Origin of the sequence: Clostridioides sp. GD02367 (assembly GCF_045900275.1) — a bacterium.
Classification (GTDB): Bacteria; Bacillota; Clostridia; order Peptostreptococcales; family Peptostreptococcaceae; genus Clostridioides; species Clostridioides difficile_A.
The window spans coordinates 1-57671 of the sequence record NZ_JBJODK010000014.1 but is presented as its reverse complement, the minus strand read 5'-3'; the positions used below and the strand labels follow the sequence as shown (position 1 = coordinate 57671).

General features: G+C 27.5%; 62 protein-coding genes, 3 riboswitches and 1 other annotated feature (1 of these 66 running past the window's edge). Of the genes, 41 read left to right on the top strand and 21 right to left on the bottom strand.

Annotation, left to right across the window (positions count from 1 at the left end):
• On the bottom strand, positions 1–307 hold the 5' portion of the coding sequence (locus Q3223_RS16135) for a VOC family protein (RefSeq protein WP_407812203.1). It extends 59 nt beyond the left edge of the window; only the first 307 of its 366 coding nucleotides appear in the window; its start codon is at positions 305–307; the stop codon falls past the left edge of the window.
• 187 nt (positions 308–494) lie between these two features.
• Complete coding sequence (locus tag Q3223_RS16130) at positions 495–1046, bottom strand: helix-turn-helix domain-containing protein (RefSeq protein ID WP_054270148.1); 552 nt, start codon at positions 1044–1046, stop codon at positions 495–497.
• 190 nt (positions 1047–1236) lie between these two features.
• On the opposite strand from Q3223_RS16130, the gene Q3223_RS16125 reads away from it, so the two are divergent.
• Positions 1237–2199, top strand: coding sequence for a PLP-dependent cysteine synthase family protein (locus tag Q3223_RS16125; protein ID WP_054270149.1), 963 nt, complete (start codon positions 1237–1239; stop codon positions 2197–2199).
• 414 nt (positions 2200–2613) lie between these two features.
• Here Q3223_RS16125 and Q3223_RS16120 read toward each other — a convergent pair whose 3' ends face one another.
• Together Q3223_RS16120 and Q3223_RS16115 are read right to left on the bottom strand one after the other, a co-directional pair.
• Positions 2614–2934 carry a TIGR04076 family protein gene (locus tag Q3223_RS16120; protein WP_054270150.1) on the bottom strand — a complete coding sequence of 107 codons (321 nt, stop codon included), beginning with the start codon at positions 2932–2934 and terminating at the stop codon, positions 2614–2616.
• A 680-nt stretch (positions 2935–3614) separates the two neighbouring features.
• A complete protein-coding gene (locus Q3223_RS16115) occupies positions 3615–3791 on the bottom strand; it encodes a hypothetical protein (protein WP_009889562.1) in 177 nt (58 codons plus the stop codon).
• Positions 3792–4887: 1096 nt separating this feature from the next.
• Between Q3223_RS16115 and Q3223_RS16110 the strand changes: the two genes are divergently transcribed.
• From Q3223_RS16110 to Q3223_RS16085, 6 genes are all read left to right on the top strand, one after another.
• Positions 4888–5910, top strand: coding sequence for a hypothetical protein (locus tag Q3223_RS16110; protein ID WP_407812202.1), 1023 nt, complete (start codon positions 4888–4890; stop codon positions 5908–5910).
• Positions 5911–5922: 12 nt separating this feature from the next.
• Positions 5923–6810 carry an ABC transporter ATP-binding protein gene (locus Q3223_RS16105; protein WP_407812201.1) on the top strand — a complete coding sequence of 296 codons (888 nt, stop codon included), beginning with the start codon at positions 5923–5925 and terminating at the stop codon, positions 6808–6810.
• Between the two features lie 5 nt (positions 6811–6815).
• Positions 6816–7589, top strand: coding sequence for an ABC transporter permease (locus Q3223_RS16100; protein WP_407812200.1), 774 nt, complete (start codon positions 6816–6818; stop codon positions 7587–7589).
• A gap of 111 nt (positions 7590–7700) precedes the next feature.
• Positions 7701–8426 carry a response regulator transcription factor gene (locus Q3223_RS16095; protein WP_054270154.1) on the top strand — a complete coding sequence of 242 codons (726 nt, stop codon included), beginning with the start codon at positions 7701–7703 and terminating at the stop codon, positions 8424–8426.
• A gap of 3 nt (positions 8427–8429) precedes the next feature.
• Complete coding sequence (locus Q3223_RS16090) at positions 8430–9833, top strand: sensor histidine kinase KdpD (protein WP_054270155.1); 1404 nt, start codon at positions 8430–8432, stop codon at positions 9831–9833.
• An 11-nt stretch (positions 9834–9844) separates the two neighbouring features.
• On the top strand, positions 9845–10660 hold the full coding sequence (locus tag Q3223_RS16085) for a TraX family protein (RefSeq protein ID WP_407812199.1): 816 nt from the start codon (positions 9845–9847) through the stop codon (positions 10658–10660).
• 220 nt (positions 10661–10880) lie between these two features.
• Here the strand turns inward: Q3223_RS16085 and Q3223_RS16080 are convergent, their stop codons facing one another.
• A complete protein-coding gene (locus Q3223_RS16080; RefSeq protein WP_054276609.1) occupies positions 10881–11501 on the bottom strand; it encodes a flavodoxin family protein in 621 nt (206 codons plus the stop codon).
• Between the two features lie 169 nt (positions 11502–11670).
• Between Q3223_RS16080 and Q3223_RS16075 the strand changes: the two genes are divergently transcribed.
• Positions 11671–12003 (top strand): helix-turn-helix domain-containing protein, encoded by a 333-nt coding sequence (locus Q3223_RS16075; protein ID WP_054270158.1) that lies wholly within the window; start codon positions 11671–11673, stop codon positions 12001–12003.
• A gap of 114 nt (positions 12004–12117) precedes the next feature.
• Here the strand turns inward: Q3223_RS16075 and pcp are convergent, their stop codons facing one another.
• From pcp to Q3223_RS16040, 7 genes are all read right to left on the bottom strand, one after another.
• The gene (gene pcp / locus Q3223_RS16070) at positions 12118–12759 is read right to left on the bottom strand and encodes a pyroglutamyl-peptidase I (protein ID WP_223195854.1); all 642 of its coding nucleotides are present in this window, start codon (positions 12757–12759) and stop codon (positions 12118–12120) included.
• A 20-nt stretch (positions 12760–12779) separates the two neighbouring features.
• Positions 12780–13712 carry a DUF979 domain-containing protein gene (locus tag Q3223_RS16065; RefSeq protein WP_167640784.1) on the bottom strand — a complete coding sequence of 311 codons (933 nt, stop codon included), beginning with the start codon at positions 13710–13712 and terminating at the stop codon, positions 12780–12782.
• 21 nt (positions 13713–13733) lie between these two features.
• Positions 13734–14399, bottom strand: coding sequence for a DUF969 domain-containing protein (locus tag Q3223_RS16060; RefSeq protein WP_054270161.1), 666 nt, complete (start codon positions 14397–14399; stop codon positions 13734–13736).
• Positions 14400–14611: 212 nt separating this feature from the next.
• The gene (locus Q3223_RS16055) at positions 14612–15208 is read right to left on the bottom strand and encodes a GNAT family N-acetyltransferase (protein ID WP_054270162.1); all 597 of its coding nucleotides are present in this window, start codon (positions 15206–15208) and stop codon (positions 14612–14614) included.
• Between the two features lie 205 nt (positions 15209–15413).
• Positions 15414–15890, bottom strand: a complete 477-nt coding sequence (locus Q3223_RS16050) for a flavodoxin domain-containing protein (protein WP_054270163.1) — start codon at positions 15888–15890, stop codon at positions 15414–15416.
• Between the two features lie 2 nt (positions 15891–15892).
• Positions 15893–16294, bottom strand: coding sequence for an FMN-binding protein (locus tag Q3223_RS16045; protein ID WP_054270164.1), 402 nt, complete (start codon positions 16292–16294; stop codon positions 15893–15895).
• The gene (locus Q3223_RS16040) at positions 16278–16898 is read right to left on the bottom strand and encodes a TetR/AcrR family transcriptional regulator (protein WP_054270165.1); all 621 of its coding nucleotides are present in this window, start codon (positions 16896–16898) and stop codon (positions 16278–16280) included. The genes Q3223_RS16045 and Q3223_RS16040 overlap by 17 nt, the downstream gene beginning before the upstream one ends.
• Before the next feature lie 340 nt (positions 16899–17238).
• A riboswitch (PreQ1 riboswitch) is annotated at positions 17239–17282 on the top strand.
• 101 nt (positions 17283–17383) lie between these two features.
• On the opposite strand from Q3223_RS16040, the gene Q3223_RS16035 reads away from it, so the two are divergent.
• From Q3223_RS16035 to Q3223_RS15980, 12 genes are all read left to right on the top strand, one after another.
• Complete coding sequence (locus Q3223_RS16035) at positions 17384–18352, top strand: nucleoside hydrolase (protein WP_054270166.1); 969 nt, start codon at positions 17384–17386, stop codon at positions 18350–18352.
• Position 18353: 1 nt separating this feature from the next.
• Positions 18354–18917 (top strand): ECF transporter S component, encoded by a 564-nt coding sequence (locus Q3223_RS16030; RefSeq protein ID WP_074178319.1) that lies wholly within the window; start codon positions 18354–18356, stop codon positions 18915–18917.
• A 5-nt stretch (positions 18918–18922) separates the two neighbouring features.
• Positions 18923–19612, top strand: a complete 690-nt coding sequence (locus Q3223_RS16025; protein WP_074178318.1) for a radical SAM protein — start codon at positions 18923–18925, stop codon at positions 19610–19612.
• Positions 19613–19772: 160 nt separating this feature from the next.
• The gene (locus Q3223_RS16020) at positions 19773–20501 is read left to right on the top strand and encodes a DNA alkylation repair protein (RefSeq protein ID WP_407812198.1); all 729 of its coding nucleotides are present in this window, start codon (positions 19773–19775) and stop codon (positions 20499–20501) included.
• A 13-nt stretch (positions 20502–20514) separates the two neighbouring features.
• Positions 20515–21168, top strand: a complete 654-nt coding sequence (locus tag Q3223_RS16015; protein ID WP_074178317.1) for a DNA-binding protein — start codon at positions 20515–20517, stop codon at positions 21166–21168.
• Between the two features lie 25 nt (positions 21169–21193).
• On the top strand, positions 21194–22063 hold the full coding sequence (locus Q3223_RS16010) for a hypothetical protein (RefSeq protein ID WP_054270171.1): 870 nt from the start codon (positions 21194–21196) through the stop codon (positions 22061–22063).
• 15 nt (positions 22064–22078) lie between these two features.
• Entirely contained in the window at positions 22079–22750 is a 672-nt protein-coding gene (locus Q3223_RS16005; RefSeq protein WP_054270172.1) for a response regulator transcription factor, read from the top strand.
• Positions 22740–23972: a cell wall metabolism sensor histidine kinase WalK gene (locus Q3223_RS16000; RefSeq protein ID WP_074178315.1), complete on the top strand. Its 1233-nt coding sequence runs from the start codon at positions 22740–22742 to the stop codon at positions 23970–23972. The genes Q3223_RS16005 and Q3223_RS16000 overlap by 11 nt, the downstream gene beginning before the upstream one ends.
• A 155-nt stretch (positions 23973–24127) precedes the next feature.
• Entirely contained in the window at positions 24128–24445 is a 318-nt protein-coding gene (trxA, locus tag Q3223_RS15995; protein WP_021384467.1) for a thioredoxin, read from the top strand.
• Positions 24446–24461: 16 nt separating this feature from the next.
• The gene (locus Q3223_RS15990) at positions 24462–25340 is read left to right on the top strand and encodes an NAD(P)/FAD-dependent oxidoreductase (RefSeq protein ID WP_054270174.1); all 879 of its coding nucleotides are present in this window, start codon (positions 24462–24464) and stop codon (positions 25338–25340) included.
• Positions 25341–25613: 273 nt separating this feature from the next.
• Complete coding sequence (locus tag Q3223_RS15985; RefSeq protein ID WP_054270175.1) at positions 25614–25982, top strand: helix-turn-helix transcriptional regulator; 369 nt, start codon at positions 25614–25616, stop codon at positions 25980–25982.
• 2 nt (positions 25983–25984) lie between these two features.
• Positions 25985–26356 carry a NifB/NifX family molybdenum-iron cluster-binding protein gene (locus Q3223_RS15980; RefSeq protein WP_054270176.1) on the top strand — a complete coding sequence of 124 codons (372 nt, stop codon included), beginning with the start codon at positions 25985–25987 and terminating at the stop codon, positions 26354–26356.
• Positions 26357–26490: 134 nt separating this feature from the next.
• Here Q3223_RS15980 and Q3223_RS15975 read toward each other — a convergent pair whose 3' ends face one another.
• A complete protein-coding gene (locus tag Q3223_RS15975; protein ID WP_074178312.1) occupies positions 26491–26946 on the bottom strand; it encodes a hypothetical protein in 456 nt (151 codons plus the stop codon).
• 38 nt (positions 26947–26984) lie between these two features.
• Positions 26985–28250 carry an ArsB/NhaD family transporter gene (locus tag Q3223_RS15970; protein WP_054270178.1) on the bottom strand — a complete coding sequence of 422 codons (1266 nt, stop codon included), beginning with the start codon at positions 28248–28250 and terminating at the stop codon, positions 26985–26987.
• A gap of 468 nt (positions 28251–28718) precedes the next feature.
• On the opposite strand from Q3223_RS15970, the gene Q3223_RS15965 reads away from it, so the two are divergent.
• Positions 28719–30170, top strand: coding sequence for a sodium:alanine symporter family protein (locus tag Q3223_RS15965; protein WP_054270179.1), 1452 nt, complete (start codon positions 28719–28721; stop codon positions 30168–30170).
• A 177-nt stretch (positions 30171–30347) separates the two neighbouring features.
• Here the strand turns inward: Q3223_RS15965 and Q3223_RS15960 are convergent, their stop codons facing one another.
• Entirely contained in the window at positions 30348–30776 is a 429-nt protein-coding gene (locus Q3223_RS15960; protein WP_074178310.1) for a hypothetical protein, read from the bottom strand.
• A gap of 271 nt (positions 30777–31047) precedes the next feature.
• On the opposite strand from Q3223_RS15960, the gene Q3223_RS15955 reads away from it, so the two are divergent.
• Entirely contained in the window at positions 31048–31662 is a 615-nt protein-coding gene (locus Q3223_RS15955) for a hypothetical protein (protein WP_219673089.1), read from the top strand.
• 186 nt (positions 31663–31848) lie between these two features.
• On the opposite strand, the gene ribE is transcribed toward Q3223_RS15955, so the two are convergent.
• The 4 genes from ribE to ribD form a co-directional block, all read right to left on the bottom strand.
• A complete protein-coding gene (gene ribE, locus Q3223_RS15950) occupies positions 31849–32310 on the bottom strand; it encodes a 6,7-dimethyl-8-ribityllumazine synthase (RefSeq protein WP_021384489.1) in 462 nt (153 codons plus the stop codon).
• A gap of 104 nt (positions 32311–32414) precedes the next feature.
• Complete coding sequence (locus Q3223_RS15945) at positions 32415–33608, bottom strand: bifunctional 3,4-dihydroxy-2-butanone-4-phosphate synthase/GTP cyclohydrolase II (RefSeq protein ID WP_079739716.1); 1194 nt, start codon at positions 33606–33608, stop codon at positions 32415–32417.
• A gap of 22 nt (positions 33609–33630) precedes the next feature.
• Entirely contained in the window at positions 33631–34296 is a 666-nt protein-coding gene (locus Q3223_RS15940; RefSeq protein ID WP_054270182.1) for a riboflavin synthase, read from the bottom strand.
• 30 nt (positions 34297–34326) lie between these two features.
• On the bottom strand, positions 34327–35439 hold the full coding sequence (gene ribD, locus Q3223_RS15935) for a bifunctional diaminohydroxyphosphoribosylaminopyrimidine deaminase/5-amino-6-(5-phosphoribosylamino)uracil reductase RibD (RefSeq protein WP_074178306.1): 1113 nt from the start codon (positions 35437–35439) through the stop codon (positions 34327–34329).
• A 132-nt stretch (positions 35440–35571) separates the two neighbouring features.
• Positions 35572–35693: riboswitch (FMN riboswitch) on the bottom strand.
• 187 nt (positions 35694–35880) lie between these two features.
• Between ribD and recQ the strand changes: the two genes are divergently transcribed.
• The 19 genes from recQ (at position 35881) to Q3223_RS15840 (ending at position 56298) form a co-directional block, all read left to right on the top strand.
• Positions 35881–38364 (top strand): DNA helicase RecQ, encoded by a 2484-nt coding sequence (recQ, locus tag Q3223_RS15930; RefSeq protein ID WP_407812197.1) that lies wholly within the window; start codon positions 35881–35883, stop codon positions 38362–38364.
• An 88-nt stretch (positions 38365–38452) separates the two neighbouring features.
• A riboswitch (TPP riboswitch) is annotated at positions 38453–38564 on the top strand.
• A gap of 140 nt (positions 38565–38704) precedes the next feature.
• On the top strand, positions 38705–40006 hold the full coding sequence (thiC, locus tag Q3223_RS15925; RefSeq protein WP_054270184.1) for a phosphomethylpyrimidine synthase ThiC: 1302 nt from the start codon (positions 38705–38707) through the stop codon (positions 40004–40006).
• Positions 40007–40050: 44 nt separating this feature from the next.
• Positions 40051–40245 carry a sulfur carrier protein ThiS gene (gene thiS / locus Q3223_RS15920; protein ID WP_054270185.1) on the top strand — a complete coding sequence of 65 codons (195 nt, stop codon included), beginning with the start codon at positions 40051–40053 and terminating at the stop codon, positions 40243–40245.
• Positions 40238–41041, top strand: a complete 804-nt coding sequence (gene thiF, locus Q3223_RS15915) for a thiamine biosynthesis protein ThiF (protein ID WP_079739718.1) — start codon at positions 40238–40240, stop codon at positions 41039–41041. The genes thiS and thiF overlap by 8 nt, the downstream gene beginning before the upstream one ends.
• A 62-nt stretch (positions 41042–41103) precedes the next feature.
• Entirely contained in the window at positions 41104–41874 is a 771-nt protein-coding gene (locus Q3223_RS15910; RefSeq protein ID WP_054270186.1) for a thiazole synthase, read from the top strand.
• Between the two features lie 16 nt (positions 41875–41890).
• Positions 41891–42994 carry a 2-iminoacetate synthase ThiH gene (gene thiH / locus Q3223_RS15905; RefSeq protein WP_231301350.1) on the top strand — a complete coding sequence of 368 codons (1104 nt, stop codon included), beginning with the start codon at positions 41891–41893 and terminating at the stop codon, positions 42992–42994.
• The gene (locus Q3223_RS15900) at positions 42995–43696 is read left to right on the top strand and encodes a thiamine phosphate synthase (RefSeq protein ID WP_231301352.1); all 702 of its coding nucleotides are present in this window, start codon (positions 42995–42997) and stop codon (positions 43694–43696) included. It abuts the gene before it with no gap.
• Between the two features lie 177 nt (positions 43697–43873).
• Complete coding sequence (locus Q3223_RS15895; protein ID WP_407812196.1) at positions 43874–45268, top strand: YfcC family protein; 1395 nt, start codon at positions 43874–43876, stop codon at positions 45266–45268.
• A 400-nt stretch (positions 45269–45668) separates the two neighbouring features.
• Complete coding sequence (locus Q3223_RS15890) at positions 45669–47036, top strand: GTP pyrophosphokinase family protein (RefSeq protein ID WP_054270190.1); 1368 nt, start codon at positions 45669–45671, stop codon at positions 47034–47036.
• A gap of 128 nt (positions 47037–47164) precedes the next feature.
• Complete coding sequence (locus tag Q3223_RS15885; RefSeq protein WP_407812195.1) at positions 47165–47668, top strand: molybdenum cofactor guanylyltransferase; 504 nt, start codon at positions 47165–47167, stop codon at positions 47666–47668.
• 47 nt (positions 47669–47715) lie between these two features.
• Positions 47716–48087 carry a CoA-binding protein gene (locus tag Q3223_RS15880; RefSeq protein WP_054270191.1) on the top strand — a complete coding sequence of 124 codons (372 nt, stop codon included), beginning with the start codon at positions 47716–47718 and terminating at the stop codon, positions 48085–48087.
• Between the two features lie 141 nt (positions 48088–48228).
• Positions 48229–48555, top strand: coding sequence for a heavy metal-binding domain-containing protein (locus Q3223_RS15875; protein WP_054270192.1), 327 nt, complete (start codon positions 48229–48231; stop codon positions 48553–48555).
• 479 nt (positions 48556–49034) lie between these two features.
• On the top strand, positions 49035–49538 hold the full coding sequence (locus tag Q3223_RS15870; protein ID WP_054270193.1) for a molybdenum cofactor biosynthesis protein B: 504 nt from the start codon (positions 49035–49037) through the stop codon (positions 49536–49538).
• A gap of 46 nt (positions 49539–49584) precedes the next feature.
• Complete coding sequence (gene moaA / locus Q3223_RS15865) at positions 49585–50544, top strand: GTP 3',8-cyclase MoaA (RefSeq protein ID WP_054270194.1); 960 nt, start codon at positions 49585–49587, stop codon at positions 50542–50544.
• A 3-nt stretch (positions 50545–50547) separates the two neighbouring features.
• Positions 50548–51018 (top strand): cyclic pyranopterin monophosphate synthase MoaC, encoded by a 471-nt coding sequence (gene moaC / locus Q3223_RS15860; RefSeq protein ID WP_054276629.1) that lies wholly within the window; start codon positions 50548–50550, stop codon positions 51016–51018.
• Positions 51019–51051: 33 nt separating this feature from the next.
• Complete coding sequence (locus tag Q3223_RS15855) at positions 51052–51483, top strand: MOSC domain-containing protein (protein ID WP_054270196.1); 432 nt, start codon at positions 51052–51054, stop codon at positions 51481–51483.
• A 454-nt stretch (positions 51484–51937) separates the two neighbouring features.
• Positions 51938–52149: a binding site (T-box leader), on the top strand.
• 162 nt (positions 52150–52311) lie between these two features.
• Positions 52312–53601 carry a cytosine permease gene (locus Q3223_RS15850; RefSeq protein ID WP_054270197.1) on the top strand — a complete coding sequence of 430 codons (1290 nt, stop codon included), beginning with the start codon at positions 52312–52314 and terminating at the stop codon, positions 53599–53601.
• Between the two features lie 53 nt (positions 53602–53654).
• Positions 53655–54734, top strand: a complete 1080-nt coding sequence (locus Q3223_RS15845) for a DUF917 domain-containing protein (RefSeq protein ID WP_054270198.1) — start codon at positions 53655–53657, stop codon at positions 54732–54734.
• A 19-nt stretch (positions 54735–54753) separates the two neighbouring features.
• Positions 54754–56298, top strand: a complete 1545-nt coding sequence (locus tag Q3223_RS15840) for a hydantoinase/oxoprolinase family protein (protein ID WP_079739717.1) — start codon at positions 54754–54756, stop codon at positions 56296–56298.
• A 75-nt stretch (positions 56299–56373) separates the two neighbouring features.
• Here Q3223_RS15840 and Q3223_RS15835 read toward each other — a convergent pair whose 3' ends face one another.
• Entirely contained in the window at positions 56374–56658 is a 285-nt protein-coding gene (locus Q3223_RS15835; RefSeq protein ID WP_021384547.1) for a hypothetical protein, read from the bottom strand.
• A 62-nt stretch (positions 56659–56720) separates the two neighbouring features.
• The gene (locus Q3223_RS15830; RefSeq protein WP_054270200.1) at positions 56721–57485 is read right to left on the bottom strand and encodes a 1-acyl-sn-glycerol-3-phosphate acyltransferase; all 765 of its coding nucleotides are present in this window, start codon (positions 57483–57485) and stop codon (positions 56721–56723) included.
• Positions 57486–57671 lie beyond the last annotated feature (186 nt).

The following is a 57671-nucleotide window of genomic DNA, read 5'->3' as shown; positions in this document are numbered from 1 at the left end:
TGTAATCTGTGGATTGTATTGGGTTAATTGTAATACTTTCAAACTCCATATTTGAATAAGCTCTTTTTAACTCATCTTCATTATCAAACTGGAGACATAACTGATATCCTCCAGACTTTGAAACTCCATCACTATTACCAAAATCATTTAGTATGAGCAATCCATCATGAATTGTTAGTTCTGCATGAACGACAAGACTTGAATTGGAATCCTCAATGAGCGTTTTAACATCAGCATATAGTGCATTCTTATATAGCTCTATCGCCTCTTTACAATTTCCGTTAAAATATATATGAGTTATGAGCATTAAAATCCCTCCTGTGTTTTATATTATAATATCATTTACATTATACGACTAAATGTTGTTTGCATTATATCATAATCAATTTAAAAAGGCTATCGACAGTTTTATGTTGATAGCCTGATATAAATCTTAGTTTAAAGAATTTATATTTTTGTATAAGAAATAATTATTCTATTTTTAAACAATATTTTTAAACTGGATAGTAATTTATTATTACTGTTTTTAATGTTTTTTCCCCTTGATTATGGTATGTATGTACTGATTCAGCTGAAAAACAAATAGAGTCATTCTCTTTAAGTTGATAAACGCAATCATTTGCTTCTAATTTTAATTGTCCTTCTAGAATCATAATGTATTCTTGTGATTTTTCAGAATGACCAACAGATGTATAACTATGCCCCTCTTCTAATTCCATTTGAAATAACTCAAAGTTTCTAGTTGGTGTATTAGGATAATAACAATAAAGACGATAATCTTCATTTTCTGAAACTTGTACATCTATATCAGCTTTTGACACAATAAAAGTTTCGTTTTGAGGTTGATCAAGTATCGCAGTATATGGAACATTTAATCCACTTGCAATTTTCCAAATTGTATTTACTGTTGGATTAGAGTCGCCTTTTTCAATTTGTGATAACATGACCTTACTTACACCAGATAATTCTGCAAGTTGACCTAGACTTAGGTTACGTTCATTACGTAATCTATTTAAATTTTTAGCAATAATAGTATTAATACTCATATTAACTCCTTAAAATGTAAATTATTGACAAATATAATTTACGAATGTATAATTTATTTAACGTTATTTATAATTTACAAAGGTATAATATAATGAACGTTAAGTATACTGTACATCCGTAATATAAATTATAATGCATAAAGGACTGTTTTTCAATGGATGTTAGTTGAGAGATTAAGGGGGAATTGTAATGCATGTACTTAATAATGTTACAGAAGCTATAGGCAATACTCATATGTTATGTTTATCTAAAATAGCAAAGGAATTTGGAGTTGAAGGTAATATCTATGCAAAGATGGAATATTTAAATCCAGGATTCAGTAAAAAGGATCGTGTAGCATTACAAATGATTACAGAAGCAGAAAATGCAGGGTTATTAGTTCCAGGTCAAGCAGTTGTGGAATTAACAAGTGGCAATACAGGAACAGGATTAGCAATAGCTTGTGCATGTAAAGGTTATAAATTTATTGCATGTATGTCAAAAGGAAATTCTATGGAAAGAGCAAGAATGATGAAAGCTTTAGGAGCAGAAGTAGTTCTTGTAGACCAAATGCCAAATTCAGTTCATGGACAAGTATCGGGTGAAGATTTAGCACTTGTAGAAGTCGAGGCTCAAAAAATAGCAAAAGAAAGAAATGCATTTAGAGCAGACCAATTCAATCTAGAAGCTTGTAACCACGCACATGAATGTTATACAGCAGAAGAAATGTGGGAGCAATTAGATGGAAATATTGATGTGTTTGTAGATTTTCTTGGAAGTGGTAGTACTTTTGCTGGTTGTTCAAAAACACTTAAAAAACATAATCCTTCTATTAAATGCTATGTGGTTGAACCTGCAACAGCAGCAATTTATTCAGGTAAAGAAATAACTGACCAAGGGCATAAAATACAAGGTGGAGGCTACTCTATGGATTTGCCACTAGTAGACAAAAAACTTATTGATGGATACATTCAAGTAACAGATGATGAAGCAACTGATGTAGCAAGAAAATTAGCTAAATTAGAGGGTGTCTTTGCAGGTTTTTCTTCTGGTGCAAATGTATGCGCAGCAATTAAGTTATTACAAAGTACAGAAAAAGGGAAAAGTATAGTCTTGACTCTTAATGATAGTGGTCTAAAATATTTAAGTACTGATTTATACGAAGAATTATAATAATGTTAGAATAGTGATATATTATTTCTTAAATTAAATATATAGATTTAAATTATAAAAAGTATCTCAATGTAGTTTTTGAAAATTATAAAGGAGATGCTTTTTATTTTATAGATATAGAATGTTATAGGAGTAATAATAAAAATAGTGGGAAATGAATCAATATGTAAGAGGGCATATACTGTAACTATTTTCTTAGATTGTATAAAGTTAGATATAAGTATAAATAGATAAAGCTATTCTTATTTAGTAAGTTTTACCTATTTATAACTAATTAAAAAAAGTAATCTTGTAGATGCAAATTAGTTTTTGAAAGAAATTAAATTCTGAAATTAGATTTATACTTTAGAAACATGAAGGTATATAAATTTGACTAGATAATAGAATCAATTATTAGTATAAGTGTATTTTATACTACATTTTAGATTCTTCATCTGTTCTCTCAATTTTAAAAATAACAGGACGAATACCATCATTGCAAGAACATATAGCAATTCCTTCTTTATCTATCCAATCTCCATAGTAAAACAATTCACTACCATGAGATAAAGCAAATACATACTGATACATTGCCTTCCATGCTTCATCGCATAATTTCTCAGGTTTAGCAAAATCTCCAAAAAATACTTCTCCTACTTTATGCATAGGGCATTTTCCAATACCTTCACATCCATATTTATCTGCTAAATCTTGATGGAATGTAGTTTTTATAACTTCTATTTTACATTTTTTCATAAAAATCATCTCCTTATATATTTGTTTATATAAGTATATGTTCTATTTTATGTTTGAACAAGTACTTACTTTTAAGTAAAGTACTAACGTTTGGGAGAGTACTCTTAATATAGAACTTAGTTATACACAAATCTACAATCGTGTAGATAACATGAAAATTAGTAAATTATTGACATTAAGAGAACTTGTATTAAATGAACTTTAAATAAACTAATTCATAAAAATAATAAATAAAAATATAAATAAACATAAAGAAAAGATAAGAATTTTGTCTAGTTATACATTTTTATTGACCAGTTATGCAGTTGATATTGAATATTCTAAATATTGGTGTTATTTTATAGGTGGTTTAAACATACTAGGGGGATTTTATAGATGTTATTTGTATGATTTATAGAGAATGTACAAAATAGTAAAAATTTAGGCTATATTTGATGAGATTACAGAATATATGTATAGAAAAATGCTCATACATTAAGTTAGGTATAAGGAATGTATAATTTGTATTGGATGATTTATTTTTATATGTATGCTTTTAACTGTTTTAATGCTAAAGTAAAGATGTACTCCCAATACATCTTTACTTTAGCAGAAGTTATAGTTACTTATAAAGTACAAAAAAATTATATATTTATTAAGGTAGGTAAATCCAAAAAGGCTTTCCTAGGAAAAACTTAATTTTAATTATATCGACTCACTAATAATAAAACTTGATGTAAGCATGTTTCAACTACAGTTTCTCCATATTCTGATATAAAATCATCTAATTGTGTATCTAAAAAATTACAATAATCGTATGAACTACTTATATAAGCAGTTAATATATGTGTACATTTGTCTATTTCTCCAATAAACATATTATTCATCCCCCTAAAAAATTTAGTAAAATCAAAAATTGTATTTTAGTAACAAAATAACAAAACTTATAAAATTTTTTAGTACTAGTTCCTATAACTCTATAAAACCAAATCTTCCTAGTTTTACCAATTTAGTTTTATTCTACAAATATATAATACTAGAAGATGCTTTATTATTCAACATGCTTGTTTGAAAATGAAAAATATTATGAAATTATACTTATTGCTTTTAAAAGAAAAACTAATGATAAATAAGTCTATATTCAATTATTTATATTAAAAATTGTGATTTGAAATTAACTAGTTTAATTTCAAATGGGTAAATATAAAAAGTAGCTGGATAAAATTTTTAAAACAAAAGAGCAAAATAGAAAATTTATTTTACTATTGGTAAAAATTTTTAAGGCATATATAATAAAAAAATATATAAAGTCTTTATAAACAACAAAAGATATAGAGAATTGTGCATAACAATTCTTTATATCTTTTTAATATATTTAAAAATTTTATAACTTAATAAGAAATTTAGAAATACACATAGAGTAAATTTTATTAATTAATATTAAATAAACTGGATAAAAGAATAACTATTTAATAATCTTTCCACAATAAGGACAGTAAGAGCCACTCTTTAAAAGTTCCATCCTTGAATCTAGACAATGATTACAGTTTGGACAACGGTAAAATTGCCACTCAATAAAAATACCAAAAAGAATAAAAATAATTGAAAACATATAATTTCCAATAAAAATAATAAAGGCAGCTGCAATGATAAACATGCTGATGGATGCTAAAAAGCTTATTTTCAACTTTGTATAAATATCTATATTTCTCATATAATCACCAACTTATTTTAAATTTAATCTTACTAATAAAAGTATAGCAAGTCTCTTACAAAAAAGAGAATCTAAAAGATTACAATAAAAAATAAACATATTACAAGCTATTTTATAAAATAGTAAATTTAAAAGCCTACTTTTGATGAGTTTCAATAAATCAAATAATTTAAGCTTTATTTAAGGTTAAGACTATATTGATATAAGATTCAAGTTTTAATATATATGTGTAATCAAAATAATTTAGGAGGATTAGTACATTGGTAAATTGGGAAATGAAAAAACTGATTAAATCTAAAAATATGTTTATATCTTTAGGGATATTAATGTTAATACTATCAATCAATATCTTTGTTAAACCTGTTTTAGAGACGGAAAATTATTATATAGATAAAGAAAGAGGGCGTATAGAAGATACAAGAAGTAGTGATGATATAGGTAATTATAAATTTCAAAATAAGATTAATATTTTAAATCAACTTTCAAATCAAAAAGATACAGATGTATTTTCTAAAAAAATTAAGTCAATGTCAAATATCAAACTTTATAATTTAAGTGTGAATCAGTATAAAGATGTTAGTTTTTGGAAGGTGTTTAATTATAGAGCTACAAATACACTTATAAATGTAGGGATGTTAATTACTATCGCTATAATTATCTCAAATATTTATATAGACGAAGTGGTTTCTTCAGTAAGAGATATCATACTATCATCAAAAGAGAAGAAAAAAGCATTAAAGTCAAAAATAGTTGTTGCTTTATTAGTTCCACTAATAATTTATTCTGTTTATTTGATTGGAATATTCATCATAACTTGTATGCAACAAGGTATGCCAACTAATGGAGATTTAGAAGCTTTCAGAATAGTAGATAACATAGCTACTTTGAAATCAAATTTAAGAATAATAAATTATGTGATATCAAATATAGGTATTGAGTTTTTAATGTTTGAAGGGTGGGCTATGATAGCCATATTAGGTTCATTTATAAGTAAATCTTCAATAACATCAATAAGTTTTTTTATATTTATTATAGCTATAACTAAGATAATGTCAGTAATTCATGTATTACCTAAAAAATTACTTTTAGTTATTTCTACTGTAAATTATTATGATTTGATATTTGGATTTAATAAAATAATAGGAAATTATTTAGGAGAGATTATGATATTTAAAATGCATATAGATATTGTTAATCTATCAATAGGGTCTTTGATAGCGATATTCGTAGGTGCTATGTCATTATGTTTCTTAGTAATAAAGTCAGATTATATAAGTAAATAAAGGAGAGTTAAGATGAATAAGTTAGAAATAAAAAATCTTTCAAAGATATATGGTAAAAAAGTAGTAAATGATAATATTACAATAACGCTAGAAAATGGAGTTTATGGTCTTTTAGGACCCAATGGAGCAGGAAAATCTACTTTAATGAAACAAATAACAACATTGATAAAACCTAACAATGGCCAAATTCTCTATAATGGTAAGGATATATTTAAGATGGATGATGATTATAGAAACATTTTAGGATACTTGCCACAAGAATTTGGAATTTATAAAAACTTTACAGCAAAACAATTTTTACAGTATATAGGGGCATTAAAAGGTTTAAAGGGAAAAGATTTAGATAGTAATATAGATGAATTATTGGAATTAGTAGGACTTTATGATGTAAGAAATAAGGCTATAGGAAAATTTTCTGGTGGTATGAAGAGAAGAGTTGGCATAGCACAAGTTTTATTAAATAATCCGAAAATAATAGTCCTTGATGAGCCAACAGCTGGTCTTGACCCACAAGAAAGAGCTAGATTTAGAAACTTAATAGCTAAAATATCTAGAGATAAGATAATAATTCTTTCTACTCATATAATTTCAGACATAGAATCAGTTGCAAAAGAAACAATAATGATTAAAAATGGTAAACTTCTAGTGAAAGGAACACACAAAGAAATATTAAGTCACATGGAAAATAAAGTATATCATATTCAAGTTGAAAATGAGTGTGAAATTGATAAAATTCAATCTAAGTATAAGGTTATAAGTATTCAAAGTGATGTTAATTCAATAGTACTTAGAATAGTTTCAAATGATATTCCAACTGAAACTAATACACAAGCAGTTCAAGCAAAATTTGAAGATGTATATATGTTTTACTTTGATTTAGAAGATGCAAAGGAGGTATAGTATAAATGATGTATTTAGTTAAATCTGAAATGATAAAAATATTAAAATCAAAAAGTATTTGGATGGTTTGGTTGTTTCTGCTATTTTTTGGTTTTGTTCTGATTAGAAAATTTGATGTTTTAGATACGTACTCAGATATATTTTACAAGATAGAAGGTTCTATACCTTTAATAGGTTTAGTAATGTTTATAATAACTTCTGGAAATTATACAAAAGAATATGATTCTAATATGACTGGTTTAATAAATACAACTAAAAATGGGAAAAAATCAGTAGTATTATCAAAACTAGTAGCTAATGGTTTAATTTTGTCTATAATTAATATTTCTTTTATACTATTAGTAGGAATTAGAGGATTTAGTTTTTTTGAATTTAAATATTTGGATGAACCAATTAAAAACTTATGGTATTTTGGAAATAGTAATTTAAATCTTACAGTAATCCAAATGTATCTTATTGTTATAGTAACAACTATTTTGGCTTCTTTTATATTTGCACAAATAGGTTTAACACTTTCATCTATATTTAAATCCTCTATAATACCATTTATACTAGGTGGCTTGATAATGGCAATACCATATTTTAGCGTAGGTTTTATTCCAGATAAAGCCATAAAATTTATGTCAATAACTCCAAACTGGATTATGATGAGTCAACAAATTGTTAGATACAATGTACCAAATACATTGATAGGTTTATCAATAGTAATCTCAATTACATTAATGATAATATTAACCCAAATAACATATAAAAATTTTACATCAAGTGAAAGATTTTAACCAAAAATAATAGTAACTTTATTTATGTATTAACCTATTTTAAAACAATATAAATAAATTTTTAAGAAAATGTATGCTAATATATAGGTAAATTATAATAGGAGGTTATTTATGGAAAATAGTATTTTAATAATAGATGATGAGGTAGAAATATTAAAACTTTTAGAAACTGTATTAAAGAAAGAAGGCTTTAATAACGTATATACTGCAAAAACTAGAAGAGAAGGATTAGAAATATTTAAAAATATTAACCCTGATTTAATTATACTAGATATTATGTTACCTGATGGAGAAGGTTATGATATTTGTAAAGAAATAAGAAAAAACTCTAATTCTCCAATAATATTTTTGTCAGCTAAAACAGAAGAATTAGACAAATTACTTGGACTTGCAATTGGAGGAGATGATTATGTTACAAAACCATTTAGTCCTAAGGAAGTAGCTTTTAGGGTCAAAGCTCACTTAAGAAGATTAAGTTATTTTAATGAGAGCCAAAATGGAAGCGTGGATTTAGACAATGATAAAGAAAAAATTATATCATTTGGACCATATAAATTAAATGAAAGTAGAGCAGAACTTATAAAAGATGGGCAGTCCATAGGATTATCCGCAAAAGAATTAAAAATATTATCTTTATTTGCACACAATCAAAATCAGATTATAAGTAAAGAGAGATTATGGGATAAGGTGTGGGGAGAAGATTATGTGGGTTTTGATAATACTATAATGGTTCATATAAGAAAGATTAGAGAAAAATTGGAGGATAATCCCTCAAAACCAGAATATATTTTGACAATAAAAGGTCTTGGATATAAATTAGCAGTAAAGGAAGATTAGAGTATGAGATGGAAGATTACTAGAAACTTTATGCTCACAATCGTATTTGTAGTTATATCAGTAGTTATTATAAATATCATTTCTATACTGTATGTTGTTTCAACTAATAGTTTTTTTAAAGCTGTGGACTCTAAAAATAATCCTGAAGAATTTGCACGTTCTTTTGAAAAAGATTTATATGAAAAAAATGGAGTGCTTAGGCTATCAAAGATTGGAATTGATAAACTAGAAAAATCAAATTCTTGGTTACAAGTTTTAAATGATTCAGGTGAAGAAGTCTATGGAATGAACGTACCAAAGGATACTCCTAAAAAATATACGCCATTTCAGATGGTTAATAATTACAAGTATAGAGAAACAAATTACATTAATTTTATTTTAGAAAAAACTCTAAACAAAAAACATTTAAATGTAATAGTTGGTATGCCTAGTAGAGATACATCAAGAATAATTTTAACTTATTCTAATGATAGTATTAAAGATACTTTAAATAAAATCATTATTATAACACTTGTGATTGATGGAATGGTAGCATTGGGTGTTGGCTACTTATTTAGTAGAAAGCTTACAAAACCAATATCAAGTGTGTTATGGAGTGTTGAGACTATGGCTAATGGAAATTATAGTTTATACCTTAAAGATAGAGGTATATATGAAGAAGTGTTTGCAAATATCAATATGCTGGCTTATACTTTAAGAATAAATGAAGCAGAGAGAAAAGAAAATGAAAAATTGAGAGAAGAATGGCTAGCAAATATAACACATGATATAAAAACTCCTTTATCATCTATACAAGGATATGCAGAAATAATCAATGACAAAGATTATGAGTTTGTAGAAGATGAATTACGAGAGTATACGGAAATTATATACAATAAATCTAAGTATATAAAAGATTTGGTTGATGACCTAAATTTATCTACTCGACTAAAAAATAATAATATAGTTTTGAATAAGAAAAAAATAAATTTAGTTGGTTTGGTTAGAAATATAATAGTGGATATTTTAAATGATAATAGATATAAAAATAGGTATATTGAGTTTGAATGTTATGAAGAGTCAATAGAAGTACATGCAGACCCAATATTGTTAAGAAGAGCCATAACTAATCTTATATTTAATTCAATAGTTCATAATAGTGAGGATACTTTGATAGAGATAAAAATTATAAAAAAAGATAATATAGAAATTATAATAAAAGATAGTGGAGTTGGGATAAGCGAAAATGATTTAAAACATATTTTTGAGAAATATTACAGAGGTACCAATACAGGCGAATTGCATAAAGGTTCAGGGCTTGGGATGGCTATTTCTAAAGAGATAATAGAGATTCATAAAGGAAATATCTATGTAAATAGTAAAATTGGAGTAGGGACAGAAATTATTATAGAAATAAATCAAAATTAGGGGAGAATAATATGAATTTTTTTAAAAAAGGAATAAATGGGTTTACTATTAAGATGTTGGCATTAATATTTATGACATTTGACCATATAGCAGCATTTATGCCAGAAACAATGCAAATACCTATTTGGTTTCATTGGATAGGTAGAATATCAGCACCTTTATTTACGTTTATGGCAGTGGAAGGATTTTATCACACTAGTAACAGGAAAAAGTACATAACTAGGTTGTATATTTGGTCTGTTATTATGGCAATAGGAAATCAAATAATTAATAGTGTATTTCCACATCCAGAAGGGGTAATAATTATAAACAATATTTTTTCAACAATATTTTTGATAGCAATTTATTTACAAGCAATAGAATTTATAAAGAAATTTAGAAAAGAAAGAGAAGTAAAATATCTTATTATAGGGTTAACAATGATAATAGCCCCTATAATATTAGGAATATTTATAATAACTATACTTTTCAAATCATTTAATGAGCTTCTAGCTTTATTTATGACTTTAGTACCAGTACCATTTTTAGTAGAAGGTGGACCAATTCTTATTACACTTGGAATTATTTTTTATTTGTGTAGAGAGAAGAAACTTAATTTAAGTATTTGCTATATTTTAATGTGTATCTTTGTATTTATAACAATGGCAAATGGAGATTTTAGTTTAAAAAATTCTACTTTACAAAATTACCAATGGATGATGGTTGCTTCTCTACCTTTCATGTTGCTTTACAATAGAGAAAAAGGTAAGAGTATGAAATATTTGTTTTATTTATATTATCCAGCCCATATATATGTGTTGTATATTTTAGGGGTATACTTAATATAATTTTAAAATATAAAATGTGTGTATTAAAACACTTCTGATTAAAAATAGCATTGGATATAAGTATAATATTACTGGAACTTGAAACTTTTTAATAAAAAACAATAAAACAGAGATTTGATATATACATTTAATAACTCTGTTTTATTATTTTTTGTAATATATATTTTTATTTATAGATTAGCATTTTCATTATTAATAAATTCCACTATATTTTCATTATCTATTTTATAAAATTAGTCATAACTTTCTCTTCATACTGTGGTTCTTTAATTCCAGATTTCTTACCAGCTGAAATACATTTAAGAAGCCATGCCATGTTTTCGCCTAAAGTTCGCATGGTTTGTAAGCCTTCTTCATCCTTCATAACATCTTCTGGTGTAAAACCATGTACCTGATTCCAATACTGTGATGATACAATAGGCATATTGCTAATTGAAAAATATTTGTTGAGTTGGTCAAATGTTGCAGTTGCACCACCACGTCTACAGGATACAATTGAAGCACCTAATTTTGTAGCCATGCGACTACCAGCTATGAAAAATAAACGGTCAAGAAATGAAGTTAATTGACCACTTGCACTAGAAAAATAAACAGGAGAACCAATAATGATACCATCAATATTATCAAGTTCCTCAACTAATTCATTAACCTTATCATCACAAATACATTTTCCAGTTTCGAAACAAGATGAGCAAGCAATACATCCTGGGATTGCTTTTTTACCTAAATACAGTATTTCTGTTTCAATATCATGTTTATTTAATACTTTAGTAACCTCAGTTAATGCTGTATAAGTACATCCATATTGGTTTGGGCTACCATTAATCAATAAAACTTTCATTATAAATTTCCTCCAATAAACTTTATTTAATAGATTTTCACCTATATATTACACTTCCTATTATCAAATTGACTTTCAATTATTCTTACACTATAATTTTATTATAAATTATCTTAAAAACAAGTACGCACATTTTTGTTCAATACTAACCAAAAGGAGAGTGTAACATATGGGTATAGATTATATCTCAAATACAGATTTAAGTGAAACAGGATTTAGCTATACACTTTCATTGATTAATGGCAAATATAAAATGATAATTCTTTATTGTCTTGTAGAATTTAAGGTTGTCAGATATAATGCATTAAAGCGTTATATAAATACAATTTCCTATAAAACCTTGAGTTTATCATTGAAGGAATTGGAGGCAGATAACTTGATTATTCGTACTGAATATCCTCAAATACCTCCTAAGGTAGAATATAGTCTATCTGAAAGAGGAAAATCTTTGATTCCAATTCTAGATGCAATGTGTGAGTGGGGAGAGAAGAATAAACTTTAATTTTATATTTGTATGTATTATAAAAAGACTGTAAGTAAATATCTAAACAAATTTACTTACAGTCTTTACTTGAATAACTCTTATTTGAAATTTATAAAAATATTCAAAGAGTCATTATGAAATTTCACCACCAATTTCCTCTATATCATTTTTATAGATAGTACAAGCTTCCACAGCTAATTCTAAGCCTTTCACTATTTCTTCTAGAGACATAAAAGGTGTATTCTTTTTATCTATTATCTGTGAAGTCATATATGGTATGTGTATAAAGCCACCTCTTAGATTAGGATATTTTTTGTCTATCATGTAAAGAATTCCATACATTACATGATTACAAACAAATGTACCTGCAGTGTTTGAAACACTTGCTGGAATTTTATTTTCATTCATATGTTTTACCATAGCTTTTACAGGTAATTTTGAAAAATATGCAGGTTGACCATCTTCTTTTATAACAGTATCTATGACTTGGTTACCTTCATTATCTTTTATTCTAAAGTCATCTACATTTATAGCTACCCTCTCAGGAGTAATATCAAATCTACCTCCAGCTTGTCCAACTGATATTACTATATCTGGATTGTGCTGTTGGATAGCTTTATCTATAGCTTCAACAGATTTTGTCATAACTGTTGGTATAGTTATTTTTATAATTTCTGCGCCATTTATATTATCATTAACCCTTTCAACTGCTTCTTGAGCTGGATTTATTGGTTCTCCACCAAATGGGTCGAATCCTGTTAATAAAATTTTCATTATTTTACCTCCTAATTGTATTAAAATCCTAAAAAATACATTACTAATATGTGAGCTATAATTAATACTAAAGCAACTGGTGCCTGGTATTTTATAACAATGTAGTCGTTTTTGCATTCAAGTAAAGCTGCTGGAACTATATTAAAATTAGCAGCCATTGGAGTAAGTAAAGTTCCACAATATCCTGCTGTTAATGCTAGTGCTCCAATTATAGCAGGATTTCCACCTTGAGACAATACGAAAGGAATTCCAATTCCTGCTGTTATGACTGAAAACGCAGCAAATGCATTTCCCATTATCATAGTAAATATAACCATACCTAATACATATGCTATAACACCAAATAATCTGTTATCAGCAGGGACTACACCAGATATCATATTTGAAATGACTTCACCAACTCCAGCTTGAGTAAATAGAGCGCCTAATGCAACCAAAAGTTGTGGTAACATACTAGCAGGTCCCATTTGCTGAAGTAATCTTGAGCCATCTTGAACTGATGTAGTAGGCTTTGCTTTAGTTATTATAAGAGCTGATATTAATGCAATTATTGAACCCACACCTATTGCGAACTGTGAAGAATTGTCAAAATTAGTAAGGCTCATAGCCACAACTACTGCAGCAAATGCTAATATTAATGAGGGTATAAATATTTTATTTTTAAGTTTATCTGCTTGTTCTTTCCCAAAACTCTCATTTGGTTCTTCATATTTTGCAAATACAACTTGTTTGGAAAGTGTCAAAAAACTAGATAATATTAGAATTATTCCGATTATATTAGCTGGAATCAGTCTACCAAATATGAAGGGTAATGATATCAGTATCCAAAATAATGATGTACCATATTTCTTATTGTTATCTATTGTAGTAAAAGACCTATATGCTATTACAACCATCAGAAAACCCATCAGTGCATAAAAAACTTCTAATGATATATTTATAAAATTTTGCATTTTTATTCCTCCTAAATAAATCTATCTCTTGTGACTCTTATTTAATTTCTTATCATATAAAGTAAATTGAATTGTAGCAACTACAAGTGCTATTACTGCCATGATAATATTGGCCTTTACAATGTTAAGTCCAGTTACATTGTATCCGAACTGAGTCAGTGTAGAAGCTATAAGCAATACTCCACTACTACCTGCAAATAGATTTTGACCATAAAAGTTTCCATAGTTTTCTGATGCAGCAGACAATGCTTTTATAGCTTCTTCATCAGATTCTTTTAGTTCATCACTATTACTTAAACCAGCAGCTTGTGCCATCGGATTAACGAGTGGTCTCACAAACTGAGGGTGTCCACTCATTCTTATTGATAGAGCACCAGCTACTTGTCTAGCTATCATATATATAGTAAGTACTTTTCCTGTTGTAAGTTTCTTTAATTTTTCTATTAAGGAAACAGCTCTTTGTTTCAATCCATATCTTTCTAACACACCAATTACTGGTAATGTTAGTATGAATAATGATACACCTCTGTTTGAAACAAAAGAGTCACCCAAGATTGTAAAGATTTGATTAAAGTCCAATCCTGCAACAATCCCTGTTGCTATGCCTGCTAATAATACAGTAAATAGTGTATCCATTTTAAGTATAAAACCAATTACGACTATCAAGATACCAATTAATTTTATCATGAATTATTCTCCTTCCATTTTTCTATATTTTAAATTTAAATTCGGTTAGTAAATAAAGATAAACTCTTTTTATAGTATTTGCTTTAATAAGACTATTATTATGAAATTTAAGAAAAAAATAGAGAAGATGTTTAAAATATTAAAATAAATATTTTAAATATCTTCCCTATTTTTTCTTTTGTTCATATTTTATAGATTAAATTATATTAAATCTAAAGTGCTATTAAATTAATATTCTCATTTAAAATAGCAGCTATTTCTTTGGAATTAACTTGTTTGATTGTTTTTATAGAATTAGGATTTTTAGAGTGATTACCTATATGTTTTTCAAACAACATAACATCATGCCAACAATCAAATTTATATCCTGTATTGTGATAAATCCCACATAGTTTGAAACCAAATCTTTGATGAAGTTTTTCGCTTTTTATATTTGGTGACGTAATACTAGCATACAAATTTTGAATATTTTGTAACTTCAATATATCTATGATTGAATTATAAAGAGCAATTCCTATTTTATTACTAATAAATTTCTTATCAACATAAATTGATAATTCAACATTCCATTGATAAGCAGTTCGTTCATTGTGTTCATGAGCATAGGCATATCCAACAATTTTTTTATTAATTAAACAGACTAGGTAAGGATATTTTGAACAGATTTCTTTTATTCTGTTTTTAAAATCATCAATGCTTGGAATGCTATACTCAAAAGTAATTGCAGTATCAGTAATATATGGAGTATATATTTCCAATATTTCTTCTGCATCCATTTCATTAGCAATCCTAATTTCAATATATTTCATAAATATCATCTCCAATATAATAAATGTAGTAGAATTTTCTTATATAATACATAGGTCTAAATAAATATAAGAAAATATTGTATAATATATAATATTGTATAGATATATAACTACTTTATCAATATTTACAAACTTCAGAGTATATTTATAATACTACATTTTAGATAATTTTTTTATCTTGTAAGGAGATTTGAAATAAATAATTTTATTTATTAAGATTTCTTAAAAAATCGTCTATACTATCTTGTGATATTTTAAAACTGTCATAATTACCTTTTGAAACCGACTTCATAATAAGCTTATCTAAAAATTTCATCTTTTCTAATCGAGCTTCACTACCAAAAATTCCAATTGCATTTGCATTTTCTAATAAAGATGCTGGAAAGTTTGATTTTAGATATTTATCTGCCTGTTCAGAAAATCCACAACAAAGGAATACACCAACTCGTTTTTTGTTTAATAATTCTATATTATCATTACACAATATACGAATCTTTTTTGAAACTGAACCAACATATATAGAACTTCCAATAATAATTGTATCAAATTTTGATAATTCAATTTTAGGATTACTATCATTGATATCAACAATAGTGATATTGTCTGATAGTTTATTTTTTAGTATGTTTGCACAGTCTTTCGTACAACCATATTTACTTGAGTATATAATAATAGTATTCATATTTATTCTCCCTTTCTCAAAGCATTTTCTACAGCCTTTCGTATAGTATCACTGCTATAAGTCGCAGATGTTATAGCATCTACTTCTAAAGATTGTTGTTCAACTATATTTTTTATGATTTTTTCACCAGGTTTACCTAAAAGAGTGTCATGTTCTAGTATCTTAATATTTTTAATTCTGCCATTATTAACTTCAACAGATACAGTAGCCTTCACAAGTTTATTATCAGCACTTCCTGTATAAATACCATTTTTCACATTAGCAGGGTTTATATTTTTTACCACTAATTTTTCTGGCTTTAAGTTAGTTATAATCAAAATAATAATGCATATAAACACAAGAAATAGGATTATAGATATTTTAAAAACTTTTTTCTTCTTATTAGTTTCATTGTGGTTTTTCATTGTAAAGCCCTCCTACTAAAATATCTAAGAAATTCTCTATAATTTGAGTGAAATTATGTAAGGAATACAATTGATTTTCAACAATACATAAAATAAATCCTAATAGTGCACTTATAAGCATCCATGAAGTTTTATCTACGTTTTGTTTAAATATACCCTGATCAATTCCAAGGAAAAGAAGCTCATCTAGTATTTCTATACCATTATTAGTAGGTTCACTATTTGTACTTTCAGATGCAAATATAATGTTCATCCTACTATGCATAATAGCTTTTGACATTTCAGGTTCACTTGAAAGAGTCTTTATAAAACTAGTCATAATTTCTATGATTTGCTTATCTATTGGGAGAGATGAGCAATTATGTATAATATCAATAGCATTACTTTCTACAGTGTTATAAAGTTTTTTTGTCATATCGCTGATAATCTCTGCCTTGTCTTTGTAGTAAAGGTAAATTGTAGTTGGAGAATAATCTATTTTTGAAGCAATTTTTCTTATTGATAAATTTTCATATCCATATTGATTGATAATTTCTATGCTAGCATCCATAATTTTTTTCTTCATTTCTGCTTTTTCATTTTCACGTCTTGCTTTAATACTCATATAATCACCTCATAACTTAACAGTGTTAATTTAATTTACAATGTAATTATATGCTTTATATTTAATATTGTCAATAAACTATGAATAATATAATTTAATAAATTTTTATAGCTGAAATCTTTAAGTTATTAATTGTAATAGTTCAACTATTGTTGTATAATAATAATCGGTTTAAAAGTGCCACATTTTGTTAAAGTTAGCTTATAATTTTAAATAAACTTTAACAAGACACATCAAAATATAATAAATTCTTTTATACTACAAAATTCATTTTGTAGTTATTAAATCAGATGGAACTTTTTTGTAGGTCTACAATAAATAGACTAAAACAATACTAACATCTGTACTTGTTCGAGAACTCCAAGTATAAAAAACTAAGGAATTATATAGTGGCAGTATATAATTAATACCCTTAGACACACCTTTTTGAAAGTGGAAAAAAGATGTGTAGTTCTCCTCGACCACAAATCAAGGAGGATAAAAGTATGGAAAAAAGAAAAGTAATAATTGATTGTGACCCAGGAATTGATGATTCTTTGGCCATTCTTCTAGCTTTAAACTCACCAGAGCTAGAAGTACTTGGAATTACCACATGTTGTGGAAATGTTCCAGCAAATGTAGGTGCAGAAAATGCACTAAAAACACTTCAAATGTGCTCTTCACTAAATATACCAGTATATAAAGGAGAGGAAGCACCACTAAAAAGAAAACTTGTAACAGCTCAAGATACACATGGAGAAGATGGTATTGGAGAAAACTTTTATCAAAAAGTGACAGGAGCTAAAGTAAAAGATGGGGCAGTAGATTTTATAATAAATACTTTACGTAATCATGAAAAAGTATCAATAATAGCACTTGCACCACTTACAAATATAGCTAAGGCACTTATGAAAGATAAAGAAGTCTTTGAAAATCTTGATGAGTTTGTGTCTATGGGAGGAGCATTTAGAATTCATGGAAATTGCTCTCCAGTAGCAGAGTTTAACTATTGGGTAGACCCACATGGAGCGGATTATGTTTACAAGAATTTATCTAAAAAAATTCACATGGTAGGTTTGGATGTAACTAGAAAAATTGTACTTACTCCTAATATTATTGAGTTTATAAATAGACTTGATGAGAAAATGGCAAAGTATATAACTGAAATAACTAGGTTTTATATTGATTTCCATTGGGAGCAGGAAGGAATAATTGGCTGTGTGATAAATGACCCTCTAGCAGTAGCATACTTTGTAGATAGAAGTATTTGTAAAGGATTTGAATCATATGTAGAAGTCGTAGAAGATGGTATAGCTATGGGTCAATCTATAGTGGATTCTTTTAATTTCTATAAAAAATATCCTAATGCAATTGTTCTAAATGAAGTTGATGAAAAGAAGTTTATGTATATGTTTTTGAAGAGGCTTTTCAAAGGTTATGAAGACATTATAGACTCTGTGGAAGGAGTGATATAGTGTGAAAAGAAAAATATGTGTAAAAACTATTACACTTATAGCTTTTGGTATCTCTATAAATATAATAGGGGCGTTTATAGCTATGGGGTTAAGATTACCTATATACTTAGATTCAATAGGGACTATAATGATAGCATCGCTTTTAGGTCCTAAATACGCTGTAGTTACAGGTGTGTTTGGAAGTTTAATAAGTGGAATTACATTTGATGTGTATTCTCTTTACTTTGCACCAGTTCAGATATCAACAGGTTTACTTGCTGGAATAGCATTTAAAAAGAATTTTTTAAATGGATTAAAAACTCCATTAGGGGTATTGTTATTTGCTATTCCAACCTCTATAATAAGTTCAATAATTTCAGCTTTTCTCTTTGGAGGTATGACATCATCAGGTTCTTCCTACATAGTACAAATTTTGAAAGTATTAGGATTAGGAGATGTATTTAGTGTATTTGTAACTCAAGTATTAACAGACTATGCAGACAAATTGGTAGCAGTTGTTTTAGTGAACTTAGGATTAAATGCAGTTCCAAAAACTTTAAAACTATCATTGACTGGAGGAAGATAGAAAAAATGGATAGATATAGTGAAATAACAAATAAAAATCAAAGAGAAATTGTTTTACTTAAAGGATTTCCTTGTATATGGGGAAAGTGTTCTTTTTGTGATTATATAGATGATAATTCTAATTTAGAAGAAGAAATGAACAGGTTAAATATAGAGATTTTGAAAAATATAACTGGAAAATATGGAGTTCTTGAAGTCATAAACTCTGGTAGTTGTTTTGAATTACCAAAAGATACTTTAGCAGAAATAAAATGTATTATAAAAGAGAAGAAAATAAAAAAATTATTTTTAGAAAGTCATTGGTCTTACAAAAATAGGATTAAAGAGATGAGAGACTATTTTGGAATTCCTATAGTATTTAAAATTGGAGTTGAGACTTTTGACAATGATTTTAGAAATAACATTTTAAATAAAAATGCAAAATTTAAAACACCACAAGATGTAAAAGACTATTTCGATTCGCCTTGTATTATGGTAGGAATTAAAGGTCAAACAAAAGAGATGATAGATAGGGATATAGAGATTATATCAAATGATTTTGAAAAAGCAACTGTGAATGTTTTTATAAATAATTCTTCAAGTATCAAAAGGGATGAAGAGTTAGTTAAGTGGTTCACTAATAAATATAAATATTTAGATGAAAATCCAAATATAGAGGTTTTATATAATAATACAGATTTTGGTGTTGGAGATTAGTAAAGTTTTTAAGTCTGTATTATATTGTAGTAAATATTAATTTAGTTTAAACTTTAACTTAAAAAATTTAGTATATTTTTAAAAAGGCTTCTGATACTTGGAAGCTTTTTTTTATGTACTTTTATGTTACAATAAGGAAAAGGAATTAAGGAGTAAATAAATGATGTTTAATAGGGAAAAATGGAATAAATTAGAGTATAAGAAGCTCCTAGAATATATGAAATCTATACAAGATATCAAGTATAGAGATTTTAATAAAAAGCTCATACCAAATACAGAAAATATAATAGGGATTAGGGTTCCTAATTTGAGAGAGTTATCTAAAGAAATAAGTAAAGGAAATTGGAAGGAATTCTTAAATGTATCGGAGGATACATATTATGAAGAAACTGTATTACAAGGTATGGTAATTGGTAATATAAATAGCACATTTGAAGAGACTCTATATTATATAGAAAGGTTTATACCTAAAATTAATAATTGGTCAGTTTGTGATGGATTCTGTTGTGGCTTGAAATGTACAAAAAAATATAAAGAAAACATGTATGATATACTTAAAAAATATGTTTATTCAGAAAATCCATGGGAAATTAGATTTGTATTAGTTATGTTTTTAATATATTATGTTGATGATAAACATATTGAAGAAATCTTTGAATGTTGTAACAATATACAAAGTGAAGAATATTATGTTAAAATGGGAATGGCGTGGTTGCTATCAATTTGTTTTATTAAATATGAAGAAGAAACATTTCTCTATATAAAAAATAATAACTTAGATGATTTTACGTATAATAAAATGTTGCAAAAAATAATTGAATCTAATAGGGTAGATTCAGAAAAGAAAAATATAATAAGGGCCATGAAGAGAAAGACAAGAAGATATTGACGGAGGAGTATTAATGAATAACAACGAGGAAAGAATTGACAAATTTTTAGAACTTCAAAGTAAGGGAATTAAGTTTACAGAGATAGCTCAAAATCTAAAAATTAGTCAAAGTACTTTAAGAAATTTTTTAAATAAAAAAGGATATAAATCAGAAAAAGGTAAATACATATTAAAAGACGAATTAAATTATAATGAAAATCTGGATAAGAAAAACTTGGAAGAAGAAAATTTTAAAAAAAATATAAGTAATAGAAAAAAAGTAAGCACCAAAAAAAAGAATTCTAATGAAAAGGTTTTGAGTAAAGGCATTGAACAAATCAAGTTTAATGATACTGATTTAAAAAATACAAAGTCAAAAAAAAATGTTAAGCCTAAAAAAGATAGAAAAATAAATATAACTCAGGAAGACTTAGATAAGCTTTGTGAAGTATATGATTGGTATTTAGAGGTAAAGGATTATAATATAAAGCCAAAAAAAATATCTAATAAAAAAGATGTACATATAGATGATGAATCCATAGATGAATTAAAAACAACAAGAATACGTATAGATAAAGAAACATGGAATGATTTTGAAAGGCTTTGTAGTAATTCAAACTTTGAAAAGCATCAAATACTTACACAAGCATTGAAAGAATTTATGAAAAAGTATAAAAATCTACTATAAAATATTACTATATGAGGTGCTTAATATGAATAAGATAATAAAAAAATCAATTTTTTTAATGATTATATTAACAATATTTGTTTTTACACTTACAGCATGCGAAAAAGATGAACAACCTGATTCAACTGATATTCAATCTGAAGATAAGGAAGATTCAACTGGTATTCAAGTTGAAGATAAGAATGAGGTAAAAATAGATGAGGAAAATGCAAAAGTATTAAATATAGGTAAATCAGAGATTATAAATGTAGATGAAGGTGATAAAGTAGACACATCCACAAAGATAGAAAATAATTCGACATTTAATATATCAAATATTGAATTAGTATATAATGAATATGATGAGAATAAAAAAATTATTTCCTCAGATAGTAAGGCTTTGTTGGATATGACTCTAATGCCTGGTAAAGTTGCTTATGTAGAGTGTGCGCACAAAACTTTTACAAAGAGTGTGGAAGTTTATGCATATGAGTATGAAGCAGAAGGTAAGATTGTGTATATTAATTTAAAAGAAAATGATATTAATATAAGAAATAATAATATTAAGCTAGAAAATAGTAGTCAGTATGAGGTATTATCTACATCAGAACTTAAAAAAGTAAATGAATCAAAAGAGGGAATCACATATCAAATAAAAGTGAAAAATTCATCATCAAAAGATTTAGGAAATATTATCCTTAAGACAGCAGAAGTTAATGAAAATGGAGAATATTTAGTGGTAAATCGTATACCATCATATAAAATTTTAAAGGCTTCAGAAGAGACAGATATAGATATACTATGTTCAACAAAAGCAAAAAGTGTTGAAATAGTGGGATACACATACGATGATATAAAAGAAAAAGCCAATGTAGATATTGACTTAAAATCTCATAAAGTTAAGATAGACAAATAAAGGCAGGGGATATTTATGAAGGTTTTGATAGTTGAAGATAATAAAATACTTTTAGAAAGTGTAGTAGAAGAACTTAGTAAGCATTTTGAAACTGAAAAATGTGAAGATGGAGAAGAAGCTTTATACTTAGTTAATCAAAATATATATGATTTAGTTATTTTAGATTTAATGCTTCCTAGCATAAATGGAATTGATATTTTAAAAAGAATGAGAGTTAATAATATAGACACACCTGTGCTTATATTGACAGCCAAAGAAGCATTAGATGATAAAGTAGAAGCATTTACCATAGGAGCTAATGATTATTTAACAAAACCTTTTTATATGGAAGAATTAGTAGCAAGAGTGTACGCTATATTAAGAACTAATGGAAAAATAAAAGAAAGAAATGGAATAGAATTTAAATCTTTATATTTGGATACATTAGAAAAAAGAGTATATATTGAAAAAGAAGAAATAAAGTTACAAAATAAGCAGTTTAACTTGCTTGAATATTTTGTCTTAAATAAGGGTTCAATTTTATTAAAAGAGCAGATTTATGATAGAATATGGGGAATTGATTCAGATGCAACCATTGAAATAGTTGAGGTATATGTAAGTAATCTAAGGAAAAAACTCAGTAAATATGGATATGATAAGTATATTAAAACTAAACGTAAGGTAGGATATATATTCGATGATAAATAAGAATGTATTCACTAGTACTAAAAATCATCTAATAAAAATGTATATTGTTGTAGTGGGTAGCTTTTTAATAATATTTTCTATATTTATATATTCATATTTTAGAGGATTAACATATAGTGGAATTGATAGTGAGATAAATGAGGAGCTTGAATATATAGTTTCTCAATTTAAAAGAACCTCGTTTTTAAATCCAATAAGACTTAAAGACCCAAAAGATATGGTCTATGTGTATGAGGATGGTAGAATAAGTTACTATACTCAAAATGAGTATTTTGATGAGTTACTTCCAGATAGAAGATTGGATAAGAAAAATTCATTTTTTAAATATACAGAAAATGGATATACCTTTAGAGAATTAAATGTAGATGTAGGAAGATATCAAATACAGATAATTAGAAATATCGACTCTGAGATGAACTCTTTAAAGCAACTTACATCCGTTCTTATAATTGGTATACTGATTTCTGTAATAATTACTTACTTTGTTGCTGTGTATCTTACTAGAAAAGCTTTAATTCCAATAGAAACTGCATGGAGAAATCAAGCTAAGTTTATACAAGATGCTTCTCATGAATTAAGAACGCCAATAACAATAGTTTCATCAAAATTAGAAAGTATGTTAAAATCCCCAGAGAGTACAGTAAATGATGAAGTTGAAACAATAGCTACTGCAATGAAAGAGACAAGAAGGCTTAAAAAAATGATAACTGACTTATTGTCTCTTACTAAAGAAGATTCCATTGTTAAAGTCAACTTGGAAGAAGTAGATTTAGAAAGATTGCTTGAGGAAATATCAGAAGATTATATTGATATTGCAGAATTTCAGGAAAAAAAATTTGTATTTAATTCTGAGCTTAAGAATAAAGTTATAATAACGGATAAAAATAAATTAAGACAGCTTATATTAATTTTTATTGATAATGCTTTTAAATACACAAAACAAGGTGATGAGATAGTATTAGAATTAAAAGAAGATATAGAAGATGAAGTAACTTTACTTATAAGAGACACTGGTATAGGTATAAAAAAAGAAGAAATACCTCTTATATTTGATAGATTTTTTAGAAGTGAAAATGTAAGAAATAAAGATTTAGAAGGGTCTGGAATAGGTCTTTCAATAGCTCGTATGATTAGTTTGAATTTGGATATTGATATAAATGTAACTTCAGAGATAGGTATTGGAACTACATTTGAATTATCAATACCACAAAAGTTAAAATAATAAAAATATAAAAAGCTGTTTTTAGAAATAAAGAATGGGTATACTAATTAGTATAAAATAAAATATAAAAAGACCCTATAAAAGTAAAATTATATTTATGAATTTCATAGTATAATTGTATAGGGATAATTAAAGTTTATAGGAGGATTAAAAAAATGGCAAAAGTTATAAATACATCTGAATTTAGAAGTAGTGTTGAAGGTAGTAAAGGAGTAGTTGTAGTGGATTTCTTTGCAACTTGGTGTGGACCTTGTAACATGTTAGGGCCTGTATTTGCAGAGTTAGGTGAAGAAATGAAAAATGAAGCTAGATTTGTAAAAGTTGACATAGATGAGAGTTTAGAAATAGCTCAACAATTTAGTGTATCTACAGTGCCAACTATGATTATATTTAAAGATGGAGAACCAGTAGAAACACTAATTGGATTTATGCCAAAGAACAAAATTGAAATGAAAGTAAAATCATATTTATAAAAAATGGGTGAGTGTTATGAGATATGATATAGCTATAATAGGTAGTGGTCCTGCTGGATTATCTGCTGCTATAAATGCAAAAATAAGAAATAAAACAATTATCATGTTTGGTAGTGATAATTTAAGTAATAAGCTTGTTAAAGCTCCTTCAATAGATAATTATTTAGGTTTTTATGATATAAGTGGAGATGAATTAAAAGACAAGTTTAAATCGCATATAGATAGTATGGATATTTCAATTGAAAATAAGAGAATAAATAATATTTATGCTATGGGAGAATACTTTGCAATAATGTCTGGAAATGATATGTATGAAGCTACTACTGTAATTCTTGCCACTGGTGTAGAATACACTAGACCAATTAAAGGCGAAGAAGAATTTCTAGGCAGAGGAGTAGGGTATTGTGCTACATGTGATGCACCACTTTATAGAAATAAAAAGGTGGCAGTTATAGGATATAATGAAGAATCTAAAGAAGAAGCAAATTTTTTAAGTGAATTAACTTCAAAAACTTATTTTATACCTATGTACAAAAAAGAGAATCTTATGAGAGGTTCAGATAACTTAGATGAATCTATTGAAGTTATACATGATAGACCCGTACAAATAGATGGAGATAAACTTGTAAACAAAATATCTTTTAAAGAAAACCACATTGAAGTTGATGGAGTATTCGTTATAAAAGATAGTACAGCTCCAAGTTCATTGATTCCTGGAATAGAAATTGAGGGTATCCATATTAAAGTTGATAATGATATGAAAACTAGTATAGATGGATGCTTTGCTGCTGGAGATTGTGTTGGAAAACCATATTCTTATATAAAAGCAGCAGGTCAAGGACAAATAGCAGCTTTAAATGCTGTTTACTATTTAGATAAATTAAAGAGAATTTAATATTTATACTGAGTAACTTTTTAAACATATTTATAAAAAACTGCTTTAAAATAATAAAATTATTTTAAAGCAGTTTTTTATTTATTAATTCTTATTATTTAAATTATCTTAAATGTATTTTTAAGTATATTTCTTTGAGAAATTTCTAAAGTTATAATAATAAATATCTAAATTATTTATAATATATCCCAAAATTTAAAAATAATGGTTGAAAAATCTAATTAAGAGTACTATAATTTAATTAAGTAATTACTTAATCAAAAAGAGGTATTTATGGAAAATTTGGTTAAAATATTTAAAGCATTGAGTGATGAAACTAGAATTAACATACTTATATTAGTATCTAAGAGAAATATATGCCAAAAAGGAATTTCTAAATATCTAGGAATTTCAGATTCTGCTGTTTCACAACATATAAAAATATTAAAAGATGTTGGAATAATAACAGGGCATAAAGAAGGATACTACGTTTTATATCATATTAATAAAGAATCATTTAATATATGTGTAGATTTTATAAACTCTATGTTAAGTAATTCTAGTGAAAGCTTTATAGATGTATTTGATATAAATACAATACATCTAGGATGTAGTAAAGAGTGTAAATCTATTAAAAAATGTTGTAAGAGAAGGGAGAAATAATAATGAAAGTATGTATACCAGTAGAAGAGAATAAAGGATTGGATAGTAAACCATATGGTCATTTTGGTTCTGCTCCAATTTTTGTTGTGTGTGATTTAGAGAGTGGAGAAGTTAAATCTCTAGATAATGGAGATTTAGGTCATGAGCATGGAAAGTGTCAACCACTAAAAGCATTATCAGGCACAGTTGTGGATGCAGTAGTAGTTGGAGGAATAGGACAAGGTGCTATAGTTAAATTAAATGGTATGGGAATCAAAGTTTATAGAGCAGAAGCAGATACTATAAGTGCTAATCTAGACTTACTTAAAAATGGAAAATTAGTAGAATTTCCATCAAATCATACTTGTTCACATGATGGATGTGGACATCATTAAAAATAATATAGCTGATGAAGCATATGCTTCATCAGCTATTTTCTTTTTTGATAAATAAAGTTTTGCATTTCAAATTTTCAAATTTAGGTTTTCATGATTTTCTGGTGGATTTTAAAGTTTATAAGTATACTAAACTAGATTTTTTTTGTATGTTGCTCTATATAGTTAATATCATTTAGTATGTCATTAAGTTCTTTATTAAGTGTTTTCAAATCATCACCATCCACATTGTAGTTTAAAAATAGTTCCTCTACATTATCAATGATAGAATTAACTTTCCTAGTAACTTCAACAAATGTTTTGAAGTTACTACTATTCTTAGCATTTAAAAATTTGTTTAAATCCTTTGATATAAATGACATTATTTCATATTCATCGTTAAACAGACCTCTACCAATAGGATATGGTTCAATTCTTTGTAAAAAATATTGATCTTTAGCATTAATATTATAAGTATAAGATATTTCCCAATTGTCTCCTAAATCAAACTTGATAAAATACAATGTACTACTTACTTTTGATATTTTTGTTGCTCCAAGTTGCCTTAAAAGAACTTCAATTGAATCTCCTTGAACAGTATTAATATTCATATATACACATCCCCTTTAGTATTATTATACTATATTTTTTAAAATTTTATAATTAAATAAAAAGTAGATATAATAATAGATATAATCATAAGCGGAAAACCTATCTTAAAATACTCTTTAAAAGATATAGGATGCCCATGTTTATTACCTATACCTGCTAGTACAACATTGGCAGATGCTCCTATCAATGTACCATTTCCTCCAAGACAAGCTCCAAGAGATGTCGCCCACCATAATGGCATAACATCAATTCCTTCAGCTTGCATAGTCAAAATAAGAGGAATTAATGTTGCAACAAATGGAATATTATCTAAGAAAGAAGAAACTATTGCTGATAACCATAATATTAATAACATTGTAAAGACAAGATGGCCTTCTGTAAGTCCAATCAATGCTTGAGCTAATTTGTTTATTATGCCAACTTCTACTAATCCACCAACTACTACAAACAAGCCCATAAAAAATAAAATTGTAGACCATTCAATACCAGCCATAATTTCATCTACATCTTGTTTTCCTATAAGAAGCATTATAGATGCTCCTGTTAGTGCAACAACAGAAGAGTCTATGTGGATTGTACTGTGAAACATAAAACCAAAAAGTATAAATGCTATTACTATAAGACTTTTTATAAGTAATGGTTTATCTTTGACAGATTTTTTTTCATCAAGTTTTAATATTGTATTTTTAGCTTTGTCATCTACAATAAGTTGTTTGCCATAAATAAATTTGAAGCATATTATAGTTACAATAAGTATTACTATAACAGCAGGGCCTAAATTTATTACAAAATCCATAAAACTAAGATTAGCAGCACTACCAATCATAATATTTGGAGGGTCACCTATAAGAGTAGATGTTCCTCCTATATTGGAAGCTAAAATTTGTGTTATTAAAAAGGGAACTGGATTAAGTCCCAATATTTGTGTGATAACTATAGTCATTGGACCAATAAGTAAGACAGTGGTAACATTATCTAATATAGCAGATAAAATAGCCGTTATAATAGCAAAACAAATCATTATTTTCCACGGGTCTCCTTTGGCTTTCTTTGCAGTCCAGATAGCTATGTATTCAAATAGCCCTGAGTTTTTGACAACAGCGACAAATAGCATCATACCAACTAATACACCAATAGTGTTGAAATCTATATGGCTCAATCCTTCATCAAGTGTAAGTATATTGAAAATTATCATTAATAGTGCACCACCAACAGCTGCTACAGATCGGTTTACCTTCTCTGTAATAATAGCTGCCATAACTATTAAAAATATACATATAGCTATTATTTGTTGAAATTCCATAATATAAGTACCTCCATTTGTATTATTTTGTGCCTAATGCTAGTACTATATATAGTATTACTTTTTTATTGTTTTTTCAATGGATGCATAAAAGTATATTATTTAACAAAGTTTCTGAGAAATTGACAGAATTTAAAGAAAATTTTTGTTATTTAAATAAATTTTAAAATAATCTCATTAGTAATAATATTAAACGACAAACAAAAAAATATACTATTAGAAATAGAATTTATTGTATTTAGAAGTAATTATAAAATATTAAATATATCTATATTATAAAAACAATAAAAAAAAATTGATTTTGAATATAAAACTGCAATATATTAAAAAAATTATTCATTTCAAACCTTGTAATTTGATTTTATAAATATTATAATTAAATTAATGAATTTTTAACAAGGAATTATTCATTTTTTTGATTTTAAGATTTATTAAGAAAACAAAACTAAATAGGGGGTAATTAATATAATGGATTTTTTAAATGGTATTTTAACAGGCATTAATAATGCAGTAGTATTTGTAAACAATTACTTATGGTCGTATATCTTAATTATAATGTTGGTTGTAGTTGGTATTTACTTTACTATTAAAACAAATTTTGTACAATTCAGATATTTTATAGAAATGTTTAGACTTCTGGGTGATGGTACAGCAAATAAAAGTGCAAAAAAGGAAGGGAAGATATCTTCATTCCAAGCATTTTGTATAAGTACATCTTCAAGAGTTGGGACTGGAAATATAGCTGGAATAGCAATTGCAGTAGTGGCAGGTGGTCCTGGTGCTGTATTTTGGATGTGGCTTATAGCATTAATTGGTTCTGCTTCTAGCTTTGTTGAGAGTACATTAGCTCAGATTTACAAAGTTAAAAATGGTCAAGCTTTTAGAGGTGGTCCAGCATATTATATGGAGCAAGGTCTAAATAAGAAATGGATGGGAGTTTTATTTTCAATACTTATAACTATATGTTATGGTTTTGTATTCAATGCAGTTCAAGCAAATACTGTTTCGCTTGCATTTAATAATGCATTTGGAATAAGTAAAATGGCTATGGGAATAGGTCTTGGAATTTTAACTGCAATAGTTATTTTTGGTGGAGTACATAGAGTTGCAAAAGTTTCTGAGATAATAGTTCCTGTATTTGCAGGATTATATATATTGGTTGCTTTAGCTATAGTTGGAATGAATATAACAGAGATACCAAAAATTATAGCGTTAATAGTTGAAAGTGCATTTGATTTTAAAGGAATGGCAATTGGTACTTTTATGGGAGTTGTAATGACTGGAGTGAAGAGAGGTCTATTCTCTAATGAAGCAGGTATGGGTAGTGCTCCTAATGCTGCTGCAACAGCACATGTAACTCATCCAGTAAAACAAGGTTTAATTCAATCTTTAGGTGTTTTTACTGATACTATAATCATATGTAGCTGTACAGCATTTATGGTATTATTATATTCAGATTATGCTAGTAGTGGGGCAACTGGAATTGAATTGGCTCAAGAAGCTTTAACTCATCATATAGGACCAATGGGGAACATATTTATAGCAGTTTGTATATTCTTATTTGCATTTAGTTCTATAGTAGGTAATTACTATTATGGAGAATCAAATATGGAATTTATGAGTGGAAGCAAGACTAAACTTAATATATTTAGAGTTTTCGTTGTAGGTATGGTTTTATTTGGTTCTCTTACTCAAGTAGAAGTAGTTTGGAATCTAGCAGACTTATTTATGGCATTGATGGCTATAATAAACTTAATCGCAATATCGCTTTTAGGAAAGTATGCATTTATCGCTTTAAAAGATTACACAAGTCAAAAAAAATCTGGAATAAAAGACCCTGTATTTATTGCAGATGAAATAGAAGGTTTAGAAAATGTATCAGAGTGGCACAAGGAATTACCAGAGGAAAATTTAGGATAAGAAATCACAAAACTATTTTGATAGATTGAAGTACACGTAAGTTATATAAATAAAATATTTAATTAATTTATATTACTGGAATTTTTAATTCCAGTAATATTTTTTATTATATAGTTTATTTTTTAAAATAGTTTACTTACTATAAATTTTTTCCTAAGATTTATTTTCTCTAAAATGTTATATAATTAAGTCTTGTAAATTGTATTCAAAACTTTCTAAGTGATTACAAAATAATCTAAACTCTTCTATAGTTTTGATTTCTTGTAAATTTCTCAAATCTATCATTATATTACTGTATTTATGCAACATAAAACTCATATCATATATTTCACATTTAACAAATCCATCTTGATAACTGTACTTATAAGGTTCATATTTTGAAAAATTTGACTCAAAGTATTTTATTTTAGCATAGCACAATTTGTGTATGTTGAACAAAAGAGCTAGAACAGATTCTTTAACTGCAAACTTGTGTGTGAAGTATTTTATAGTGTGGTATTTACCATGTTTAAACTCCCAAATTAAATTCTCATTTAAAGTAAGAGAATATTTTTCTATAAGGTTACGTTTATCTGGTGTTAAATCTTGTATTGAATATGTTTTCATAATTTATTCTCCTCATAAATATTTAATAAGCACATATTAAATCATAGTATTTTATTGCCACTTACTCTTAATTATATTGTATTGTATATTAAAAAAATAATAAAATAGATAATTAGTATAGTATTAATCTATGTTATAAATAAAAACAATAGCTTTAATAGTAATATATATATCTTTGTGGTATTTTATATTTAGAATCGTATTTATAATTATTTTAAGATTTTTAAAGTAACTTTGATGATTAATTTATATCTTAGAGGGGGTATGCAAATTGTTCAATAAGAAGGAATATATTGTTGTAGTATGCCATGATTGTTTTATTTTTTATAATAAAGATAATGACCTAAAAGAGAGTGTATCATTTTCAATACATCCCATTCCAAATGTGCCTTTTTATTATTATCTATTTGAAGGAGAAACTGAAAAATTTATTAGAGATATACAAGCAAAAGTTTCTATTAAGAAATCAGCTTTGTATATATTAATTCCAGATGATGCATTAAGTATAGACATAAAAATATTGCAAGAATTTTTTATGCAGTTAGGATGTCGCAAAATAATTTTTTCTAAACAAAATATTGTTTTGAGTAATTGTGAAGAAAATTATATTTCCATATCCTTTACAAGTAGAGCAATTGCCATTTCATATGTAAAAAATGGAGGAGCTGAAGCAGTAGATTTTTTTGATTACAATGAGATTGATTTTAAGAATCTGTCTTATATCATTAAAAACTTACATAATGATTGTGTATATTCTGGTTTAAAAATATATGTGAATAATATAGGAAGCTCTAATAATTATGAAGATATTGGAGAGATAGTTCAGGTAGATGATATTATAAATAATTTCAAAAAACTATATATTGAAAAAAATACATCAAGATAGAATTGTTAGTATATAAAAGTATACAGGTTTTATATATTCTAATGGGTAGGAGGTTAGATATATTATATTTGAAATTATTAAGTACCAAAAGAACAAATATGTTTTGTCCTTTTGGTATTTAGTATTTTATGTTATTTAGACAGATTTTGATATTTAATCAATACTACTATTTAATAATGATATTATTTAATCTAGAGATTTAAATAAATTTACCATTTCTAATGCACTCATAGCACAATCATAACCTTTATTTCCAGCCTTTGTACCTGCTCTTTCAATGGCTTGTTCAATATTTTCTGTAGTTACGATTCCAAAAATAACAGGCAATTCATTGTCTAAAGATACTTTTGCTATACCCTTAGATACTTCGCTACATACATAATCATAATGAGATGTAGCTCCTCTTATAACACATCCTAAACAGATTATAGCATCATACTTACCACTTTTAGACATTTTCTGAGCAACAAGAGGGATTTCAAAAGCTCCAGGTACCCAAGCTATTTCTATATTCTCTGGAGAAACATCATGTCTTAAAAGGCAATCTTCAGCACCTGATAAAAGTTTTGATGTTATAAATTCATTAAAACGAGAATTTATTATACCTATCTTTAAATCTTTTCCAATAAGTTTTCCTTCATATATCATTTTTTATTTCCTCCAATTTTATTTATGTTATAGATTTATATTTATAAATATATTTAATATTAATTGCAAATAATTACTTAGTAGAAAAAAATCATATTAATAACTTATATAATATCCAATAGATGTCCCATTTTATCTTTTTTAGTTTTTAGATATAGCTTATTAAAGTCATTAATCTCTTCGTTAATAGGAACTCTATTGTTGATTTTTATTCCATATTTCTCTAACTGATTTATTTTATCAGGATTATTACTTAAAAGGCTTATACTTTTTATGTTTAAATTTTTTAATATTTGAGCAGCCATATAAAAATCTCTCATATCTTCTTCAAATCCAAGCATTAGATTTGCTTCTACAGTATCATAACCTTCTTCTTGAAGTTTATAAGCTTTAATTTTATTTAAAAGACCAATACCCCTACCTTCTTGTTTCATATAAATTAAAACACCATTTCCATTTTCTACGATTTTCTTCATAGAAGATTCTAATTGTAATCCACAATCACATTTTAAAGAGTGGAACACATCGCCTGTTAAACATTCAGAATGAAGTCTAACTAGAGTATTTTCTTTATTTATATTTCCATAAGTAAGGGCAATATGTTCTTCATTTGAATATGTATCTTTATATCCTATGATTTCAAAGTTACCATATTTTGTTGGAAGGAAAGCGCTAGATACCTTTTCTATAGTAGTTTCATTTGTTTTACGATATTCTATAAGGTCTTTTATAGTGATAATTTTCAAATTATGTTTTTCTTTAAAAATCATTAAATCATCAACTCTTGCCATTGTACCATCATCTTTCATTATTTCACATATAAGACCAATTTCTTTAAACCCTGCAAGTCTAGCTAGGTCTACAGAAGCTTCTGTATGTCCATCTCTAACAAGGACTCCACCAGTTTTTGCTATTAGAGGGAAAATATGACCAGGAGTTTTGAAATCCTTACTTGTAGAATTCTCATCACAGAATAATTTTACAGTTTCAGCTCTTTCATATGCAGATATACCAGTTAGAGTATCTGCACCATCTATAGTAACAGTAAATGCTGTTTGAAATGTATCTGTATTTTCTCTGACCATAAGAGGTATATTTAAACTTTTAAATTTTTTTTCAGTAGCAGGTAGACAAATTAGACCTCTACCATATGTAGCCATAAAATTTATTGATTCAGGGGTAGCCATCTCAGCTGCCATCAGTAAATCTCCTTCATTTTCTCTACTTTCATCATCAACAACAATTACCATCTTTCCATTTTTTATATCTTTTATAGCTTCTTCAATAGTATTAAACATATAATTCACTCCTTTATCATTTTTAAAAACCATTTTTAAATAAAAAATCTTTATCTATATTTGATTTACAATTACTACTATTAGAATTTAATTCCTTGTAGTTATTAATCATAAAATTATTAACATACTTTCCAATTACATCACTTTCTAAATTAACAAAGTCTCCAACATTTTTTGTTAAGAGAGTAGTATTCAATTTAGTATGAGGTATGACAGAAACTTTGAATATTTCATCATCCAAATATGATATAGTTAAACTTACACCATCAATGGCAACTGAACCTTTAAGTATCATTGATGATAAGAGTTTTTTTACTGGTCGTATGCTCACTAAAACTGCATTTTCGTCTTTTTCAAACTTACAAATAGTACCTTTACCATCAACATGCCCTGTTACTATGTGACCTCCGAATCTTGAAGAAAGGCTCATGGCTCTTTCAAGGTTTACTTTGTCATTTGTATTTAATGAGCCTAAATTTGTAGAACGAATTGTCTCCATCATAACATCTGCTGTAAACTCATTTTTTCCTAGTTTTGAAACAGTTAGACAAACTCCATTTACAGCGATACTATCTCCAAGATTTGTACCATCTAATATTTTGTTTGATAGTATGGTTACTTGTCCGCTTTTGCCATTAGCAGTAATTTTTCTAAGTATTCCAACTTCTTCTACTATGCCAGTAAACATTATGACCTCCTGTACATATATTCATAAAATTTATTTTAAAACATCAGATTCTATCAAAACATCTCCATCTATTAAAGTTACATCATTAATTACTAGTTGTGTTGAATCTGCTAGACGAGTTACTCCTTCTCCAGAAACAAATGTAGGTGCGTCTTTACCACCTATAATTTTAGGGGATAAAAATAGTTTGACCTTATCAACTAATTTATTTCTAAATAGACTGTCATTAAGTGTAGAACCCCCTTCAACTAGTACAGAATCAATGTTTAGTTCTCCTAGTTTATACATTACAAATTTTAAATCAACTAAGCCATTTTTCTTAGGAGAAATTATGACTTCAACATTCTTTTCTTTTAATACTGATAATTTTTTACTGTCTTCACAACATGTGAAAACTATAGTTTTACTAGTTTTATCTTTAACTAAATTACTGTTAACTGGTAATCTCAGATTTGTATCTATTACTATTCTTGTAGGATGAGACACTTCATCTTGATTAAGTCTACAAGTTAGCAAGGGATTATCATTTAAAACTGTGTTTATACCAACCATTATACTATGATACTTATTTCTGTATTTATGAGTTAGGTATCTTGAAGACTCATTAGATATCCATTTTGATTCTAGTGATTTTGTAGCAATTTTACCATCTAGACTTACTGCCGATTTTACAATACAAAGAGGTTTTTTATTTTTTATGTAATAAAAGAATATTTCATTTAATTGTTTTGCTTCTTCTTCTAATATTCCTACAGTAACATCAATGTTGTTATCTTTTAATTTTTTTACTCCATTACCACAAACAAGTGGGTTTGGGTCTAGTGTAGATATGACAACCCTTTTAACTTTATTTTGAATAATTTTATCAACACAAGGTGGTGTTTTACCATGATGAGAACATGGTTCTAAATTCACATAAAGAGTAGAGTCTTTTAAACTTTGTTTAGCACTGTTTATAGCATTTACTTCAGCATGATTAGAGCCGAATTTCTCATGATATCCTTTGCCTATTATCTCACTATCTTTAACAATTACACACCCAACCAGTGGATTTGGACTTGTAAAACCTTCCCCTTTTTTAGCTAATTCAAGAGCTTTTTTCATATAATAAATATCTTTTTCTTTTTGATTCACAAAATTCAAGATGTGTACACCTCCTGTTTAATTAGATAATTTTTAAACAAAAAACCCTGAGAATTAACTCAGGGTTTAGAATAATCTACAATAAATGTTTAATAAGAGCACAATAAAACAGCTCTACAAAAAACTCATTAAACATATCTTCTTCCATCCAGACTTTACTGTCGGCTTTGGAATTTAACCAAATCAACCAAGTTTTAGCTTGGCTCGCGGGCTATACCGCCGATTGGGAATTTCACCCTACCCCGAAGATTAAGTATTAAATTTATATTTAGAATGTATCATAAATTATTTTACTTTGCAAACAATTTTTTTCGAAATATATGTTAATATATAATATAGAACGTCTATAAACTTTGAAATACTGGGATTGTGAATATAAAAATAAAAATTTGAACATAATCAGGAAAGAAGTCTAATTAATTTAAATTAGGAGAGAAATATATGAATGAAAAACTTTTAGAAATACTATCAAAATACTATGGATATACAAGCTTTAGAAAAGGTCAAGAATCTATAATACATTCTATTTTGAGTGAAAAAGATGTACTAGCTATAATGCCAACTGGAGGTGGTAAATCTATTTGTTATCAACTTCCAGCATTGATATTAGATGGGATGACAATAGTAATTTCTCCACTTATATCTCTTATGAAAGACCAAGTAGATGCTTTAAAGACTATGGGGATTAATGCTGCTTTCATAAATAGTTCACTGAGCAATAAAGAATTTAATGAGATATTAAATAATATTAGAAAAAATAATTATAAAATACTCTATATTGCTCCAGAGAGATTAGATGCATATGAGTTTATTGAACTAATAAATAATAACAACATAAGTCAAATTGCAATAGATGAAGCACATTGTGTGTCTCAATGGGGGCATGATTTTAGATTGAGTTATAGAAGGATTTCTGATTTTATAAAGAATTTACCTAAAAGACCTATAATTACAGCCTTTACAGCAACCGCTTCAGAAGAGGTACGAGCTGATATAATAAATTTATTATGTCTAGAAAATCCAGACTATTATATAACCGGTTTTGATAGAGAAAACTTATCAATAAACATAGTAAAATCATCTAGTAAAAATAAATATATTTTAGATTATATTAAAAATCATAAAAATGAGTCTGGAATTATATATGCTGCAACTAGAAAGGAAGTTGAAAACATACATAATGGATTATCTAAGAGAAATATATCTGTATCAAAATATCATGCAGGTTTATCTAAAAATGAAAGAAGTAAAAATCAAGAAGATTTTATAAATGATGATGTGGATATAATGGTAGCAACAAATGCATTTGGAATGGGTATTGATAAACCTAATATAAGATGGGTTATACACTACAACATGCCTCAGAGTATAGAAAATTACTATCAAGAAATAGGTAGAGCTGGTAGAGATGGAGAGAAAAGTGAATGTGTGCTTTTGTTTTCTCCAGGAGATGTACATATACAAAAATATTTAATCGATATTGGAGTTGAGAATCCTGAAAGAAAGTTATTTCAACACAAAAAGCTTCAATATATGATTGACTTGGTTTACAGTAATTCATGTTATAGAAGGACAATATTGAATTACTTTGGAGAAAACTATATAGAAGATTGTAATAATTGTAGTAACTGTTTAGTAGAAGGTGAAATAGTAGATAAAACTATAGATGCTCAAAAAGTTATTTCATGTGTAGCTAGAATGAAAAGAAGTTATGGTGTTACTACCATTGTAGATGTACTTAGAGGTTCTAAGAATAAAAAGATTTTACAACTTGAATTGAATACTTTATCTACATATAATATTATGAAAGACTATTCAAATGAAGATTTAAAGAACTTTATAAATACATTGGTTTCCCATGGATTCTTGGATTTAGTTGAGACTTTAGGTAATGGAAATAGAGGAAGTTTTCCAACCATAAGATTGAATGATATGTCTATGAAAGTTTTAAAAGGTCAAGTGAAAGTTGAATTTAAAGAAATCGTGATGACAAAATCATTAGAAGTAGAAGATGAGTTATATAGTGCTTTAAGAGAGCTTAGACATTCAATAGCAAGTGAAGAAAGAATAGCTCCATATATGGTATTTGGTGATGGGACACTTAGGGCTATGTCTAGCAGTTATCCAGTTAATAAAGAAGAGATGTTAGATATATCTGGAGTAGGGGAAATTAAGTATCAAAAATATGGTAGAGATTTTGAAACAATAATTAAAGAACATGTCGAAAAAAACAACATAAACAAAAAAAGTGAAGAAAAAAATGTCGATTTATATAATGTTAATAGTGAGTTCTTTGAAGTTAATTCAGATAAAGCTCTATATGAAAAACTATTAAGTATTAGAGGTGAATATGCAATAAAAGAAAAAGTACTCCCATATATGATTTTATCCAATAAGACACTGAAAGAAATAAGTGGAAGATATCCAATTGATGAAGAGCAACTGAAGGACATTTCAGGTATAGGTGGAGTAAAAATTAAAAAGTATGGAGCTAGTATTTTGGATGAAGTCAAACAATATGTAAGAGAAAATGATATTAATGTTACTTGGGAAAAAAAGGGTAAAAGGAAGTTAATACTAGATGGAGAAAGTAGAAAAAATAATGAAATAGCATTAGATTTATTAAATCAAGGCAAGGATATACAAAGTATTAGCCAAGAACTAGAGATTTCATTATCGACTATTATTGGATATGCCCATGACTATGTAAAGGATGGACATAGTATATCGTTTGATTTAGAATTAGAAAATTTCTACAATGAAGATGAAAAGCAAATGATTTTAGAAGTTTGTGAAAAAGTAGGATATGATAATTTAAATAACATAAAAAGAAAACTTCCAGATTCAATAAAGTATGAAAACATAAGAGCTGTGATGCTTGATTCTTATCTTAAAAATTTAAAAAATGATATTATGTCAGAGTAATTTTTAATATCTCCAAAAATAAAATTTGTATTATTGTGTTGAACTAATAATTTTGCTGTGTTATACTGAATTTGTAAAAATAATGAAAAATTAGAGCTAGGGGCGCTAGAATTGGCTAGCTGAGAGATAAAGCCGTAACTTACAAACCCTAATAACCTGATCAAGATAATGCTTGCGAAGGGAAGCTTTTAATATAATTTTGTTACATAAATAGACAAATTATTTAATGTTAGGGAAAATTTGTCTAAATGTATATATGATTATAAGAGTGCTTTCCAAACAAGGAAAAGCACTTTTTTTATTTTCAAAAACTATAACTTTAATCTTGGAGGATTGTAATATGAATTATACAACACAAATGGATGCTGCTAGAAAAGGCATAATAACTAAAGAAATGGAAATCGTTTCTCAAAAAGAGCAAGTAGATGTGAATGAACTAAGAGAATTAATAGCAAATGGACAAGTTGTTATACCTGCTAATAAAAATCATAAATCTTTAAGTGCAGAAGGTGTAGGTAAAAATTTAAGAACAAAGATAAATGTAAATCTAGGAATTTCAAGAGATTGTAAGGATATAGAAAAAGAACTTGAAAAAGTTAGAGTAGCAATAGACATGAAAGCTGAAGCTATAATGGATTTGAGTAACTATGGTAAAACTAGAGAATTTAGAGAAAAAGTGGTTGAAATGTCACCTGCAATGATAGGTTCAGTACCTATGTACGATGCAGTGGGATATTTAGAAAAAGAATTAAAAGATATAACAGAAGAAGAGTTTTTGAATGTAATAAGACAACATGCTATTGATGGAGTTGACTTTATCACTATACATGCAGGTCTTACAAGGAATGTTTGCCAAAAGATAAAAAATCATGAAAGATTAACTCATATAGTATCTCGTGGAGGTTCTCTGTTATTTGCATGGATGGAATTGAATAATAAGGAAAATCCTATTTATACTAATTTTGATAAAATATTGGATATATGTGAGGAATACGATGTTACATTGAGTTTAGGAGATGCTTGTAGACCTGGCTGTATAAAAGATTCTACTGATGGAGTTCAAATTCAGGAACTAGTAGTATTAGGTGAGCTTACTAAAAGAGCATGGGAGAGAAATGTACAAGTAATGATAGAAGGACCTGGTCATATGGCTATTGATGAGATAGAAGCAAATGTAGTATTAGAAAAAAGATTGTGTCATGGAGCACCTTTTTATGTTCTTGGGCCATTAGTTACAGATATAGCACCAGGTTATGACCATATAACAAGTGCAATAGGAGGAGCTTTGGCATGTGCTAAAGGAGTAGACTTTTTATGTTATGTAACTCCAGCAGAACACTTAAGATTACCTAATTTAGATGACATGAAAGAAGGTATAATAGCTGCAAAAATAGCTGCTCATGCAGGAGATATAGCTAAAAACGTTAAAGGTGCTCGTGAATGGGATAATAAGATGAGTAAAGCCAGAGCTGATTTAGATTGGTGTGAAATGTTTAGACTTGCAATAGATCCTGAAAAAGCTAAGAGATATAGAGATGAATCAACTCCTACTCATGAAGATAGCTGTACTATGTGTGGAAAAATGTGTTCAATGAGAACAGTTAAGAAAATACTAAATAATGAGGAACTTAATTTAATATAATTTGTGATTAGAATAAAATAGATTTAAAAAGAGGAGGTGATTTGGTGAAGGTTAATGGGAAGGATGTTGAATTTAAAAAAGATTTGACTATAATAGATTTATTAAATAAATATAACTTAAAGAGTGATAGAGTTGTAGTTGAAGTAAATCTAGAAATAATTGAAGAATCCAACTACAGTACATATATATTGAAAGACGAAGATATTATAGAGCTTATTAGTTTTGTTGGAGGTGGTTAAAATAAAGATATTTGTAAATGAATTATTAACAGATGTTGAAGAAAATACGACTGCCTACAAAGTTAGAGATGATTATAATTGTAAATGTGATGTATTAGTGTTAAATGGATATCCAATTAAAACAGATATTCCTCTTTGTGAGAACGATAAATTAACACTTATACAAAAGGGAGTCAAGCCATCATTTGATGAATTAGAAAACTTATTGATTGCGAGACATACTCCAAATATACATAATAAGTTAAAAAAAGGGAAGGTTGCTATATTGGGGTTAGGGGGACTTGGGTCCAATATAGCTATCTCTTTAGCCAGAATTGGAGTAGGAGAACTTTTACTTATAGACTATGATGTTGTAGAACCTTCTAATCTAAATAGACAGCAGTATTTTATAGATGATATTGGAAAATTAAAAACTGATGCTATGATAGAAAATATAAAAAAAATAAATCCGTTTATAAAGCTAAAGAAACAAGATATTTTTTTAAATAAACATAATATGGATGCTATTAAAGATTCAGATTTGATAATTGAAGCTTTTGATGATGCATCATGTAAGGCACAGGTTTGTAACTATGTGTTAATAAATTTAAAAGATAAATATCTAATAGCATCATCAGGTATGGCAGGTTATTATGATTCAAATATAATAACTACTAAGAAGATAAAAGACAAGTTTTATATATGTGGTGATTTTGTAAATGAAGCTAAATTTGGTGAAGGTCTTATGGCTCCAAGGGTCGCTATCTGTGCAAATCACATGGCAAACTTGGCAACACAAATACTTATAGATATGTAAATACTAAAATTAAATTCTAAAAAGATTGAATATTAAAAAAGTTGTACATGGAGGGAAATAATATGGATAAATTGGTACTTGGTGGACATGAATTCAATAGTAGATTGTTGGTTGGAACAGGTAAATATGGTTCAAATAATATATTGCCTGAGGTAATAAAAGAAAGTGGCAGTGAGATAATAACAATGGCACTTAGAAGAGTGGATTTAGATAATAAACAAGAGAATATATTAACATATATTCCGAAAGAAATGACAATACTTCCAAATACATCAGGAGCTACTAATGCAGAAGAAGCAGTAAGAATAGCTAGAATATCCAGAAAAATGGGATGTGGAGATTTTATAAAAATAGAAGTGATATCAGATACTAGATATTTACTTCCTGATAATGAAGAAACTATAAAAGCTACAAGAATACTTGCTGATGAAGGATTTATAGTTCTTCCATATATGACACCAGACCTTTATGCTGGAAGAAGACTTATAGAAGCTAATGCAGCAGCAGTTATGCCTCTCGGGGCTCCAATTGGTTCAAATAGAGGGCTTCAAATGAAAGAAATGATAAGAATAATGATAGATGAATTAGATATACCAATAATAGTGGATGCGGGTATTGGCAAACCATCTCAAGCTATGGAAGCTATGGAAATGGGAGCTGATGCTGTACTCGTTAACACTGCGATAGCTTCAGCAGGAAATCCTGTGCAAATGGCAAGAGCATTTAGACTAGCTGTAGAGGGTGGAAGAGAAGCATATCTCGCAAAAACAGGAAGTGTATCAGAATTTGCAAACGCATCTTCTCCTTTAACAGGTTTTTTAGGCAATTTATAGAAAGTGGTGATTGGTGATGAGTTTTTATGATGTAATAGAAAAATATAGAAATTTTGATTTTGATGGATATTTAAATAATGTTACTGATAATGATGTTTTAAGAAGTTTATCAAAGGACAAGCTTGAAGATTTTGATATATTAAATTTGCTTTCTAAAACTGCTGTAAAACATTTAGAAACCATGGCGCAGAAAGCACATAAATTAAGTGTTCAATATTTTGGAAAAACAGTATGTTTATATACACCAATGTATATAGCAAATTATTGTGTAAATCAATGTGTTTACTGTGGTTATAATATAAAAAGTGGAATAAAAAGAAAAAAATTAACTATGGATGAAATTAGAGAAGAGGGAAATGTAATTTCAAAAGAAGGTTTTAAACATTTACTTGTTTTGACTGGAGAGAGTAGTTTTCATTCAAGTGTGGAATATATAGGTGAAGCTATAGAAATATTAAGAGAAAAATTTCCATCTATAGGTATAGAAGTCTATCCAATGGAAGTAGAAGAGTATAAGTATATTGTAGATAAAGGCGTTGAAGGTCTAACAGTATATCAGGAAACTTATGACGAGGAAATATACAAAAAAGTGCATATAAAAGGCCCAAAAGCAAATTATAAATTTAGGTTAGATGCTCCTGAAAGAGGGGCAAAAGCAGGCATGAGGACTTTATCGATAGGAGCACTTTTAGGGTTGAATGATTTTAGAAAAGAAACCTTTTTTACAATATTGCATGGGAAATATTTAAAAACAAAATATCCTCATATTGAGCTTTCATATTCAACACCAAGAATGAGACCTTTTAAAGGTTGTTTTGAAGAATTAGTAGATATAAGTGATACTGATTTGGTTCAAGCTATGATATGTATGAGATTGTTTGACCCACATGCAGCAATAAATATATCAACTAGAGAAAACTTGGAAATGAGAAGTCATATAATACCTTTAGGAGTAACTAAATTGAGTGCAGGTGTTTCTACTGATGTAGGGGGGCATTCTCAAGATGAGCATGATACTGCTCAATTTAAGATAAATGATGAAAGCACTGTTGCAGATGTAGAGAAGATGTTAAGCTCAATTGGATATCAACATGTATTTAAAGACTGGGAAAGATTTTAGATGTATTTGATAACAAACAGAAAATTATTATGTAATGAAGAAAGATATTTAGAAGTTATTAAAGAGTCTATATTGAGTGGTATAAAAAACATTATAATAAGAGAAAAAGATTTAGAATATGAAGAATTAAACAAATTATATATGAAAATAAAAACCAAAATCAATTGTATAGATTTTCAAGAGAAAATACTGAATAAAAATTTGAAGATTAATATAAATCAGAAAGAAAGTATTAATAAACTTAAGGTTAACTTTATAGTAAATAGTAATATTGAATTTTTTGAAAAAACAGATTGCCAAGGGATTCATCTTCCTTTTAAAGTATTCTTGGATTTACTTGAAAATAATTACAGTTTTAATAAAGATAAAATACTGGGATTATCTTTACATCAAATAGAGGAAGTAGAACATTTAGAAAATCTGATGAGAAATAAAAATATAAGAGTAGATTACATAACCTTGTCACATATATATGAAACTAAATGTAAAGAAGGTTTACATCCAAAAGGAATTGAGCTTCTAAAAGAAGCTAAGAAGATTACTGATATTAAGATAGTTGCACTAGGAGGAATTTTACCATCCAATGTCAAAGAAACATTGAAATACTGTGATGATTTTGCCATAATGTCAACTATAATGAAATCTAAAGATATTAAAAAAACAATCTCAGATTATAATGAAAAAATTGAATTATTAAAATAGTATATGGAATCCTTAATTTAAAGAAAAATAAAAAAGTTATCTTTTAAAATTTAAAAGATAACTTTTTTATTTTGTATCTTTGCTAATAAAAAATTGTAAAAAGGGAAAACTTTAGTCAGAGAGATTAAACAATATCCTAAAAGATTTAAAATTTAGTAAAGTATGGAGGACATTATAATGACTGACAGTAAAAAGAAACGATTTATTATACCACACACTTTTACAATAATATTTTTACTAATAGTCTTAATGGCAATATTGACTTGGGTAGTACCAAGTGGTGAATTTAGTAGAGAAGATGTAGAAGGTAGAATGGTAGTTGTACCAGGAACTTATCAAAGTGTTGAAAGCAATCTTCAAGGGTTTGCAGATGTTTTTAAGGCACCAATAGAAGGTTTTATCGATTCAGCAGAGGTTGTAGGCTTTGTATTAATAGTTGGAGGTGCCTTTGGTATTGTAAATAGAACTGGAGCTATAGAAGCAGGAATAGCATCAGTTATATCTAAATTTAAAGGAAAAGAACTTCTTATAATTCCAATATCAATGATTTTATTTGGTCTTGGAGGTACTACATTTGGGATGGCAGAGGAGACATTACCATTTTATATGATATTTGTTCCACTTATGACATCCTTAGGATATGATTCTCTAACCGCCATAGCAATTGTATTTATAGGAGCAGCAGCAGGAGCTGCAGCTTCGACAATAAACCCATTCTCGGTTGGTATTGCACAGGCACTAGCTCAACTTGCTCCAGGTTCAGGAGTAGCATATAGAGTAGTTATTTTTATAGCTTATATATTAATAAGTATAGCGTTTGTTATGTATTATGCTAAGAAAGTTAAAGAAAATCCTGAAAGTTCAATAGTATATGAAATAGATAAAAATAATAAGTCAATACTTAATCAAACTTCAACAGAAATAAAAGAATTTACTTTTAAAGAAGTATCTGTTCTTGCTATCTTTGGAATAGGTATGGCAATAATGATTTGGGGTGTCTTAAGCCAAGGATGGTATATTCCAGAGATATCAATGTGTTTTGCTGCCATAGGAGTACTTTCTGGTTTAGTTGGTAGATTATCTCAAATTGAAATTTCAGAAAGCTTTATAGATGGAGCCAAAGATTTAGCATCAGCCGCTCTTGCCATAGCATTAGCTCGTGGAATCGTAATAATTGCTCAAAATGGATTTATAATAGATACTATATTAAATTCCGCAGCAGCTTTTTTAGGTGGCCTTCCAAAAGTTATATTTGTATATTTATCTTTCTTCTTGGAAGCTGCATTGGCATTTTTAATTCCATCATCTTCAGGTCTTGCTTCACTTACAGTACCTGTACTTGCTCCTCTTGGTGATTTGGTTAATATATCAGCTCAAGTAATAGTAACTGCTTATCAATTTGGGGTTGGTCTTACAAACTTCATAACTCCAACTTCAGGGGTATTGATGGGAGCACTTGCAGTAGCTCATATTCCTTTTTCAAAATGGGTAAGATTTATAATGCCTATATTGTTGATTTTGACAGCTGTATCTCTAGTCTTTTTGACAATAGGTATATATATAGGATTTTAATTAAAGAGAGTTTATTCAATATAGCTAGAGATTATATAAGATACTAAGAAATAGAATACCCAAAATATGATTTTCAATAAATTGCCACTAAAAATAATTTAGTGGCAATTTATTTTTTATATAATAAATGACAAAATATCTTAGTAAGTGTATATTTTCTCTTTCAATCTCTTAAATTATATACATTTAATCTACTTACTCTTATTTTTTATATCAAATTAGCTAAATAAAATTAAATTAAAAGTCAAAAAACTAAAGAAATTAATTCTAATTTGAAATATATATGAAGGTTTTTGGAGAATACTTACTTATAGTAGGAAAAAATGTTAGAATAAGAGTGTAATCAAATATAAAGAACTGAAATAGCTAACAGTTATTAAATATGGGAGTGTAAAAATTTATGGGATTAAAAGAATTTGATTTTATTGAAGAGTCTATTGAAATGTTGAGGACAATGTCTCCAACATTAGAAACTATATCAGATGAAATAGAAGAGTATTTTGAAAATATTTTGGATGAAAAAAATCAAGAATATATAAATGTAACCTCTAGAATAAAATCAGAATCAAGTTTAAGAGAAAAGATAATTAGAAATAGATATTTAAAAAAATATGGAGAAGCAAGTAATCTTATTCACAATGTCTCTGACTTAATAGGTTTGAGAATTGAATGCAGATTTATTGAGGATGAAAACAAGATATATAGACTTCTAAGAAGATACTTTAATAAAACAGACGACAAGGTAAACTATTATAATAAAGAAAATAAGAATATTAAATTAAAATTGTCTGAAAGACAACCTAATAAACAAAAAAATGGATTTGAAATATATAAAATAGATGGAGTTTTTGCATATTTAGATAGAGAAGTAAAATTTGAGCTTCAAATTAAGTCTCTTGTAAATGTGTTTTGGAGTGAAATTGAACATAAAATAATTTATAAAAATAACACATATTTACTTGCTGATAAATTTATAAAGGATATGATGGACTCTATAAAGAATAATCTTACTATGATTGATAATCAGCTTTTAAGCATTTATAAAAACTTTCATTCAGGAAAGTCTTTTAATATGAAAGTAAGTAAAAAAGAAATTGAAAAACTATTTGCGAAATTAGTATATGATGCTTTTTCTGAAAAGATGAATAAAAGTATAGGTTTTGTTGTGGATTTTAAAAAACCCTGTGAGACTATATTAAGCTATTCTTTTAATAAACAGGATATAAGTGATGAAGTTTTGGGCAATTTCATGCTTGATGAGTTTGCAAGACTAAATGAGATTGTAAATAAAGACATAGATTTTAATGAGCAAATAGAATTTGAAAGAGAACCAACATTTGATGATAAATTTTGTAAAGACCTAGGAAATCATTTTAGAAGCAGATTAAATACAGAATTCCCATGGAATCTATTTTTTAGAATACTATTTGAAATAGAACCATGTAACAATACAGAAGACTTTGAAAACTTTGTAGAGTTTATAAAAGAAAATGTATTACTAGAAGAAAATAGAGAACAACTTTTATGTCAATTTGAAGAAAATAGTCAACTTATAATTGAAGATATGTATGAATGTATATTCAATAGCATAAGTGAAATTGATAGTGTTGAAATTTTGTATAACTATAATCTTGAAAAGATAAACTTTACATCAAGTGAAATTATAAATTGTATATGCAGAGAATATGAATGCTATGGTGAATACTTAGAAGAAAAAGAAAAGCTTATGAATGCATTTAAAGAAAAAATTATTCAAATATTTGAGTAATCAATTAATTTTAAAATGGCGCTAATGCGCCATTTTTCGAATACGTATAAATTTAGAAAAATATTCTAAAGGGGGAGATTTATATAGAGAAAACAGGTGTAATTTTAGCAGGGGGAAAAAATTCTAGAATGGGAAGAAATAAAGCTTTTCTAGAATTACATGAAAAGCCTTTTATTGAAATTGCAATAGAAGTATTTAAAAATTTTGATGAAGTAATAATAATATCTAATAATGAAGAATTATATTCTAAATATAATATTAAAGTTTATAATGATATAATAAAAAATGTTGGTCCAATTGGAGGAATATATACTGCTCTTGAATATGCAAAGTATGATATAGTTATAGTTGCATGTGATATGCCATATCTAAATAGTGAAATAGTAGAAAGAATAGCTAATGAAATGGATGATAAAAGCATGATTTCAGTGACAAATGGTAAGTTACAACCATTGTGTTCTGGGTATAAAAAGAGTATAATAAATAAGGTATCCTTATGTATAGAAGGAAATGATTTAAAGCTCAGAAGCCTTATAGACAAAATAGATAAAAGCTATATATACTTTGATGATGAAGATTTATTTTTAAATGTAAATACTGTTAATGAATATAAAAAATTAACTGGATTTTAATTAGATATGGTTATAAAATAGAGTAGGATTTATATGGAGGAGAGTTTATGAATTTACTTAAATGCGATTCTTGGGCAGTAATATTAAATAATAGCGATGAAGAAAGTAAAGCATATAAAATATTAGATGAACTTAAAAAGAATATGTACAAAGTTGTTGCTATAGATGAAGAAAAGAAACCTATTGAAGGTATAGATGTGTATGAGTGTTTAAAAGATGTACCACACAATATTGACGTTGTGGCCATTATTGACAAACAATCTAAGATGGATGTGATTTTAGAAGAAGTAGAACTTTTAGATATACAAAACATATGGTTTGAAAAAGGAAGCTTTAGTGAAATGATGATTAAAAAGATTAAAGATTTAAAATTGAATGTAGAATATAATTTAAATTTACATGATGAGTTAACTAAATAATAAAAGGTACAACTAGTTAACCAAACACATTATTTTATAGTATAGATTAACTAATGAAACATTAAGTTACAATATTTATTAAAAAAGTTATAAGTTGCATGATATAATATATTAAATACGATATAAAGGAGTTGATATATTATGTTAATAGTTACCACAGAAAAAGTCGAAGGCAAAAAAATATCAGAAGTTCTAGGACTAGTTAGAGGAAGTACAATAAGAGCAAAACATGTTGGAAAAGATATAGGAGCAAGCTTTAAAAACCTTGTTGGAGGAGAGCTTACAGGATATAATGAAATGCTTACTGAAGCAAGACAAATTGCTATAGGTAGGATGGTTGAAGATGCAGAAGCTAAAGGTGCAAATGCAATAATAGCATTTAGATTATCTTCAGCTTCAGTTATGCAAGGTGCAGCAGAAATGCTTGCTTATGGAACAGCAGTTATTTTAGAAGATGATAAGAATTAATTTGAAAAATAAAATATAAATAGTTAAAAAGAGGCATCTTTTAAAAATTTTATGGATGCCTTTTTTTATTTGAAAAAACTGATATAAGAAAGAATTTTAATCGTTATGATAATAAAATGGGATGATATTATATAAATAAATAAAATTATATTATATAATATATGGTATAGACTTAAAAAAATTTATTAGTAGAGAAAATATAGACAATGTTATAATAGTTATAGAAATTGGAAGTAATTGTACATTTGTTAAATAGATTACATATATACTAGTTTTATATTTGGAATAGTTATAAGTTAATATTTTTTATTTTGTGAACGTTGGAATAATAAAAATGTATGTACTATTAAGTTATATGATAAGAAATGTAGATATAATATGTTATATTACTGAGAAAAATGGAAATAAAATAGAGTAGGTTTTATTAAATTGGTTTTTATTTTTAAAGGTCTAGTTAATGTATAAAGGGGTGAAATTATATGTTTAATGTTGCAATTATAACACTTAGCGATAAAGGCTATGAAGGAAAAAGAGAAGATATAACAGGAAAAAAACTAATTGAATTTGTTGAAAATACAGGAGATTATAAAGTTATTGAATATGTATTGATAAAAGATGACAAGGAAATGTTAAAGGAAAATATTGTAAAACTTTGTGATAGTAATAAAATAGATTTAATTCTTACTAATGGTGGGACTGGTTTTTCAAAAAGAGATGTAACTCCAGAAGCGACTAAGGAAGTATTAGAAAAAGAAATACCAGGTTTAAGTGAATATATGAGAATGAAATCTACAGAAATTACCAAAAAAGCTATACTAAGTAGAGGTGTAAGTGGAATAAGAAATAATTCTATAATAATAAACTTACCTGGAAGTCCAAAAGGTGCAGTTGAAAATTTAAGTTTTATAATTGATGTTTTAGACCATGGCATAGAAATTTTAAGAGGAGAAGCTACAGAATGTGCAACTAAAAAAAGTAAATAGTATATAATCTAGATAGATAAAAAATAGACAAAGAGGTAGATAGAGTATGATTGATAAGTATGGAAGAAAAATAGACTACCTTCGTATTTCACTTACAGATAAGTGTAATTTAAGGTGTGTCTATTGTATGCCACCAGATGTAAAATTTGATAAAAATTATATAAATGAAAATCTAAGTTTTGAAGATTATAAATTCATTATAAAGGCTATGTCAGAACAAGGAATAACCAAGGTTAGATTTACTGGGGGAGAGCCTCTTTTATATCCTAAGTTAAATGAACTTATAAAATTTACAAAAGAAGAATGTGGAATAAATAATATTGGAATGACAACTAATGCTATTGGGCTTTCTGATAGAATCTCTGAGCTTGAAAAATGTGGTTTAAATAAAGTTAATATAAGTTTAGATTCTTTGAAGGAATATAAGTATAAATCTGTAACAAGAGGTGGAAATTTAAAAGATGTCTTAAAATCGATTGAATCTTGTTTAAATTTAGGCATAAAAGTAAAATTAAACTGTGTTGCTATAAGTGGATTTAATGATGATGAACTTAAAGATTTTATGTTTTTAACTGTTAAATCACCAATTGATGTAAGATTTATAGAGCTTATGCCATTAGGTGAAGCTAATAGAGTTTATAAAAAAGGTTATTTTAATGTAAAAGAAATGGTTGAAAAAATATATGGACTATATAAAGTTAAAAATGAAGAAAAAAGTACAGCAGAATATTATATGTTTAAGGGAGCCAAAGGAAGAATAGGAATTATAACTCCATTAAGTTGTTCATTTTGCAATACATGTAATCGTATTAGACTTACTTCTAGTGGTGCAATAAAATTGTGTTTACATTCAAAAGAAGAAATAGACATAAAACCATTTTTACATAAACCATTGTTATTTAGGGAATCAATGAAAGATATAATAAAACAGAAGCCAGAAAAACATCATTTAATAGAAAATAAATGTAGTGATACAAATAGACGTATGTATGAAATTGGAGGATAAGTAATGTTAACACATATAAATGAAAAAGGGTATGCCAAGATGGTAGATATAAGTGAAAAAGATGACACTAAAAGAACTGCTATAGCAACAGCTACAATTACTCTTAGTAGAGAAGCTTTAGACAAAGTAAAAAATGGTCAGATAAAAAAAGGAGATGTACTATCTGTAGCTCAGGTTGCAGGTATAATGGGAGCTAAAAATACATCTTCAAATATACCAATGTGCCATCAGATAAAATTAGTAGGATGTGATTTGGAATTTGATATAGATGATTCTGAGTCTGCTATTAGGATATATGCAACTTGCAAATCTCTTGGAAAGACTGGAGTGGAGATGGAAGCTTTAAATGCATGTTCTTTGGCAGCACTTACAATTTATGATATGTGTAAAGCAGTTGATAAAAAAATGGTTATAAGTAATATACATCTTGTAGAGAAGACTGGTGGAAAATCAGGAGATTTTAAGTTTGAGTAATTAATAATATATGGGTGAAAATTTGGAGGAAATATGGCTAAGGTAGTGTCAATAAATATAAGTGAGAAAAAAGGTGTAATTAAAGTTCCTGTACAATGTGCAGAACTAAAAATAAATCATGGGATAGTTGGAGATGCGCATGCAGGAGATTGGCATCGTCAAATAAGCTTGCTTGGAAAAGAAAGTATAGATAAAATGAAGATGAAAGGTTTTGACCAATTAAAATATGGAGATTTTGCTGAGAATATAACTACAGAAGGGATAGAAGTATTTTCTTTACCTGTTGGGACAAAACTAAGAATTGGTAAATGTGAAGTTGAGGTGACTCAAATTGGTAAAAAGTGTCACAATGGATGTGAAATTAAGAAATTAACTGGAGACTGTGTAATGCCACGAGAAGGAATTTTTGTGAAGGTTCTAAAAGAAGGAATTATACATGTGGATGATTCAGTAGATATAATTTAGTAAAATTACTATTAAAATGTAATTATATATGACGTATAATTCAATGAAAATATTATTAATATATAAGTATCTGTTTTAAAATACAATGATTAATCATTATAAAAATGTTGATGAAATATTGTATTAGTAAATTAAAACAGTAGTTGTATTAAGCTATGAATGTAAAATCATAGCTTTTTATTTTTTAATTTTTAAGAAGAAATATTTTCTTTATATATTTAAAATTATATTTTATACAAAAATTAATTGTTTTATACAAACTGTTTATACTGTAAATTTGTAGATAATAAAGTATAAATTTTGATGAAATTTTAAAAATTACATTATATAAATATAGTAATAATATAAAAATTTACATATAAAACTAAAAAATACAAGTAATTTACTTTTTGAGTTGACAAAATATTGCATATATATTATTATATAAATCATAAATTAACTATAAATAAATATTATAGATTCGTAGAAGAAGAAAGTAGCATAAAGGAATTTTACAGAGAATTAGATTTGGCTGAGAACTAATATTGGAATTTGTGTGAAAAGGACTTTGGAGAATACTATTATAATCTTGTTATAATAGTGGTTTAATTCGCCTTAAGAAAATGAGTGAGTAAAATTAATTTTTACTAATAAGAGTGGTAACACGGATTTATATTCGTCTCTTGGATTTTTCCAAGAGGCGTTTTTTATTATAGAATTATTTCAGAAAATTTAAAACTATATATTAAATGAAAAATATAAATATATGATAGTTAATAAATTTATAAATTAGAAAATTGTAAAATATACTGGACTCAGTGACTTTACGATTTAAATGGAGGGATGAAAATGGAAGAAGAAAAAATTAACTATGCGCTGGAGCAGGTTCCAGAGCACCAAAAACGTGGCTGGGTAGCTATGTTTTCAGTTTTAGTAGCAATAGGTGTGGATTTATCATCTGTTATTTTAGGGGCTGAATTGGCACAGAGTATGCCAATGAAACAAGCAATATTATCAGTAATTGTTGGTTCATTTTTTTCTGCAATTTTGTATACTACATGCTCTTTAGTTGGTTCGTCTACAAGTCTATCTACATCTATGATAACAAAGTATGTGTTTGGAGAGACTGGAGCAAAAATATTTTCTCTAGTTATAGGGGTTTCTCTATTAGGGTGGTTTGGAGTTCAAGTAGGTTTCTTTGCTCAAAATGCACAAATAATAATAAAAGATATATTTAATCTGGATGTAAGTATGCAAATTCTAAGCCTAATAGGTGGTCTCTTGATGATGAGCACTGCTATTTATGGATATAAGGCAATGGAAAAATTAAGTGTATATTCAGTACCATTCTTATTAATTCTTATGATGTTAACTATATTTTTAGCTTTTAGAGCAAATGGAATTCCAGTTGATGATAATATGAAGTCTACTATGACATTTGCAGGTGGAGTTTCTTTATCAATGAGTATAATAATAGTTGGTGCAATAGTATCTCCTGATATAAGTCGTTGGGCTAAAAGTAGAAGAGATTGTGCACTTTCAAGTTTCTTGGGAATACAATTTGGAAATGCCTTTATGATAGTAGTTTCTATAATATTGGTAAAATGTATGGGAACTTCAGATATTATGAGAATTTTTATTACGTTGGGAATTGCTATACCAGGTATAATTGTGCTTACATTAGCTCAATGGACTACAAATACAAGTAATGTTTATTCAGCATCACTAAGTATAGCACTTGTACTTAAAAAAGCACCTGAGAAAGTATTAACTATAGTTCTTGGTATTGTAGCAACATTATTAGCTGTATTTGGAATATATGAAGGTTTTATAGGATTCTTAAATCTACTTGGAATCGTAATTGCACCTGTTGGTGGTGTATATACAGCAGAATATTACATAGTAAAGCAAGAGCTTAAAGGTTTTGATAAGGGTGTATTATATAAACCAATAGTTAAACGTTCAATAGTATCTTGGGTAATTGGGATATTGATAACTTATCTTTCAACATATGGATTTATAACTCTTACTACTATAGCTCCTTTAGATGGGTTTATAGCAGGATTTGTAGTACAATCTATTATTGGAAAAGTGCTTTGTTCAGCAAAAAATAAGGAAAATGTAGATAAAGCAGTGTAATGAAGTTTGTTTATAAAGTATAAAATAAATTTGAAATATGAGGAGAAAGTAACATGAGATTTTTAACAGAAGAAAGTATAGATAAAATAGCAGTTGGTGCAGCAGTACTTGGAACTGGAGGAGGAGGAGACCCATATGTAGGTAAACTTGTTGCAAAACAAGCAATTAAAAAGTATGGTCCTGTAAAAGTAATAAGTTTGGATGAACTTGATGATGATGCTCTAGTAGTTCCAGTATCTGGTATGGGTTCTCCTGTAATTACAATAGAAAAATTACTTTCTGAGGTAGAATTAACTACACCTTTAGAAATAATGGAGAAGTTAATAAATAGAAAAGTAGATGTTATAATTCCTATAGAAATAGGAGGAATAAACTCACTTATGCCAATAGCAGTTGCTGCAAAAAAAGGACTACCTATTTTGGATGCTGATTCTATGGGGAGAGCTTTTCCTGAAGCTCAAATGGTAACTTTTTATCTTGAAGGGTATGAGGCATCACCTGCTGTAATGTCTGATGAAAAAGGAAATTCTGCTATCCTTTATCCTGTAGATGGAATTTGGTCAGAAAGATTAGCCAGAACTCTAACTGTGGAAATGGGAGGAAGTTCTTCTATCAGTGATTACAATTTAAGTGGAGCTCAAGTTAAAAAAGCTGCTATAGGTAATACACTTACAATAGCTGAAACTATAGGAGGATTTTTGCTTGAAAATAAGTCTGATTCAAAAGGTGCTGTTGAGAATATATTGAAAGAATTAAAAGGATATAAGTTATTTGAAGGAAAGGTAATTGATATTAAGAGAGAATTGAAAGGTGGATTTACTAGAGGGCATGCTTTTTTTGCTGGAATTAATGAATATGATGGAGAGTATTCTATATTATTTCAAAACGAGAATTTAATTGCAAAAAAAGGTGATACACCACTTTGTATTACACCAGATTTAATAGCAGTATTAGATTTAGAAACTGGATTTCCAATAACTACAGAAAGAATAAAATACGGTTCGCGTGTTATGGTAGTAGCTTTTCCTTGTAATGAAAAATGGAGAACAGAAAAAGGAATTGAGACAGTTGGACCTGGATACTTTGGATATGATGTGGAATATAAAACAGTAGAAGAATTACAAGGAAAATAAAGTTTAGGAGGAAATTTTGATGTATCGTGTAGGAATTGACGTTGGAGGAACAAATACAGATGCTTGTATACTGGATGGGGAATTAAAAGTAATTCATTCAGTTAAGGTAGCAACTACAAAAGATGTTGAAACAGGTGTTTATAATGCTTTAAAAAAAGTTATAGATGAAAGTAAGATTGACCATTCTTTAATAAAGTATGCTATGCTTGGTACAACTCATTGTACAAATGCTATTGTAGAAAGAAAAAGACTTAATAATGTAGCAATGATAAGAATAGGAAAGCCAGCGACAACTGCTATTCTTCCTTTTATAGATTGGCCAGAAGATTTAAGAGAAAAGATAGAACTAGATTCAATACTAGTGTCTGGTGGATATGAGTTTGATGGTAGAAAGATAAATGAACTTTGTAAAGAAGAAGTTGTAGAATTTTGCAATAAAATAAAAGACAGAGTGGAAAGTGTTGCAATAAGTGGAGTATTTGCTCCAGTAAATAAACAACAAGAAGAGGAAGTTGCAAAGTGGGTTAGAGAAATTCTAGGTGATATTCCTATATCTTTATCAAATGAAATAGGCAATATAGGTATACTAGAAAGAGAAAATGGAGCCATTTTAAATTCTGCATTATCTCAAGTAGGTAAAGCAGTATCTTTAGGATTTGAAAAAGCACTTAAAGATTTAGGTATAGATGCACAAATTTATTTTAGTCAAAATGATGGAACATTAATGAATTTAGAGTATACAATGAAATATCCAATTTTTACAATTGGATGTGGAATAACAAATTCTATAAGAGGAGCTTCTTTCTTATCAGAAGTAAAAAATGCAATAGTATTGGATGTTGGAGGAACTACAAGTGACCTAGGGGTACTATATAATGGATTCCCTAGAGAATCATCAATTCCAGTTACAATTGGAGGAGTACATACAAACTTTAGAATGCCTGATGTTTTAACTATTGGACTTGCTGGTGGGACATGTGTAAAAGGTGAAAAAGATAATATAAAGATAGGTCCTGAAAGTGTTGGTTACAAAATAACTGAAGATGCAATAATATTTGGTGGAGATACTTTAACTTTGTCAGATGTTGTTACAAGGTTAGATATGGCATTTGAAGATAGAAAAACTAATGTTGAACATTTAGATAAAGAGTATTGTGATGAGGTATATAAAAAGGTAATTTTAAAACTAGAAGATGCTGTAGACCAAATGAAAACTAGTCAAGATGATGTTGAGTTAGTTTTAACGGGTGGAGGAAGTATAATTGTTCCTGAAAAATTAAGAGGCATAAGTAATGTTATAAGACCTCCTCATTATACTGCTGCAAATGCTATTGGTGCTGCATTAGGACAAATAAGTGGAGATGTAGAAAAGGTGTATAGCTTAGATAAAATGTCTAGGGAAGATGCTATAGAAGATGCAAAGCAAGAGGCAGTAAATAAAGCTCTAAAGGCTGGTGCTAAAAAAGATACTATAGAAGTATTAAACATAGAAGATGTTCCACTTGCATACCTTCCTGGAAATGCACTTCTTATAAAAGTAAAAGTTGTTGGTGATTTAATTTAAAGAAGAATTTAATTATTTTTAAAATTATTTTAAATATCAAAAAATCGGTGCTTAATTTGTACCGATTTTTGTTTTTTAATAAAGAACTCGTTTTTTTGCTTCTGCTATAGCTCTAGCAGCACTTTTAGCTTGTATTCTTTTTTCTTCTTCTTTTTTGAACGCATTTATTGTTTCATTTAAATTCTTATCATGTTCATTTTTTTCCTTATCTTCATTTTCTCTATATACCAATACATAATTTATTATTGATTCATTTATTATCTGGGATATACTCTTATTTTCATTAATTCCTATTCTTTTAACCTCTTTGAGTAATGTTTCATCAATATGAACCGTTGTTTGTTTTGTGTTTTTTGCCATGTTAATCACCTCTTAAAAAGAATTTTAACATTAAAATTTTTTTTAGTCAATAAATTTTAATATTAAAATTCTTTAAATGTTTTATTTGATTTTCTAAAGCTTTCTATTGCTTTTATCATATTATTTTTTATATTTTCACCTAGTACAGAAGATTTTAGTCTAGGATTTTCAATATGGTCATAAATCGGTTCTAAAAATTCAACTTCAACAGGAAGAGAATTAATCTTGCCAATAGGTTGATACCCTTCATAAGTATCTTTTGAGTTTTTTATTACCAGTGGAACAATAGGGCATTTTGCTTTGTATGCTATTTTTAAGGCCCCACTTCTAAAATCTGATACCAATGAATTTGGTTCTTTAATCCATGTCAAATCTCCTTCTGGAAATACAGCCATGCTTTGACCTTTAAGTATATTTTGAGAAGCTTCAGATATACTTTTTATACCTTCTCGATTGTTTTTTCTGTTTACATATACACATCTTAATAGTTTTGCCCATTCTTTAAATATAGGTATATTTCTCCAAACTGGTTCGTCTGCAATTACACATCCAATTGGTCTTTCCACACTTGCTGCTAATATAAAACTATCAAGCATACTAGAATGATTTACAACAAATAGAAGAGGTTCTTTTGGTAATGTTTCTTTTCCAATTATATTAAGGTCTATATTTACTATATCTAAAGATTTTCTAGCTTGCTTTTGCATAAATTCAAATTTTTCTTTTAAGCTAAATTTATCAGGATTCTTTTTAATTTTAATAAGTCTAGGTATAGAAGATGTAAAGCCTATAAGTTGATATGTAGCAAATTTTAAGTAATTATTCATAAAATTATCTCCTTAAAATAAAATTATTTATTACTGTAAAGATTTTAACATAAAATAAAATTTAAGTCTATTTTAATTCAGTTATATAATCTATATTTAAAATAGACAGATATTAAAATTTTATACTTTTAATTTTACCAGTTATATTCTCTGAACCTCCCATGACTGAAGTCACAGGGTTCCTGC

Bases quoted from the DNA above. Each gene is read 5' to 3' on its own strand.
- Q3223_RS16130 (WP_054270148.1), bottom strand. From the start codon at position 1,046: ATGAGTATTAATACTATTATTGCTAAAAATTTAAATAGATTACGTAAT.
- Q3223_RS16125 (WP_054270149.1), top strand. From the start codon at position 1,237: ATGCATGTACTTAATAATGTTACAGAAGCTATAGGCAATACTCATATG.
- Q3223_RS16120 (WP_054270150.1), bottom strand. From the start codon at position 2,934: ATGAAAAAATGTAAAATAGAAGTTATAAAAACTACATTCCATCAAGAT.
- Q3223_RS16115 (WP_009889562.1), bottom strand. From the start codon at position 3,791: ATGTTTATTGGAGAAATAGACAAATGTACACATATATTAACTGCTTAT.
- Q3223_RS16105 (WP_407812201.1), top strand. From the start codon at position 5,923: ATGAATAAGTTAGAAATAAAAAATCTTTCAAAGATATATGGTAAAAAA.
- Q3223_RS16100 (WP_407812200.1), top strand. From the start codon at position 6,816: ATGATGTATTTAGTTAAATCTGAAATGATAAAAATATTAAAATCAAAA.
- Q3223_RS16095 (WP_054270154.1), top strand. From the start codon at position 7,701: ATGGAAAATAGTATTTTAATAATAGATGATGAGGTAGAAATATTAAAA.
- Q3223_RS16090 (WP_054270155.1), top strand. From the start codon at position 8,430: ATGAGATGGAAGATTACTAGAAACTTTATGCTCACAATCGTATTTGTA.
- Q3223_RS16085 (WP_407812199.1), top strand. From the start codon at position 9,845: ATGAATTTTTTTAAAAAAGGAATAAATGGGTTTACTATTAAGATGTTG.
- Q3223_RS16080 (WP_054276609.1), bottom strand. From the start codon at position 11,501: ATGAAAGTTTTATTGATTAATGGTAGCCCAAACCAATATGGATGTACT.
- Q3223_RS16075 (WP_054270158.1), top strand. From the start codon at position 11,671: ATGGGTATAGATTATATCTCAAATACAGATTTAAGTGAAACAGGATTT.
- pcp (WP_223195854.1), bottom strand. From the start codon at position 12,759: ATGAAAATTTTATTAACAGGATTCGACCCATTTGGTGGAGAACCAATA.
- Q3223_RS16065 (WP_167640784.1), bottom strand. From the start codon at position 13,712: ATGCAAAATTTTATAAATATATCATTAGAAGTTTTTTATGCACTGATG.
- Q3223_RS16060 (WP_054270161.1), bottom strand. From the start codon at position 14,399: ATGATAAAATTAATTGGTATCTTGATAGTCGTAATTGGTTTTATACTT.
- Q3223_RS16055 (WP_054270162.1), bottom strand. From the start codon at position 15,208: ATGAAATATATTGAAATTAGGATTGCTAATGAAATGGATGCAGAAGAA.
- Q3223_RS16050 (WP_054270163.1), bottom strand. From the start codon at position 15,890: ATGAATACTATTATTATATACTCAAGTAAATATGGTTGTACGAAAGAC.
- Q3223_RS16045 (WP_054270164.1), bottom strand. From the start codon at position 16,294: ATGAAAAACCACAATGAAACTAATAAGAAGAAAAAAGTTTTTAAAATA.
- Q3223_RS16040 (WP_054270165.1), bottom strand. From the start codon at position 16,898: ATGAGTATTAAAGCAAGACGTGAAAATGAAAAAGCAGAAATGAAGAAA.
- Q3223_RS16035 (WP_054270166.1), top strand. From the start codon at position 17,384: ATGGAAAAAAGAAAAGTAATAATTGATTGTGACCCAGGAATTGATGAT.
- Q3223_RS16025 (WP_074178318.1), top strand. From the start codon at position 18,923: ATGGATAGATATAGTGAAATAACAAATAAAAATCAAAGAGAAATTGTT.
- Q3223_RS16020 (WP_407812198.1), top strand. From the start codon at position 19,773: ATGATGTTTAATAGGGAAAAATGGAATAAATTAGAGTATAAGAAGCTC.
- Q3223_RS16015 (WP_074178317.1), top strand. From the start codon at position 20,515: ATGAATAACAACGAGGAAAGAATTGACAAATTTTTAGAACTTCAAAGT.
- Q3223_RS16010 (WP_054270171.1), top strand. From the start codon at position 21,194: ATGAATAAGATAATAAAAAAATCAATTTTTTTAATGATTATATTAACA.
- Q3223_RS16005 (WP_054270172.1), top strand. From the start codon at position 22,079: ATGAAGGTTTTGATAGTTGAAGATAATAAAATACTTTTAGAAAGTGTA.
- Q3223_RS16000 (WP_074178315.1), top strand. From the start codon at position 22,740: ATGATAAATAAGAATGTATTCACTAGTACTAAAAATCATCTAATAAAA.
- trxA (WP_021384467.1), top strand. From the start codon at position 24,128: ATGGCAAAAGTTATAAATACATCTGAATTTAGAAGTAGTGTTGAAGGT.
- Q3223_RS15990 (WP_054270174.1), top strand. From the start codon at position 24,462: ATGAGATATGATATAGCTATAATAGGTAGTGGTCCTGCTGGATTATCT.
- Q3223_RS15985 (WP_054270175.1), top strand. From the start codon at position 25,614: ATGGAAAATTTGGTTAAAATATTTAAAGCATTGAGTGATGAAACTAGA.
- Q3223_RS15980 (WP_054270176.1), top strand. From the start codon at position 25,985: ATGAAAGTATGTATACCAGTAGAAGAGAATAAAGGATTGGATAGTAAA.
- Q3223_RS15975 (WP_074178312.1), bottom strand. From the start codon at position 26,946: ATGAATATTAATACTGTTCAAGGAGATTCAATTGAAGTTCTTTTAAGG.
- Q3223_RS15970 (WP_054270178.1), bottom strand. From the start codon at position 28,250: ATGGAATTTCAACAAATAATAGCTATATGTATATTTTTAATAGTTATG.
- Q3223_RS15965 (WP_054270179.1), top strand. From the start codon at position 28,719: ATGGATTTTTTAAATGGTATTTTAACAGGCATTAATAATGCAGTAGTA.
- Q3223_RS15960 (WP_074178310.1), bottom strand. From the start codon at position 30,776: ATGAAAACATATTCAATACAAGATTTAACACCAGATAAACGTAACCTT.
- ribE (WP_021384489.1), bottom strand. From the start codon at position 32,310: ATGATATATGAAGGAAAACTTATTGGAAAAGATTTAAAGATAGGTATA.
- Q3223_RS15945 (WP_079739716.1), bottom strand. From the start codon at position 33,608: ATGTTTAATACTATTGAAGAAGCTATAAAAGATATAAAAAATGGAAAG.
- Q3223_RS15940 (WP_054270182.1), bottom strand. From the start codon at position 34,296: ATGTTTACTGGCATAGTAGAAGAAGTTGGAATACTTAGAAAAATTACT.
- recQ (WP_407812197.1), top strand. From the start codon at position 35,881: ATGAATGAAAAACTTTTAGAAATACTATCAAAATACTATGGATATACA.
- thiC (WP_054270184.1), top strand. From the start codon at position 38,705: ATGAATTATACAACACAAATGGATGCTGCTAGAAAAGGCATAATAACT.
- Q3223_RS15910 (WP_054270186.1), top strand. From the start codon at position 41,104: ATGGATAAATTGGTACTTGGTGGACATGAATTCAATAGTAGATTGTTG.
- thiH (WP_231301350.1), top strand. From the start codon at position 41,891: ATGAGTTTTTATGATGTAATAGAAAAATATAGAAATTTTGATTTTGAT.
- Q3223_RS15900 (WP_231301352.1), top strand. From the start codon at position 42,995: ATGTATTTGATAACAAACAGAAAATTATTATGTAATGAAGAAAGATAT.
- Q3223_RS15895 (WP_407812196.1), top strand. From the start codon at position 43,874: ATGACTGACAGTAAAAAGAAACGATTTATTATACCACACACTTTTACA.
- Q3223_RS15890 (WP_054270190.1), top strand. From the start codon at position 45,669: ATGGGATTAAAAGAATTTGATTTTATTGAAGAGTCTATTGAAATGTTG.
- Q3223_RS15885 (WP_407812195.1), top strand. From the start codon at position 47,165: ATGGGAAGAAATAAAGCTTTTCTAGAATTACATGAAAAGCCTTTTATT.
- Q3223_RS15880 (WP_054270191.1), top strand. From the start codon at position 47,716: ATGAATTTACTTAAATGCGATTCTTGGGCAGTAATATTAAATAATAGC.
- Q3223_RS15875 (WP_054270192.1), top strand. From the start codon at position 48,229: ATGTTAATAGTTACCACAGAAAAAGTCGAAGGCAAAAAAATATCAGAA.
- Q3223_RS15870 (WP_054270193.1), top strand. From the start codon at position 49,035: ATGTTTAATGTTGCAATTATAACACTTAGCGATAAAGGCTATGAAGGA.
- moaA (WP_054270194.1), top strand. From the start codon at position 49,585: ATGATTGATAAGTATGGAAGAAAAATAGACTACCTTCGTATTTCACTT.
- moaC (WP_054276629.1), top strand. From the start codon at position 50,548: ATGTTAACACATATAAATGAAAAAGGGTATGCCAAGATGGTAGATATA.
- Q3223_RS15855 (WP_054270196.1), top strand. From the start codon at position 51,052: ATGGCTAAGGTAGTGTCAATAAATATAAGTGAGAAAAAAGGTGTAATT.
- Q3223_RS15850 (WP_054270197.1), top strand. From the start codon at position 52,312: ATGGAAGAAGAAAAAATTAACTATGCGCTGGAGCAGGTTCCAGAGCAC.
- Q3223_RS15845 (WP_054270198.1), top strand. From the start codon at position 53,655: ATGAGATTTTTAACAGAAGAAAGTATAGATAAAATAGCAGTTGGTGCA.
- Q3223_RS15840 (WP_079739717.1), top strand. From the start codon at position 54,754: ATGTATCGTGTAGGAATTGACGTTGGAGGAACAAATACAGATGCTTGT.
- Q3223_RS15835 (WP_021384547.1), bottom strand. From the start codon at position 56,658: ATGGCAAAAAACACAAAACAAACAACGGTTCATATTGATGAAACATTA.
- Q3223_RS15830 (WP_054270200.1), bottom strand. From the start codon at position 57,485: ATGAATAATTACTTAAAATTTGCTACATATCAACTTATAGGCTTTACA.